This window comes from Paraburkholderia strydomiana (genome assembly GCF_046030495.1).
In the GTDB taxonomy this organism is placed as follows: domain Bacteria; phylum Pseudomonadota; class Gammaproteobacteria; order Burkholderiales; family Burkholderiaceae; genus Paraburkholderia; species Paraburkholderia strydomiana_A.
On sequence record NZ_JAQQCJ010000019.1, the window covers coordinates 1 to 57,671 of the forward strand.

The 57,671-nt window shown below is 63.5% G+C and carries 42 protein-coding genes (1 of these 42 running past the window's edge); 21 read left to right on the forward strand and 21 right to left on the reverse strand.

What is annotated here, in order from left to right; all coding sequences use genetic code 11:
* Positions 1 to 192 precede the first annotated feature (192 nt).
* Genes PQQ53_RS23540 through acnA form a run of 3 tightly spaced genes read left to right on the forward strand, consistent with a single transcriptional unit; the run spans position 193 to position 4,932 of the window.
* Positions 193 to 696 (forward strand): hypothetical protein, encoded by a 504-nt coding sequence (locus PQQ53_RS23540; protein ID WP_408141737.1) that lies wholly within the window; start codon positions 193 to 195, stop codon positions 694 to 696.
* Positions 697 to 722: 26 nt separating this feature from the next.
* Complete coding sequence (locus tag PQQ53_RS23545; RefSeq protein ID WP_408326540.1) at positions 723 to 2,174, forward strand: bifunctional 2-methylcitrate dehydratase/aconitate hydratase; 1,452 nt, start codon at positions 723 to 725, stop codon at positions 2,172 to 2,174.
* Positions 2,175 to 2,214: 40 nt separating this feature from the next.
* Positions 2,215 to 4,932, forward strand: coding sequence for an aconitate hydratase AcnA (gene acnA, locus PQQ53_RS23550; protein ID WP_408326543.1), 2,718 nt, complete (start codon positions 2,215 to 2,217; stop codon positions 4,930 to 4,932).
* Between the two features lie 122 nt (positions 4,933 to 5,054).
* Here acnA and PQQ53_RS23555 read toward each other — a convergent pair whose 3' ends face one another.
* The 5 genes from PQQ53_RS23555 to PQQ53_RS23575 all read right to left on the reverse strand — a co-directional run bounded on the left by PQQ53_RS23555 (position 5,055) and on the right by PQQ53_RS23575 (position 17,853).
* Positions 5,055 to 6,146, reverse strand: a complete 1,092-nt coding sequence (locus tag PQQ53_RS23555; RefSeq protein WP_408326546.1) for a hypothetical protein — start codon at positions 6,144 to 6,146, stop codon at positions 5,055 to 5,057.
* Positions 6,143 to 7,963 (reverse strand): sensor histidine kinase, encoded by a 1,821-nt coding sequence (locus PQQ53_RS23560; protein ID WP_408326548.1) that lies wholly within the window; start codon positions 7,961 to 7,963, stop codon positions 6,143 to 6,145. Before PQQ53_RS23560 ends, PQQ53_RS23555 begins: the two co-directional genes overlap by 4 nt.
* Positions 7,964 to 7,975: 12 nt before the next feature.
* Positions 7,976 to 8,584, reverse strand: a complete 609-nt coding sequence (locus tag PQQ53_RS23565) for a response regulator (protein ID WP_408326551.1) — start codon at positions 8,582 to 8,584, stop codon at positions 7,976 to 7,978.
* A gap of 398 nt (positions 8,585 to 8,982) precedes the next feature.
* Entirely contained in the window at positions 8,983 to 10,101 is a 1,119-nt protein-coding gene (locus PQQ53_RS23570; protein WP_408154470.1) for an OmpA family protein, read from the reverse strand.
* Positions 10,102 to 10,194: 93 nt separating this feature from the next.
* Positions 10,195 to 17,853 (reverse strand): YadA-like family protein, encoded by a 7,659-nt coding sequence (locus PQQ53_RS23575; protein WP_408326554.1) that lies wholly within the window; start codon positions 17,851 to 17,853, stop codon positions 10,195 to 10,197.
* 728 nt (positions 17,854 to 18,581) lie between these two features.
* On the opposite strand from PQQ53_RS23575, the gene PQQ53_RS23580 reads away from it, so the two are divergent.
* The 13 genes from PQQ53_RS23580 (at position 18,582) to PQQ53_RS23640 (ending at position 30,998) form a co-directional block, all read left to right on the forward strand.
* Complete coding sequence (locus PQQ53_RS23580) at positions 18,582 to 18,851, forward strand: Flp family type IVb pilin (RefSeq protein WP_408326557.1); 270 nt, start codon at positions 18,582 to 18,584, stop codon at positions 18,849 to 18,851.
* 42 nt (positions 18,852 to 18,893) lie between these two features.
* Positions 18,894 to 20,411, forward strand: a complete 1,518-nt coding sequence (locus tag PQQ53_RS23585; protein ID WP_408326560.1) for a pilus assembly protein TadG-related protein — start codon at positions 18,894 to 18,896, stop codon at positions 20,409 to 20,411.
* A gap of 18 nt (positions 20,412 to 20,429) precedes the next feature.
* On the forward strand, positions 20,430 to 21,320 hold the full coding sequence (locus tag PQQ53_RS23590; protein ID WP_408326563.1) for a hypothetical protein: 891 nt from the start codon (positions 20,430 to 20,432) through the stop codon (positions 21,318 to 21,320).
* Positions 21,317 to 22,045 carry a hypothetical protein gene (locus PQQ53_RS23595; RefSeq protein WP_408326565.1) on the forward strand — a complete coding sequence of 243 codons (729 nt, stop codon included), beginning with the start codon at positions 21,317 to 21,319 and terminating at the stop codon, positions 22,043 to 22,045. Before PQQ53_RS23590 ends, PQQ53_RS23595 begins: the two co-directional genes overlap by 4 nt.
* 1 nt (position 22,046) lies before the next feature.
* The gene (locus PQQ53_RS23600; RefSeq protein ID WP_408141752.1) at positions 22,047 to 22,253 is read left to right on the forward strand and encodes a hypothetical protein; all 207 of its coding nucleotides are present in this window, start codon (positions 22,047 to 22,049) and stop codon (positions 22,251 to 22,253) included.
* A 20-nt stretch (positions 22,254 to 22,273) separates the two neighbouring features.
* Entirely contained in the window at positions 22,274 to 23,356 is a 1,083-nt protein-coding gene (gene cpaB / locus PQQ53_RS23605) for a Flp pilus assembly protein CpaB (RefSeq protein WP_408326568.1), read from the forward strand.
* Between the two features lie 30 nt (positions 23,357 to 23,386).
* A complete protein-coding gene (locus PQQ53_RS23610) occupies positions 23,387 to 25,213 on the forward strand; it encodes a type II and III secretion system protein family protein (RefSeq protein WP_408326571.1) in 1,827 nt (608 codons plus the stop codon).
* Positions 25,214 to 25,234: 21 nt separating this feature from the next.
* Complete coding sequence (locus tag PQQ53_RS23615) at positions 25,235 to 27,172, forward strand: TadA family conjugal transfer-associated ATPase (protein WP_408326574.1); 1,938 nt, start codon at positions 25,235 to 25,237, stop codon at positions 27,170 to 27,172.
* A 10-nt stretch (positions 27,173 to 27,182) separates the two neighbouring features.
* Complete coding sequence (locus PQQ53_RS23620; protein ID WP_408141756.1) at positions 27,183 to 28,031, forward strand: type II secretion system F family protein; 849 nt, start codon at positions 27,183 to 27,185, stop codon at positions 28,029 to 28,031.
* Between the two features lie 3 nt (positions 28,032 to 28,034).
* On the forward strand, positions 28,035 to 28,916 hold the full coding sequence (locus tag PQQ53_RS23625) for a type II secretion system F family protein (RefSeq protein ID WP_408326577.1): 882 nt from the start codon (positions 28,035 to 28,037) through the stop codon (positions 28,914 to 28,916).
* The gene (locus PQQ53_RS23630; RefSeq protein ID WP_408141758.1) at positions 28,913 to 29,263 is read left to right on the forward strand and encodes a DUF192 domain-containing protein; all 351 of its coding nucleotides are present in this window, start codon (positions 28,913 to 28,915) and stop codon (positions 29,261 to 29,263) included. The genes PQQ53_RS23625 and PQQ53_RS23630 overlap by 4 nt, the downstream gene beginning before the upstream one ends.
* An 89-nt stretch (positions 29,264 to 29,352) precedes the next feature.
* Positions 29,353 to 30,141 carry a TadE family protein gene (locus PQQ53_RS23635; protein ID WP_408141759.1) on the forward strand — a complete coding sequence of 263 codons (789 nt, stop codon included), beginning with the start codon at positions 29,353 to 29,355 and terminating at the stop codon, positions 30,139 to 30,141.
* A 23-nt stretch (positions 30,142 to 30,164) separates the two neighbouring features.
* Complete coding sequence (locus PQQ53_RS23640) at positions 30,165 to 30,998, forward strand: lytic transglycosylase domain-containing protein (protein WP_408326580.1); 834 nt, start codon at positions 30,165 to 30,167, stop codon at positions 30,996 to 30,998.
* Positions 30,999 to 31,036: 38 nt separating this feature from the next.
* On the opposite strand, the gene PQQ53_RS23645 is transcribed toward PQQ53_RS23640, so the two are convergent.
* From PQQ53_RS23645 to PQQ53_RS23675, 7 genes are all read right to left on the reverse strand, one after another.
* On the reverse strand, positions 31,037 to 31,438 hold the full coding sequence (locus tag PQQ53_RS23645) for an Hpt domain-containing protein (protein WP_408326583.1): 402 nt from the start codon (positions 31,436 to 31,438) through the stop codon (positions 31,037 to 31,039).
* Positions 31,435 to 32,076, reverse strand: a complete 642-nt coding sequence (locus PQQ53_RS23650) for a response regulator (protein WP_408326586.1) — start codon at positions 32,074 to 32,076, stop codon at positions 31,435 to 31,437. The genes PQQ53_RS23645 and PQQ53_RS23650 overlap by 4 nt, the downstream gene beginning before the upstream one ends.
* 109 nt (positions 32,077 to 32,185) lie before the next feature.
* Positions 32,186 to 33,238, reverse strand: coding sequence for an OmpA family protein (locus tag PQQ53_RS23655; RefSeq protein WP_408326589.1), 1,053 nt, complete (start codon positions 33,236 to 33,238; stop codon positions 32,186 to 32,188).
* A 176-nt stretch (positions 33,239 to 33,414) separates the two neighbouring features.
* Positions 33,415 to 34,254, reverse strand: a complete 840-nt coding sequence (locus PQQ53_RS23660) for an ABC transporter permease (protein ID WP_408141764.1) — start codon at positions 34,252 to 34,254, stop codon at positions 33,415 to 33,417.
* 15 nt (positions 34,255 to 34,269) lie between these two features.
* Positions 34,270 to 35,538: an ABC transporter permease gene (locus tag PQQ53_RS23665; RefSeq protein WP_408154630.1), complete on the reverse strand. Its 1,269-nt coding sequence runs from the start codon at positions 35,536 to 35,538 to the stop codon at positions 34,270 to 34,272.
* Positions 35,539 to 35,670: 132 nt separating this feature from the next.
* Entirely contained in the window at positions 35,671 to 36,720 is a 1,050-nt protein-coding gene (locus PQQ53_RS23670) for an ABC transporter substrate-binding protein (protein ID WP_408141766.1), read from the reverse strand.
* Positions 36,721 to 36,836: 116 nt separating this feature from the next.
* On the reverse strand, positions 36,837 to 37,934 hold the full coding sequence (locus tag PQQ53_RS23675; RefSeq protein ID WP_408141767.1) for an ABC transporter ATP-binding protein: 1,098 nt from the start codon (positions 37,932 to 37,934) through the stop codon (positions 36,837 to 36,839).
* 260 nt (positions 37,935 to 38,194) lie between these two features.
* Between PQQ53_RS23675 and pdxR the strand changes: the two genes are divergently transcribed.
* Entirely contained in the window at positions 38,195 to 39,742 is a 1,548-nt protein-coding gene (pdxR, locus tag PQQ53_RS23680) for a MocR-like pyridoxine biosynthesis transcription factor PdxR (protein ID WP_408326592.1), read from the forward strand.
* 56 nt (positions 39,743 to 39,798) lie between these two features.
* Here pdxR and PQQ53_RS23685 read toward each other — a convergent pair whose 3' ends face one another.
* Entirely contained in the window at positions 39,799 to 43,605 is a 3,807-nt protein-coding gene (locus PQQ53_RS23685) for a DUF748 domain-containing protein (protein WP_408326594.1), read from the reverse strand.
* A gap of 289 nt (positions 43,606 to 43,894) precedes the next feature.
* Positions 43,895 to 45,310, reverse strand: a complete 1,416-nt coding sequence (locus tag PQQ53_RS23690) for a DUF1254 domain-containing protein (RefSeq protein ID WP_408326597.1) — start codon at positions 45,308 to 45,310, stop codon at positions 43,895 to 43,897.
* 321 nt (positions 45,311 to 45,631) lie between these two features.
* Here PQQ53_RS23690 and PQQ53_RS23695 point away from each other — a divergent pair, with 321 nt between their 5' ends.
* From PQQ53_RS23695 to PQQ53_RS23705, 3 genes are all read left to right on the forward strand, one after another.
* Positions 45,632 to 46,297, forward strand: a complete 666-nt coding sequence (locus PQQ53_RS23695) for an FMN-binding negative transcriptional regulator (protein WP_408326599.1) — start codon at positions 45,632 to 45,634, stop codon at positions 46,295 to 46,297.
* A 113-nt stretch (positions 46,298 to 46,410) separates the two neighbouring features.
* The gene (locus PQQ53_RS23700; protein ID WP_408326602.1) at positions 46,411 to 49,104 is read left to right on the forward strand and encodes a heavy metal translocating P-type ATPase; all 2,694 of its coding nucleotides are present in this window, start codon (positions 46,411 to 46,413) and stop codon (positions 49,102 to 49,104) included.
* A gap of 206 nt (positions 49,105 to 49,310) precedes the next feature.
* Complete coding sequence (locus PQQ53_RS23705) at positions 49,311 to 51,284, forward strand: methyl-accepting chemotaxis protein (protein ID WP_408154508.1); 1,974 nt, start codon at positions 49,311 to 49,313, stop codon at positions 51,282 to 51,284.
* Between the two features lie 112 nt (positions 51,285 to 51,396).
* Here PQQ53_RS23705 and PQQ53_RS23710 read toward each other — a convergent pair whose 3' ends face one another.
* A complete protein-coding gene (locus PQQ53_RS23710) occupies positions 51,397 to 52,050 on the reverse strand; it encodes a glutathione S-transferase family protein (RefSeq protein WP_408141774.1) in 654 nt (217 codons plus the stop codon).
* Positions 52,051 to 52,267: 217 nt separating this feature from the next.
* Here PQQ53_RS23710 and PQQ53_RS23715 point away from each other — a divergent pair, with 217 nt between their 5' ends.
* Positions 52,268 to 53,755 carry a polyhydroxyalkanoate depolymerase gene (locus PQQ53_RS23715; RefSeq protein WP_408326605.1) on the forward strand — a complete coding sequence of 496 codons (1,488 nt, stop codon included), beginning with the start codon at positions 52,268 to 52,270 and terminating at the stop codon, positions 53,753 to 53,755.
* Between the two features lie 108 nt (positions 53,756 to 53,863).
* On the opposite strand, the gene PQQ53_RS23720 is transcribed toward PQQ53_RS23715, so the two are convergent.
* The 6 genes from PQQ53_RS23720 to PQQ53_RS23745 all read right to left on the reverse strand — a co-directional run.
* Complete coding sequence (locus PQQ53_RS23720; RefSeq protein WP_168668791.1) at positions 53,864 to 54,298, reverse strand: cupin domain-containing protein; 435 nt, start codon at positions 54,296 to 54,298, stop codon at positions 53,864 to 53,866.
* 220 nt (positions 54,299 to 54,518) lie between these two features.
* Positions 54,519 to 55,130, reverse strand: a complete 612-nt coding sequence (locus tag PQQ53_RS23725; protein ID WP_408326608.1) for a flavin reductase family protein — start codon at positions 55,128 to 55,130, stop codon at positions 54,519 to 54,521.
* A gap of 253 nt (positions 55,131 to 55,383) precedes the next feature.
* Positions 55,384 to 56,337, reverse strand: a complete 954-nt coding sequence (locus PQQ53_RS23730) for a 3-hydroxyacyl-CoA dehydrogenase family protein (RefSeq protein WP_408141777.1) — start codon at positions 56,335 to 56,337, stop codon at positions 55,384 to 55,386.
* A 105-nt stretch (positions 56,338 to 56,442) separates the two neighbouring features.
* Positions 56,443 to 56,742 (reverse strand): hypothetical protein, encoded by a 300-nt coding sequence (locus PQQ53_RS23735; RefSeq protein WP_408141778.1) that lies wholly within the window; start codon positions 56,740 to 56,742, stop codon positions 56,443 to 56,445.
* 416 nt (positions 56,743 to 57,158) lie between these two features.
* Complete coding sequence (locus PQQ53_RS23740) at positions 57,159 to 57,317, reverse strand: hypothetical protein (RefSeq protein ID WP_167335652.1); 159 nt, start codon at positions 57,315 to 57,317, stop codon at positions 57,159 to 57,161.
* Between the two features lie 194 nt (positions 57,318 to 57,511).
* A protein-coding gene (locus PQQ53_RS23745) for a hypothetical protein (protein WP_408326610.1) crosses the window boundary here: on the reverse strand, positions 57,512 to 57,671 show its 3' portion. The gene runs 149 nt beyond the window's last position; only the last 160 of its 309 coding nucleotides appear in the window; its start codon lies off the right edge, out of view — the gene reads right to left on this strand; its stop codon occupies positions 57,512 to 57,514.

A 57,671-nucleotide genomic window follows, 5' to 3' on the forward strand; every position in this document is an offset into this window, starting at 1 on the left:
GCGCGTCGACAACAAGATCATCCGGCCGAGCGCGAATTACACCGGACCGGAGAATTTGAAGTACCTGCCGCTAAATAGGAGAAAATAGCGGTCGCTGTGCGCTTTCTAAGCGCGTGCAGTTCAACCCGCGCGGCCGCCAGGACCGGTAGCCCGCGCAATGTTTAACTGAAATTAGATAGAAAGGTTTTCTCCATGAAAAAGCTGATGATCGCCGCCGTGATTGGCGCCCTGTCCACGACGATGCTGACCGTCGCGACTGACGCCGCCGCGCAAACGGCGACCACCACCAAGCCGGCTGCCAAGGCCGTCGCAAAGCGCCCGCAGCCGCGCCGCCTGATCAAGCGTAAGGAAAACCCCGCCAAGGAAGCGAAGGTCGATCCGGTACCGGACGGCGCGGAAAAGTGGGCGTGCAAGGACGGTCTGGCTTTCGAAATGAAAGGCGACATGAAGCGTGACCAGATCGTCACGGTTCACTGGGCGAACAAAAATTACAATCTGCCGCGCGAAGCGACCACCACGGGCGCAGACCGTTTCCACGATGCCGCCACGGGCATGGATCTGGTTGTGATCCCGACCAAGGCCATGCTGTTCCAGGACAAGGACAGCTCGCGTCTGGCCGACGAATGCAAAACGATGGCAATGATGCAAGGCGCACCGGCTCCGACGCAATCGAACGCGATCAACAAGGCTAACTAATCACCGTCGTCAGGAACAGCTCCCCGATGTCCGCTCCGATCTCCAACGTGCGACCCGACCCGGACCCTGTCCTCGTCGATATCGTCGATTACGTTCTGGATTTTCCGATCGACAGCACGCTCGCGCTGGAAACCGCGCGTCACTGTCTGGTCGATACGCTCGGCTGTGGACTCGAGGCGCTTTCCTACCCGGCCTGCGCCAAGCTGTTGGGACCGATCGTGCCGGGCACGATCGTCCCCAACGGCGCGAAGGTGCCCGGCACGTCGTTCCAGCTGGACCCGGTTCAGGCCGCCTTCAACATCGGCGCGATGATCCGCTGGCTCGACTTCAACGACACGTGGCTTGCCGCCGAATGGGGTCATCCGTCGGATAACCTCGGCGGAATTCTCGCGACGGCCGACTGGCTCTCGCGCACTGCCATCGCAGCCGGCAAAACGCCGCTGACGATGAAAGACGTCTTGATCGCGATGATCAAAGCGCACGAAATTCAAGGCTGTATCGCGCTCGAAAATTCCTTCAACAAGGTCGGGCTCGATCATGTATTGCTGGTGAAGCTGGCGTCGACGGCCGTGGTCGGCCAGTTGCTCCGCCTCACCCGCGACGAACTGATCAACGCGGTGTCGCAGGCGTTCGTCGACGGGCACGCGCTGCGCACCTATCGCCATGCGCCGAACACCGGTTCGCGCAAATCGTGGGCCGCGGGCGATGCAACCTCGCGCGCCGTGCGCCTCGCGCTGATTTCGAAGACCGGCGAGATGGGCTATCCGTCGGTGCTGAGCGCGCCGACGTGGGGCTTTTACGACGTGCTGTTCAAGGGCAAGCCGTTCCGGTTCCAGCGCCCGTACGGCTCGTACGTGATGGAAAACGTGCTGTTCAAGATTTCTTTCCCGGCCGAGTTTCACGCGCAAACCGCAGTGGAAGCCGCGATGAATCTGCACGCGCAACTCGCTGCGTGCGGTAAGCGCGTCGAAGACATTCAGAAAATCACGATCCGCACCCACGAAGCCGCGATCCGCATCATCGATAAAAAAGGCCCGCTGAACAATCCGGCCGACCGTGATCATTGCATCCAGTACATGATCGCCGTGCCGCTGATCCACGGCCGCCTGACGGCCGCGGACTACGAAGATTCGATCGCGCAGGACGCGCGTATCGATGTGCTGCGCGCAAAGATGGCTTGTGTCGAAGACGCGCGGTTCACGAAGGATTACCTCGATCCGGAGAAGCGTTCGATCGCCAATGCACTGACGCTCGAATTCAACGATGGATCGAAGTTCGACGAGGTCGTAGTCGAATACCCCATAGGTCATAAGCGCCGTCGCGAAGATGGCATCCCGTTGCTGGTCGAGAAGTTCAGGACCAACCTCGCGCGGCGCTTTCCGGTCAGGCAACAACTGGCGATTCTCGACGTGTCGCTCGATCAGGCAAGGCTCGAAGCCATGCCGGTCAACGAATACGTCGATCTGTACGTCATCTAGTTCAGTACTGTAGTTCCGCGATCAAACCAAGGAAAACACCATGGCCCACAACCTCCACAAAACGCTCAAGGAATTCGACAGCGGTTCCGGCAAAGGCAAGTTCTACTCCCTGCCGCAACTCGGCAAGGCACTGAACATCAAGATCGACCGCCTGCCGGTTTCGATCCGCCTCGTGCTGGAATCGGTGCTGCGTAACTACGACGGCAAGAAGGTCGCCGAAGAACACATCACGCAACTGGCAAACTGGAAGCCGACCGCAGCGCGCGTCGACGAAATTCCGTTCGTCGTGGCGCGCGTCGTGCTGCAGGACTTCACCGGCGTGCCGCTGCTCGCCGACATCGCCGCAATGCGCGGTGTCGCACAACGCGCCGGCAAGAACCCGAAGTCGATCGAACCGCTGGTCCCGGTCGATCTGGTTGTCGACCACTCGGTGCAGATCGATCACTTCCGTGAGAAGAACGCGCTCGATCTGAACATGAAACTGGAATTCCAGCGCAACAACGAGCGCTACCAGTTCATGAAGTGGGGCATGCAGGCATTCGACACGTTCAAGGTCGTGCCGCCGGGCGTCGGCATCGTTCACCAGGTGAACCTCGAGTACCTCGCACGCGGCGTGCACAAGAAGGCCGACGGCGCGGATACGGTGTACTACCCGGACACACTGGTCGGCACCGACAGCCACACGACGATGATCAACGGTATCGGCGTGGTGGGCTGGGGCGTGGGCGGCATCGAAGCGGAAGCCGGCATGCTCGGCCAGCCGGTGTACTTCCTGACGCCGGACGTGGTCGGCGTGAACCTGAAGGGCAAGCTGCGCGAAGGCGTGACGGCCACCGACCTGGTCCTGACCATCACCGAACTGCTGCGCAAGGAAAAGGTTGTGGGCAAGTTCGTCGAGTTCTTCGGCGAAGGCACGCGCTCGCTGTCGCTGCCGGACCGCGCGACGATCGGCAACATGGCGCCGGAATACGGCGCAACGATGGGCTTCTTCCCGGTCGACGAAAAGACGATCGACTACTTCAAGGGCACCGGCCGCACCGACGCGGAAATCTCGGCGTTCCAGAACTACTTCAAGGCGCAGAACCTGTTCGGCATTCCGAAGGAAGGCGACATCGACTTCACGAAGGTCGTGACGCTGGATCTGGGCACGGTCGCTCCGTCGCTGGCAGGCCCGAAGCGTCCGCAAGACCGGATCGAAATCGGCAATGTGAAGTCGACCTTCAGCGATCTGTTCTCGAAGCCGGTCGCGGAAAACGGCTTTGCGAAGAAGGAAGCCGATCTGGACGCGCAATACACGACGAGCAACGGCGTCGACGTGAAGAACGGCGACATCCTGATCGCCGCGATCACGTCGTGCACGAACACGTCGAACCCGAGCGTGCTGCTGGCCGCCGGCCTGCTGGCGAAGAAGGCTGTCGAAGCCGGCCTGACGGTCGCTCCGCACATCAAGACGTCGCTGGCGCCGGGATCGCGTATCGTCACCGAATATCTGACGAAGACCGACCTGCTGAAGTACCTCGACAAGCTCGGCTTCACGCTGGCTGCTTACGGTTGCACGACCTGTATCGGCAACGCGGGCGACCTGACGCCGGAACTGAACGAAGCGATCACGAAGAACGACATCGTCGCGGCAGCGGTGCTGTCGGGCAACCGTAACTTCGAAGCGCGGATTCACCCGAACATCCGCGCGAACTTCCTGGCCTCGCCGCCGCTGGTGGTCGCTTACGCGATCGCCGGCAACATCACGCGCGACCTGATGACCGAACCGGTCGGCAAGGGCAAGGGCGGCCGCGACATCTACCTGGGCGACATCTGGCCGACCAGCGAAGAAGTCAACGATCTGCTCAAGTTCGCGCTGGACGCGGAAGCGTTCCGCAAGAACTACGCGCAGCTCACCAAGAAGGGCGACCTGTGGAGCAAGATCGAAGGCGAAGAAGGTCAGGTCTACGACTGGCCGAAGTCGACCTACATCGCCGAGCCGCCGTTCTTCGGCAAGGACTTCTCGATGACGCCGGCCGACAGCATCGCCCCGGTCAAGAACGCGCGCGCACTGGGCATCTTCGGTGACTCGGTCACGACCGACCACATCAGCCCGGCAGGCTCGATCAAGGAAGATTCGCCGGCAGGCAAGTGGCTGAAGGAAAACGGCGTGCAGAAGGCCGACTTCAACAGCTACGGCTCGCGCCGCGGCAACCACGACGTGATGATGCGCGGTACGTTCGCGAACGTCCGGATCAAGAACCTGATGATCCCGGCGAAGGCCGACGGCTCGCGCGTCGAAGGCGGCCTGACGATTCACCAGCCGAGCGGCGAACAACAGTCGATCTACGACGCAGCGATGAAGTACATCGACGCCGGCACGCCGACCGTCGTGTTCGCGGGCGAAGAGTACGGCACGGGCTCGTCGCGTGACTGGGCTGCGAAGGGCACGCAACTGCTGGGCGTAAAGGCCGTGGTCGCACGCAGCTTCGAGCGGATTCACCGTTCGAACCTGGTCGGCATGGGCGTTCTGCCGCTGCAGTTCAAGGGCTCGGACAGCGTGCAATCGCTCGGCATCACCGGCGAAGAAACGTACGACATCGAAGGCCTGGGCGCGGACTTCAAGCCGCAACAGGAAGTGACGCTGGTGATTCGTGGCAAGGACGGCAGTGAGAAGCGCGTGCAAGTGCTGCTGCGTATCGACACGCCGATCGAAGTCGACTACTACAAGCACGGCGGGATCCTGCCGTTCGTGCTGCGCTCGCTGCTGGCTGCTTAAGCTCGGCCTGGTTAGCTCTGTAGCCGAAGCAAACGGCTTGGCTGTTTTGCAGGGGCTGCGTCCTGTGGAGGGCGCAGCCGATTTTGAAGCCCGACCTCTGGTCGGGCTTTTTTTATGGCCGGTCAGTATTGAGTGTTGGGTGTGTCGAAGGCGGTTGGATTATCGGTGATTCGGCGTTGGGTCAGGTGGGTGTTCCAGTCGGGCTCGCCGGGAGCAAGGAGGCTGGCGTTGGCGGCGTTGGCGGCGTTGGCGATGTTTGTGTTCGTTCGCGCCGTGACATGCGCGTGCCGCTGCTGCGCGGCCCAATCACGCAATGCGGCCTGTACGGTGACGTCGGCAGCGGGTGAGCGGACTATTTGTTCCGGTTGCGCCAACACGGCGGGCGGTATGGATGGACGTGGGGAGCGGCTCGGCGATTGGTGGTCGTCGGCTAGCGTTTCGATCGGGTAGGCCGCTGGTAGGTGGCTGTCGTGTGGGGTCGTGGCCGCGGCTTTGGTCCTGACGTTCACCTTGGCGGTGTAGCTGCTTGCCGTGTCGTAGGTCGATGCTCGTGCAGCCGGGCGTGGTTCGGCGTGCCGTGCGAAGAGTATCGGCGCGGCCAGCAGTTCCGTTTGCGGCGACGGTTTGGACTCGTTTCGAAGTCCGCCTGCTGATGCGAGCTTGGCTGGCGACGGTGCTATCTGTGCCACGTTCGGCATCAGCTCAGCGACCGGCTGCGCCGATTTGCCCAAGGCTCGTGGCCGGACCGCAACTGGAGCGCCTGGCGTCGTGACGGCCGGCTCCGCTATCGTCACCGCTGCCAACTTACCAGTGTCGCGCGCAGCATTGCTCGACAGCAGCCACGCGAGCACGATACTGCACGCGACGAAGAGCGTCGCCCCCAGCACATGGTCCAAACGGGACGCACGCTCGCGCGCTTTGTCCATCTCGAGGTAATTGCGCGCCTCGGCCAGTTCCGCCTCGAGGCGCGAGGAATAGTCGCGCGGTGGCGGCGACTTGTAGAAAAAGCGAAACTTCCGGCCCGGCGCAAACCAGGTGTGAGGTTCCGGCGGCGACATACGTCGCACGGTGTCCTGACATGCCGGTTGCGGCCGACGCTGTGTTGCCGGGCGCACCGGCTCCCGATACACGCCATAAGGTGGCGGCAAGCCACGGAGCAACCGCGCATTCGGGTGCGCCAGCCTGCCTTGAATCAAAGCCAGCGGTCGGTTCATGGGTGAGTGTTCCGGTGTGCGCGGGGCGGCGCTTCGAACTGCCTGACCAGGTTTCTCGTGCGGTCGATCAGCGCGTCGATCGAGTCGGCACTCTGTTCCAGCGGCGACACGCTCGCGTGGCGCAACGCCTCCATCAGACCAAGCGCGCCGACCAGACCCGTCGCCCCGCTCAACCTGTGCAGCAGGGCGCGCTGACGATCGGGATGGATCTGGAGATGCAGCAAGATGCTGAGGCGCGCGAGGTCGTCGTCCATCGCCCGGCGCCAGCCGTCGAGGAAGGTGGGGAGATCCACTCCTTCGTCGGAAAGCGCGTTCAGATAGCGAGGTTCAAAAGGCTCGGGCAGGATGCTTGCTGGGCTTGAGGATGCCTCTCGAGATTTGGTGACTATCCGGGGACGCCGCGGCGGTGTATCACCTGGCTCGCGTCGCGACAATGGTGCCCACTGCTCGACTTTGAAGGGCGCGTCGAAGCTCGCATGAATGTCCGAAATTGGGCCGTTTGTGATTGAAAGCTCGCCTCGCATACGCTGAGCGAGTATGCGACACAGCGGCAAATAGGCGTCGGCGTCGGCGGCTTCGGCGGTGGCTTCGGCTTCACTGCCATCCGGTACCTTGCTCGTGTCCGTGCTCGGATTGCCGGCGACCAAGCCGAGATGCGGCCGCGGCGTGGCCGGTGTGTTCGTCGCCCCCGTTTCCATCACGCCGATGAGGATGCGCTGCGCTCTCGAATTCAGCGCGCCGATACGCACCACGAGCACGATCTCTCGATGCGCGCCGAGTTGAAGCGTTCGGTTTAACAGATGGAAACAAAGCTGGCCGAGCCGAGCGGGGTCGGCGAGGATCGTATGGGCTAGTTGACGATCGACGCTCGCACTCAGTCGCACGCCTTGTTGCGTCGCGGACGGCGCTAGCAGCGCGATGACGCCATCGATAAGCGCACGCAGGTCTGTGACGCTTTCCTCGATGATCACCGCGCGTGAGTCGAGCGGCGAGCTATCGAGCAGATCGTCGAGCGTTTGGCTCCAAGTGCGCAACGCGGATTGGACCACGGCTGACTGCCGGCGTTGTGCGGGCGTTGCAGGTATTGTGTCAAGCGAGCCGAGCAGGTCAGCGACTGCGGACAACGGCGCTTTCACATACCGGAGCGTTGCGTCGCGAAGCCACAACTGTGCGGCCATCACGTCGGCGTTTGCCTCGCCGCTCGCTGCAATGCGGGCAGCCTGCGCTCCCGCTTCGGCGGCTTCGCAGCGGCGCGCCCATTCGTTCGTGATCTGTTTGTATTGTTCGATTGCTCGTTTGAGCGCTGCACGGGACCGCCACGTGCTGATGAGAGACAGGACTGCGGCAACTGCCAGCGCCAATGCCAGCGCCGGTATCCACGGCTGTCGTGCGCCGGGTGCAGCCTGGGCAGTGCGGGCGTCCGGCGCGCTCTGTGCAGACTGGTCGGTGAGGGCGTCTTTACTGTATTTTGAAGCAGACGTGTGTGGTGTTGTGCCGGGAATGGCGCCTTCGTGCGCCCAGGCGTCACGAGCCGGCGGCGCCTGGCTGGCCGCGGCGTCGTGTTCACCCGGCGCTGATGCCTGGCGCGAACCATTAGCGAGCACCATGCGTGATGCGCTGCCGATCGACGGTGTAGCGTTGGCATAAATCGGAAGCATGCACAGCAGTGCATACGCAAAGAGACAACCCAATAGCGTCGCCAAACGGATCGCCGTTTGCTGTCCACGATGGGCGTGCGAGGGAGAGAAGTTGTCGACGGCGAACGGCGCACGACGATGCACATCCACCAAAGAACCCCTCAGGCTCATGTCGTTCATAGCCCGCAAAACTCAATCGATCAACTTATGCAGCGAAGCAAACTCGATCAGCGCCGCCAACGACCCGAGTCCCAGTTTTTCCTGGATACGGCTCTTGTAGGTGCTCACGGTCTTGTCGCTGAGAAACAGACGGGTCGCGATTTCGCGATTGCTGGCACCACGCGCGAGGTGCTGCAACACCTCCACCTCACGCGTCGACAAGGACTTCAGTCTGCTCCCGACAGCGGGATCGGCCGTATCCGCCGGGAAGCAGTCATAGCCGAATAACACAGTTTTTAGCGCCGTAATCAGCTCGCTGATTTCCCGACCTTTGCTGACATAACCATTGGCTCCGGCATTGCGCGTATAACTCGCCATAACATGTTCTGGCTTGGCGGAGAGAACGAGAATACTGGTTTTCAGATTCTGCGCGCGAATGCGACGGATCAGGGATAAACCGTCTAGCCGCGGCAAATCGAGATCGAGAATGACCAGATCCGGACATTCGGTCAGCACCATTTTCAGCCCGTCTTCCCCGTCGCCGCATTCTCCCACCATGTCCAGCTCGGGATCGGCGTGGATCACGCCGGCTATCGTCCCCCGAATAATTGGGTGGTCGTCGATAATCACAATTCTCTTCATTTATAGCTCGCCTTTGATATTGAATCAATGGGCATAAAACGAATCGAACCAGCCCAAATTTAACCAGAGTTAAATATTAACAACGCTAACGGAAATATTTTTCCGCAACATAAGGTGAATTTTCTGCAATATCGGAAAGATTTTTCCTGCATGAGCGATGGCAATTGCCTAGCTGCAATTTGCCATGACGATGCTTCGATCGATGTCTGAGAAACACCGGCTCACCTCGTGCGGTGGCGGTTTTGGTGAGCAGCAATCTGAGCACTGTTGACTCACAGGTACTCTTGCTCCGAACCCTGTAAGAGAAGAGCGCGAACATCGTTCGCGCTCTTCATGTTGATCTCAAGTACCACCGATAAAGGAAATGGCCGGCCATGCGGGCCCGGCCACTCCTGATTTCACTGGTCTTGCTGACCTTGCAGCAAGCGTCGGGATTGCGTGCGCTGACCCAGCGGCGCAACCGACTCCTGCCCGTTACCACGTGCAAAGTCGAGTTCGACGCGCCGGTTCGGTGCGAGGCAGTCAATCAACGCCTGACGGTTGCGGTCATTACACTGCACCACCGGATCTTCCTTGCCACGGCCACGCGCCATGATCGGTATCTTGACGCCGCCGTTCTGTAAGTACAGCTTGACTGTCTCAGCGCGCTTGGCTGACAACTGACGGTTGTAGCTGTCGCTGCCCAGACGATCCGTAAAGCCTTCGATGCGGATGCTCGTTACGTCGTCGACCCGTTCGAGGTCACGCACCAACTGGTCGAGCTTGACCTTGCCTGTCGGCAACATGCCCGCCAGATCGCCCCGATCGAACTTGAACGACGCGTCAGCTTGCAGCGTCACCTTCGACGGAATGATCGGATCGGTCTTGGCAACCGGCGGCGGTGTGCAGCTCTGGAGCGCGGCGCCGATGCCTGGCAAACCCCTCTCGACGCCATCGACGAGGCGCTGGCTCTCGTCGAAGTTCCGCGTCCACGCTTCGTGACCTGCGTGAATCATCTCGACTTCCGAACAGGCCGTCAGACGCTGTGCTTCCTGGCACTGCGGGAACAACGGCGAGGTCTTCGCAGCGAGAATCTGCTTCCACAGATCCGGCCGGATCATCGCAGCGGTCCGTAAATCCGGATTGTCGACGGAGAGTCCCTGCCCGGTTTCCAGCGCCGCAGTCAGGCGGTTGGCCTCGACCAGCGCCTCCTCGACGAAACCCCAACCGTCGTGCAACGAGCGCTCATCGGCGGCGGCGTCCAGCCAGCACTGCGCCTTGTCGCCGAAATAGTTATTCTTGCGCTCGCCCAGTGCGGTCAGACGCGACTTCACCGAGCGTAACGTGGCACCGTTCTTGACGCCGCTGTAGGTCGCGATCCACTGCGGTGTCACCGCGCCGGAGGCCTGATTCTGCGTCGCGGTGAATCCGGTTTGCAGAACCGTGGGGTCCTGGATCTGCAGCCGATCGCGTGTCGCGGACGACGAACATCCTGCGAGCATCGCGGCAAGCGCGATGGCAATTAATGAATACTTCATGTCTGTCTCTCATGGAAGGGTCGCACGGAAGCTTCCCGTGCGACCCAGACGGCTAACGTCTCAAGCTTCGATTCAAAGCCTTGCGGCCGTTACTTAGTTGCCGAGGACGATGCCGATACCAGCGCGGACGATGGTGCTATTGCCGCCCGAGGTGGACACGCCGAGGTTGTAGTTGATCGAGCCCTTCTCGTTCCAGCGAGACACGCCCAGACCCACAGCCTGGTAGCCACGGTAGTTGGCAATGCCGGCGTTCAACGTGGTGCGACCCGGCAGATACGGCGTGACGATGTTCAGTGCCGATGACGAAGCGATACCCTTGGCCGCGTTGCGATCGATGTTATGAATCGAGTTGTTCATGTTGCCCATGGCACTGTTCAACTGATTCATGTTGACCGCATCGGTACCCTGCGTACCCGCCGCGACGTTGGTGATCTGGCGCTCCGCACCGACCGCTCCCATCGACACCGAGTTGTCGCGATCCGTCGTGGAGCCTGCACCCAGCGCGACCGAGTTGGTGTTCGGAGCCGTCGCGCCGGAACCCAACGCGACCGAACCGTTACCCGCCGTCACTGCGGCCTTGCCGATCGAGATCGACTCCGTGCCGGTTGCCGCAGCACCGCTACCGATCGCGATGGAGTCCGAGCCCGATGCGACCGCAGCGGTACCGCTGTCGCCCGCCCCCGGCGCGCCGACGTTGATGTACGTGCTGCCGCCCGTGCCATCGCCGGCCTGGAGGTTGTTCAACTGGCTTTGGAGACTCGAGAACTGCCCATAGTTGACCGCGTCCGTCGCTGCGGTGCCCTCCGCCACGTTCGTCAGCTTGACCGGTGCGAGAGCCCCCGTGCCGCCTAACGTCACCTGGCTCTTCGAGGAATCGTCGTAGGCAACGGCGTTTGCCGTGCCGCCACCGCCACCGCCATTGGTGTTGACATACGTGGAGACATACGACTGCATCTGCCCGACGTTGACGCCATCAGTCGCGTCCACGCCTGTTGCCACGTTCTTCAACTGGGTCGGTGTGCCGCCCGAGTTAAAGGTCAGCGTAGTCTTGCCGGCGTTGTCATACGTGACGAACGAGTTGGTCACGTTGCCCGACGAGTCGACGCTCAAGCCAGCGTCCTTCATTTGCTTGAGGTTCACGGCCTGGTCGTCTGCCGTAGCTGAGGCCACGTTTGCAATGGTCACCGGCGTCTTGGCGCCTACTCCGCCCAGAGTCAGCATGTCATGCGCTGAGGTGTCGTAGGCCACACCGTCAGCATTGCCACCCGTCTTGATTTTGTCATTCAGGGCGTTTACTACGGAGTCGACGCCACTGTACGAATTACCATCGATCGTGTACACGGGCTTGCTGACCTGGCCGTCCGAGTTCACCGTCGAGCCGCCACCCAACGCGGCGGCTGTACTACTCATCGCGCCGTACAGTTGCGAACCGTTGATTGCCTGCTTGCTGCTCGACGCGACTTGCCCCGCGCCAACGTTCGCCAGCACCACCGGCACGGTTGAACCCGTACCGCCGAGCGTAACCTGTGTCTTGTTTGCATCGTCATACGCGACGAATGCGTTCGACAGGTTGCCGCTGGTATCGAACTTCGCGCCCATCGCCGTCAATTGGCCAACGTTCACGGCATCGTTGTTGGCAACACCTGCCGCCACATTCGACACCGTCACCGCCGCGCCGCCGTTGTTCAACGTAAGCTTGTCATGCGCCGGGGTGTCGTAAATGACAGCATCAGGCGAACCGCCGCCGGCGGCAGCATTGATCGCTGCAGTCATTTGACCCAAGTTTACCGCGTCGGTATTGCTGGTACCCTCTGCCACGTTGATGATCTGGCTTTGCCGGCCGGAGTTACCCACCGAGACAGCATTGGCACGGTCGGCAATCGCGCCGTAGCCGATCGCCACGCCGTTGGCTGCGCTAACCGTCGAGTTCAGACCCAGCGCCATGCCGCCCGTGGCGGCCTGGGCCGCGAACGAACCATAGCCAATCGCAACGGAACCGATACTCGTGGCACTTGCCGTCGTGCCCATTGCCGTTGCGTTCATGCCGCTAGCACGGGCGTTGTAACCGATCGACACCGCGTTGTCCGAGTACGCGCCAACCGATGCACCTTCGCCGATTGCCGTAGCATTGATGGACGCAATTGCAGCGGTCGTGCCGACCGCGGTCGATCCGCTGCTGCCGGCAATCGCGCCCGCGCCGACTGCCAAGGCCCCCTCACCCGTAGCGCTCGCCATCGGGCCAATTGCCATGGCGTTCAAATCGTCCGAAGCTGTCGTGTTGCCGCCCTGGACTACCTTCGAACTCACCGCGATATAACTCAACACTGCAGCCGAGGATTGCATCATCGACTTCACACCACTGGTAGACGCGGCGTTCGCCAGCAGCTGGGTCTGCAGCGCATCCAGTTGGCCCACGGTCGCCGCATCGGTCAGATTGATACCGTCCGCGACATGGGTGATACGCACTTCCTGCCCCTTGGCGCCGACAGACAGCGTGTTTTCCGCATCCGTGATTGCGTTCACGCCAAGCGCCGTCGAATTGGCAAAGGCTGCCGTAGCGCCTGCGCCGATTGCCAACGAATTCGCCTTGGTCGCGAGTGCGTTGCCGCCGATTGCAATCGACTCGGTGCCGCCAGCCTGCGCTGTGCCCGCGCTCGACACGACCTTGACGTATTTCAGATTGGTAGAAAAGTTCGTGTTGATCTGGTCGAGCTGGCCATCGACAGCGGACAGGGCCGAACCAACATCGGCATAGGTCGAGCCAGTAATCACGTACGACGGCTGGGACAGTGTGCCATCCGCTAGAAGGCTTGCCTGGCCGCCGAGCGCCTTGGCGGTCGACTGCGCCACGTTGTAGAGCTGAGCGCCATTCACTGCGTCGCTGCTAGACGCAGCGAGCTGACCTTTGTCGACGTTCGTCAACAGAACCGCATCGGTCGCACCCGCACCGCGGAGCGTGATTGTATTCTTCGTCGCATCGTCGTATGCAACGAAGGTGCTCGTCACCGCACCACTGCTGTCGACGTTCGCGCCCAGCGCTCGCAACTGCGACAGATTCACTGCGTCGGTGTTATTCGTAGCATTCGCCACGTTGATGATCTGGCGCTCCGAACCGGCCGCCCCCACCGACACCGCGTTGGCACGGTCCGCAACCGAGTTTGCGCCCAGCGCCACCGAGTTGGCTGCCGTTGCGCTGGCTGCGCCACCGACCGCGACCGCGTCGACCCCGGTTGCCGAGGAGTCCGCAAGCGTGGAATTCGCGTGGAAATACTTGATGCCCCCACCCTCAACAACGATGTTGTTGAGGACGTCGCCCATGTTCGTCACGTTGCCCGCGACGTTCGCGAGATTGCCGGCCACATTGGCCACGTTCGCGTTCGTTTCGTACAGCTGGCTGCCATTTACCGCTTCCAGGCTCTTGTCCGAGAGCTCGCCCGCCTTCACATTCGCGATTGTCGTGCCATCCGTACCCTTGAGCGTGATCGCGCCGAGTGTCGCATCGTCGTATGCAACGAAGGTGCTCGTCACCGCACCACTGCTGTCGACGTTCGCGCCCAACGCTCGCAACTGCGACAGATTCACTGCGTCGGTGTTATTCGTAGCATTCGCCACGTTGATGATCTGGCGCTCCGAACCGGCCGCCCCCACCGACACCGTGTTGTCACGGTCCGCAACCGAGTTTGCGCCCAGCGCCACCGAGTTGGCTGCCGTTGCGCTGGCTGCGCCACCGATCGCGACCGCGTCGACCCCGGTTGCCGAGGAGTCCGCAAGCGTGGAATTCGCGTGGAAATACTTGATGCCTCCACCCTCAACAACGATGTTGTTGAGGACGTCGCCCATGTTCGCCACGTTACCCGCAACGTTGGCGAGATTGCCGGCCACATTGGCCACGTTCGCGTTCGTTTCGTACAGCTGGCTGCCATTTACCGCTTCCAGGCTCTTGTCCGAGAGCTCGCCCGCTTTCACATTCGCGATTGTCGTGCCATCCGTACCCTTGAGCGTGATCGCGCCGAGTGTCGCATCGTCGTATGCAACGAAGGTGCTCGTCACCGCACCACTGCTGTCGACGTTCGCGCCCAACGCCCGCAACTGCGACAGATTCACTGCGTCGGTGTTATTCGTAGCATTCGCCACGTTGATGATCTGGCGCTCCGAACCGGCCGCCCCCACCGACACCGTGTTGTCACGGTCCGCAACCGAGTTCGCGCCCAGCGCCACCGAGTTGGCTGCCGTTGCGCTGGCTGCGCCACCGATCGCGACCGCGTCGACCCCGGTTGCCGAGGAGTCCGCAAGCGTGGAATTCGCGTGGAAATACTTGATGCCTCCACCCTCAACAACGATGTTGTTGAGGACGTCGCCCATGTTCGCCACGTTACCCGCAACGTTGGCGAGATTGCCGGCCACATTGGCCACGTTCGCGTTCGTTTCGTACAGCTGGCTGCCATTTACCGCTTCCAGGCTCTTGTCCGAGAGCTCGCCCGCTTTCACATTCGCGATTGTCGTGCCATCCGTACCCTTGAGCGTGATCGCGCCGAGCGTCTTATCGTCGTATGCGACAAAGCTATTCGTCAGATTGCCGCTGTCGTCGACGTTCATGCCCAATTGCTTGAGCTGGCCCACGTTGACGGCGTCGCTGTCGCCCACGCCGTTGGCCACGTTCGACAGCGTCACTGCCGGCGCTGAAGCGTCCGTACCGCCCAGCGTCAGTTTGTCGTGCGCCGGCGTATCGTATTGCACCGAGTTGCCTGCCGTAGCCGCGAGGGCCGAGCCGACATCAGCATAGGTCTGTCCGCCGATCGTGAAACTCGGCTTCTGGATCGTGCCATCCGGGTTCACCGTTGCGCCGCCGCCGATCGCAGCAGCCACCCCCGACAGCTGGCTGACGTTCACCGCATCGGTGCTGCTGGTACCCGCCGCCATGTTGACGATCTGGCTCTGCCTGCTGGCGTTACCCACCGACACCACGTTGGCGCGATTCGCGATCGCGCCCGAGCCGATCGCCACGCTGTTCGCAGCACTAACCGTCGCATTGACGCCCAGCGCCAAGCCGCTCGTGGCCGCCTGACTGACGAACGAGTTATAACCGACAGAGACCGAACCGGGACTCGTGGCGCTGGCGTAACTGCCGAGTGCCAATGCGTTGGTCGAACTGGCACGCGTGTTGTAACCGATGGACACAGAGTTGTCCGACAGCGCGCCAACAGTCGCACTCGCACCGATTGCGGTCGAGTTCACCGACAGCGCTCCCGCGCCTGAGCCGATTGCCGTGCTCGAATCACTGCCTGCGGCAGCACCGGCGCCGACGGCCAATGCGTCGACTCCAGTCGCCGCTGCGACCGGACCGATCGCCATGGCGTTCATCACATCCGCAGCGGACGTGGCCGAACCCTGGGTCGTGTACGAACTCACCGCAATGTAGCTCAACACGGAAGCCGAGTTCTGCATCATCGACTTCACGCCACTCGTCGCCGTACCCGTAATCTGAGATTGCAACGCGTCCAACTGCGCCATCGTAACGGCATCGGTTGGATCGATGCCATTGGCGACGTGGGTAATGCGCATTTCCGCGCCTCTACTGCCGACAGACACCGTATAGGATGCGTCCGTGACAGCATTCACGCCGATAGCCGTCGAGTTGTCGAACATTGCCGTCGCGCCAGTACCGATCGCAAGCGTCCGGGCCTTGGTCGCCACAGCGCCACCGCCAATCGCCACCGATTCGGCACCACTTGCCAGTGCAGCGGGCGCCGTCGATACGACTTTGACATACTTCGCAGCGCCAACCAGATCACCCGCTGCTGTGTTGATTGCGGACAGCGCGTCGCCGATATTGTTGTACGTGGTGCCGCTGACCAGGTAGCCCGGCGCAGTGATCGAACCGTCCGAATTGACCGACGCACCGGAACCCAGAGCGGAAGCAAGTCCGCTGGCACTCTTGTACAACTGATCGCCGTTGACTGCGTCAGTGCTGCCCGACGAAACCTGGCCAGCGGCCACGTTCGTCACGAGAACCTGTGGGGCCGTCGTCGCGCCGCCGAGCGTGAGCGTGTCGTGCGTCGCCGAGTCGTAGACGACCGCGTTGGGCGAGCCCGGCCCGGCGCCCAGAGAGGCGATAGCCGCCTTCATCTGCGCCAGGTTGACCGCATCGCTGTCCACCGAACCTGCCGCCACGTTGATGATCTGACGCTCCGCGCCAGCCGCACCCACCGACACGGCATTGGCGCGATCCGCCGTCGAGTTGGAGCCCAGCGCGACCGAATTGGCTGCCGAGGCGAGGGCCGCGCCGCCGATCGCCACCGAGTCCGTTCCGACTGCCGAGGAATCGGCCAGCGTCGAATTAGTATGGAAATACTTGATGCCATTGTCGAAAAGACTCGGCCCCAACGCGCCCACGTTGGCCGCCAGTGTCGCCAGGTTCTGGTTGGTCTGGTACAACTGCCCGCCGTTGACCGCGTCGGTGCTAGACGCGGACGAGATGTCGCCCTCCGCCACGTGGGTGAGCTTGACCTGCGCCGTGTTGCCCGCGCCGCCAAGCGTCACCGTATCGCGAGCGGACGAGTCGTACGCCACCATGAGCGGCGAGCTCGCGAGGCCATTCGCCACGAGGTTGTTGACAATGTTCGTCACGCCAGCAACGTTGTTCGCGACCTCGGCCACATTCTGGTTGGTCCTGAACAGCTGCGAACCGTTCACGGCATCCATACTGCTGGCGCTGGAGATGTCGCCATCCGTCAGGTTCGTGATCTTCGTGCCGGTCGCGCCCTTGAGCGTAATCAGGCTGGCTACGGGAGTGTCGTACGTCACCGGATTGTCGACGGGAATGCCGGTGCCGCCGCTCACGCCGCGGATAGCCGCATCCAGCTGGGCGACGTTGACAGCATCGGTAGACGCCGAGCCTGCAGTCACGTTGGTGATCTGTCTCGTGTAGCTTGTCACGCCGTCCGGCGACAGATAGCCGACCGATACCGTGTCGGCACGGGTAGCCTGCGAGCCTGCGCCCAGGGCAACCGAGCTGGCTGCCAATGCAATAGCGTTCGCGCCGTATGCGCTGGAATCGGTCTGGAGCGCCCTTGCCGATGGTCCGGACGCCACCGAGTTGAGTCCGGTGGCCTGCGCATCAGTCGACGAATCGCTCGATGCGGAATTCGCCTTGAAATAGCGCGTGGCTTGATAAAGCTGCTGGCCGTTCACTGCGTCCGTGCTATCCGACGAGACGTCACCCGCTGCCAGATCGGTGACCTTGTTGCCCGTCATGCTGACGTTATTGAGCATGCTGATGCCGCCCGTGCCCTTGAGCTCGAGGTGGCCATCGTCATAGCCGGTGACGCGGGCGGTGATGTTGTTGGTGTTGAAGCCCCATGCGCCGTTGTCGGTTGCCGCGTTGTTCAACGAAAAGGACATGCCAGCACTATTCTCACCGGTCGAGGAGCAATCCATGACACCGACAGCGCTCGACAGCGGCCCCCATGAGGACCCCACCCCACCTGCGCCGCCCGGGCACAATTCCAGACCGCCGTTGCCTGTTGACGCCTGGGCTACCGCGGTACCCGGCAACATGGCCGCGCCGATGGCCATCGCGATCGGCATGAACGCAGCCTTGAGCGGCACCGCCAGTCGGCTTGCCGTTTCCGTTCGGGACGTGATAGTCCGCGAGGATGCAGTTCCCGTTCCGCAATGTGTCCTGGCAGTCTCGGGTGCAGCCACCCACGTTCCGGAAACGTCATTCCAGACGCTGATATACGACTTATTCATACATTCCTTGAATAAAGGGCAAGCCCCGCTTGCAGTTCGATTTGAGAAATCGTGCGCACACGCCTCCCGCAAAAAAACTGGCCGGCGCTTTTAAGGCTCGACTAAAGTTTTTCACGCGTCGCAAATTTAACTGGCAGCCCTATCCATAAAAATCAGGAAATGCGTAAACTACGCAGGAATTGTCCGTATAAACACGGGAAAAATCGCAATCACTGGCATTAAGCACGCCCAGCTTGAATCCGAGCCGTTTAAACGAATCTAAAAAAATCTTGTTTGCGCGCTCTCTCGTGGCGCCTTTACAACAGCAGCGTGTGGACGACCGATTGAAATCGCGCAAGGTGCCACAGACGAGCGCCGCGGCCACCATCAAGATCGAAGGGGCCGAACGATCGCCTTAGCCGGCAGGGATTTCGGGCCGCTCCCGCTCGCACCGGGAAACGCGCGGCGATGCGCTGCGCCACGCGCACGATGCCGGACGTTAGCCTGTTCACGCTCCGACATCGATGAAATGCTCCGATGTTCATCTGATTTTTTTGACCGCACGTCATGCGAAATTGCGTCATTGAGATTCAGAACTTTCTTCGATTTTCAAGATAAATACATTCCTATACTTCGTCCCGACACGTTGCCTGCGTTTTTAGGGGCATTAATTATTAATTAATTTCACATGTAACGCCAAAAATCGGCGCAAACGTGTTCAGCCGACACCCATTTTTTTAATACAAATCATGAAACTCTCACACACTTGCCGTCGCAACAAACACCTCGGCCAGGGCATGACGGAATACATCATCATCGTCGCCCTGATTGCGGTGTCGGCCATTGCCGTGTATTCGCTGTTCGGTCGGACGCTGCGTGACCAGACCGCTGGCCTTGCAATGGAAATGTCCGGCCAGGATGCGGGGGATAACATTTCGACCGCGAAAACCAATGCGAACACAGCGACGACGAAGGCGGAGACCGCGAAGAACATGGGCACGTATAACGGGAACAACTAAAGCGAACAAAAAGTAACCTCACCGAAATCAGCGATATCCACCATGAACCGCTCTGCCCGCGAGGGCAGGGCCAGGGTCGCCAGCGCTAGCGGGCAGGCGCTGGTCCCTGCACTGCTGTTTCTGCTGGTCGGTTGCATCGGCCTTTATGTGGCGTTCGACTCGCTCCAGATGACCAGCGCCAAAATCAAACTTCAGAACACGGCCGACGCCGCCGCATACAGCGCAGCCGTGCTGCAGGCACGCGACTACAACTTCTCCGCGTACACGAACCGCGCCATGATCGCCAATCAGGTCACGGCCGCGCAGGTGGTCGCATTGAAATCATGGATCGACGAACTCGACGCGACCTACTCGCAGTCGAATCTCGACACGACGGTCACCACGCTGGCGGATCATCCTGCGCAATGGAGTACACCGAAACAGATCGGCAAAGCCGACATCGCGCCGGTGCGTGCCGCGCTCGACGCGCTGCTGCCCACGGTCGCCCGGGACATCGGCGAGCTCAATCGCGCGCTGAGCGTGGCGCAGGCCAACTATCACACCGCCGTCTTCACCGCGGTCCCCGACACGGCCGACGCAATCGCGCAACTCAACCAGCCTGACACGCACGTCACCGCCGGCTACTTCATCAGCGATCGCAACGCGGCGCAACTGGCGGCGTGGTCCTCGTACACGGCCAGCGTCACGCCCGCGGGCAACCTCGGTCAGGATGACTTTGCCGACGTGGTGACGAACCCTGACACCCTCGACGGTTTCGTCAAGAATCGTGACTCGGTGCGCAGCGTCGCGCCGAACTTCCAGCAACTGAACGACAGCGCCAACAAAATATGCGGCGCCAACAGCACGTTCACCATCAACGTGACGCACGACGGCGGCACCCAGCTTCGCAGCGACAAAGCCGGCTGGCAGTCCATCGACGCAAGCACCGCGCTCCTCAGAATCAGCTGTATCGGGCCGATCGAATCCATTGCCGGTCACGGCGGCAGTGCGAACGGCAACATCACCAGCTTCATGACCCACCCGCCGTTCGTGGCGGCGGAGGACTGGGAAGGCTATGGCGGCTACTTCAACTTCGGCTACACCGGCACGTCGGTGCCCGGCCGGGTGCCGAGCTCAATGGCGGAACAGTTCAGCCAGACCCCCGGTCCTTCGCTCGACCCGGTGAACGGCGGCCTGCTGCCTTATCAGGAAGTGCGCGGCACACAGCTCGCCGCCCAGGCGCCACGCATCACGATCGAAGTGACGCGCAACACCGATACGCTGCTCAAGACCACCGGCCTGCAAGGCGGCGGCATCATGAAGGTCGACATCGATGCGCCCAGCGGCGCAATGCGCGCGCTGTCGAGCGACCATGCCTATTTCGTGCGGCCCGATGAAACCTCTTCCGGCGTTTCCATCATCGGCGGCCTGTTGAACGCCGATCAATGGGCGCGCCCTGACCAGAAGACCGAATACCCGAGTCTGTTCAGCCCGTACTGGCAAGCCGCGCTTGCGCCGGTCAGCGCCAGCGAACGCGCCGCGGCTCAGCAAAGCCAGATGTCAGTCGCCTCACAGCCCTGATCCCGAGCTTCATACGCAATGAGACAAGGTCAAACCTACGTAAAAGCCGCCGCGCAATCGGGTCAGGCGATGGCGGAATTCCTCGTGTCCATGGTCATGGTCATGAGCGTGCTGCTGCTCGCGATCGTCATGCTCGGCAAGTTCAACGACGTACGCAACCGCACGCTGATGAGTTCCCGCTACGTCGCATGGGAGCGCACCGTGTGGACGGACAGCGACGGGAAGAAGAACCTCGCCGCCGATCCTGGCACCACGGAAGGTTGGTCGAGCACCTATGGCAGCGCCGCGTTGAGCGTCGCCAAAGCAGACGCCGAACTCAAGGCCGAAGTGATGCAACGCGTGATGGCCGGCGACGCCGCGCCGATCTCCAGCCTCGACCGCCAACAGACCCAGTTGGCCTCGTCCCAGCCAGCCATGTGGAAAGACTACGGCGGGCATCCTCTGCTGGCATCGGTGAATGACGTCGCGGTCGGCACCAGCGAGACAGCCGATCCCGCCAGCGCCCAGAGCGGCGTAGCCCTTGCCCAGTGGTCCGTTCCCACTGCTGCGGGGACACCCTACAGCGCGCACCTGAGCCTGCCGACGAGCACGCTGCAGTCCGGCTCCGTCAGCATTTCCATCGCGCAGAGCAGCGACGTGCTGAAGCGGCTCTGGCCAAAAGACGATCAGTTGCCCGCCTTCAGCGGCCTCACCTTCTCCGACACCAACGTATTGATGAGCAACGCCTGGGTGCCGGACGGCGCCACCAGCAACGAGAAGCTGTTCAGCGAGGCAGTACCGGCCGCGCACGCCACGCTCGTGCCATCGGGCGGTTATTCGGGGCTGCAGAAGTACGCCCCGGAAATTTCGACGCTTGAGTTCGGCCGCATCCGACGAGACGTCGTCCCGCCAGATCGTTTGAATCCATGACGTTCGAGCCGATGAAGCGCATGGCTCGCCTCGTGCGCGGCGCTTGCCTGGCAGGCGCGCTGATCGCCGGCATTCCGGCGGCCGATGCTGCCTGCAACAAGATGCCAGTGCAGCCACAGGGCACGGTGGCCATCGGCCGCGACATGATCGTCAACGGTGTGCCGGCCTCGGTCACAGGGATGCAATTCGCCGGCGCGGTGGACGACGTATCGAACGCATTCCGCGACTTCTGGCGTCGCGAAGACGTGCCGGCGAAAGGCCTGCCGAGTTCATCAGGATGGCTATTGAGCGCACTGGACGGCCAGTGCCTCTACGTGCTGAGCATTGCGCCGCAACAGCCAGGCGAGCGCACACGCGGACTCATGAGCGTGATCCGGCTCGGTGGCGGCCAGTCGGAGCATCGCCTTCCGGATGCCGCCGTGCCACTGCCGGAAGACGGCAAGGTGGTTTCGGATGTCGAGAGCCGCGACCCCGGGCAGACGGGGCGCACGTGGCAGCTCGACATCCTCGGGGACGCGCGCTGGAACGCGCAGCGTTATCGCAACCATCTCGCGACGCGCGGCTGGGTGAGCGTAGGCCACCAGCCGGACTATCGCTCCAGTGGCGCGGCATCCGCGCAAGGCACGGCATTCGCGATGCGACACGGCAGCGATAGCGTGGACGTCAGTTTTTCGGATCGCGACGGCAAGACCGTCGCGGTCGTCAATGCAATAAGGAACCGCTGAGATGCAACAACCGGGACGTTTCCCTCTCTTCGCGACGCGGCGCAGCCGGCAGCGCGGCCAGGCGTACGCGGAATATCTCGTCGTCACCGCCGCGCTGATCGGCATTCTGCTGATGGAGACGGGCGACACCGTCGCACCGTTCACCGCACTCGTCACCGGCTTGAAGTCGTTGTTCGGCGCTTACAGCTTCACCCTATCGCTTCCCTGACCGGCCACGGTCGATTGTCCATGCTCAAGAAAATAAACCTCCGCTCGCTCTTCGCGAATTCCTGGGTACTGCTGTTCCTTGCTGTTCTGGTCGCAGGGGGTCTCACGTTCCTGCTCTACACGTACCTGAACGATCGCGAGACCAAACTCAAAGCGGACATCGCCGCGCAAACCGTGCGCTCGGGCGTGCAGGTCGTCGTGCCGGCGCATGACGTGCCCGTCGGCACACCGTTGTCGAGCAGCGAATTCGTCGCCCGCGAAATTCCGGGCGACATGGTCTACGACGACATGATCCGCCCGGACGACTTCGGCCCATACCGCACGGCGCATCTCGTCAAACCGGTCCGACGTGGTCTGCCGCTGCGTGCCGGCGACATCGACGCGCTGCGCGGCCGCGACTTCTCGGACGCACTGCCGGCGGGACAGCGCGCATTGACAGTCGAAATCGATACGGTCAACTCGACGGCGCTGCTCCTTCGCCCAGGCAACCGGGTCGATCTGTACTGGCTCGGCAAAGTGTTCCGCGAAGACCATGCATCCGACGACAAGAAAGTCGCCCAACTATTGATGGCGAACGTGCTGGTGCTCGCAACCGGTCAGGACATTCGTCCGCGCGACGCGGGCGAAGCCGCACAGCAAGACCCGGCGAATGCCGGCAACAACGCGATGAGCCGACAGCAAGGCATGGGCTACACGACCGTCACGCTGCAAGTGCCGGTCGACGACGTGCCGCGCGTCGCGCTTGCACAGCGGATCGGCGGCTTGCGCCTGATCCTGCGCAACGCCGACGACAAAGGCAGTGACGGTCCGCCACTGGTGCAGGAAAGCGACGTGTTCATCGACCCCACGCGAGGCGCGCCGACGCCCGGCGGCGGTCCGGCCGCTCAGGTCGTCGAAATGATTTCGGGCGGCGGTTCGAATGGCAGCAGCGTGCTGGTCGGTCCTGGGCCGCAGCCGGCTCCCGCGCAGTCGACTCGCACCGAGGGCGCCGCGGCCGCCGCCCCGCAGAGCGAAACGGCACAGCGCGAGCCCAGCCTCTACGAGCAGGCCAACGCCATCGCGCAACAACTGCAGAAGGCCGTGGCACCCAGCCCGTCCAGGTAGAACTCAAGTACAGAGCCCAGGTTTCACGCCATGAAAGTCAAACACAATGCGGCGCGATTGCGTCATCGGGTCCTGCCGTCCGTCCTCATCGGCATCGTGATGTGCAGAGCCGCTCCGACCGCATTCGCACAAACCGTCTATCCGCCAGCCACTGCTTCGGGCGACGCGTTCGCGAGTACCCGTGTGCTCGAAATGTTCAGCGGCGAAGTGCGGATTCTCCATCTCCCCGGCACGATAAAACGTATCGCGATCGGCAACGGCAGGCTGCTCACCGCGAATGTGGTCGACGGCAGCCTGATGCTTCTCGGCGAACGGGACGGCATCACGTCGCTGGTGGTCTGGAACGAGAAAGGCATCGCGCTGCAAGCCACGGTACGCATCGCCAAAGCGGAAGTGAACGCGTCGGTGCAACAACTGCGCTCGGTGCTGAAGTCGGTGCCGGGACTGCAGATCGACCCCATCGGTTCGAATATCGTCCTGTCCGGTGTCGTGCATCGGGACATGGTGTCGATCGTCAAAGCCGCCACGCAAGACATGAAGAACGTGATCGACACCACCAAGGTCGATGAAGGCGACGCGCTAAAGAAGACGGTCCACTTCAAGGTGCAGATCATGGAAGTGACCCGCAACGGGCAAAGGAACCTCGGCATTGCGTGGGACAGCGCGTTCAACGGCCCGCAGGTCGCCGGCGCCGCGACCTTTGCGACGGGGGCGGCCAAAGCCGTCACCGCGGGCACGAATTATTTCCTCGCGGGCATCGCGTCGAACATCACGTCGCAGATCAACTTCGCCGTCAGCAACGGCGACGCGTACATTCTCGCCGCGCCCGAGCTGAATACGAAGAGCGGCGGAACAGCGAGCTTCCTCGCCGGCGGCCAGGTGCCGATACCGCAATCGGGCGCGTTGGGCACAACCAACGTGCAGTACAAGGACTACGGGATCAAACTGAACATCGTGCCGGTGGTCGACGCGAACAACATTATCTCGGCGCACCTGACCGCCGAGATCAGCCAGATCGATCCCACGGTGACCTACAGCGGCATGCCGGGCTTTCTGACCCGCAACACGAGTTCGGATATTTCGATGCGGGCTGGCGAGACGCTCGCAATTTCCGGTCTGATCAGCGCGGATGTGGCGAACAATTCCACCGGTATGCCGTTTCTCGGCCAATTGCCCATCATCGGCCAGTTGTTCCGCTCGGACGCGTTCCGCGCGAAGAAAAGCGATCTGGTGATTTTCGTGACGCCGCTCATCTCCGATCCGGCGCTCGATCCCAACACGAATCTGCTGGCGCGCGCCGACACCGTGGATCAGGCCTTCCGCAAGGAATACGGCAATCCCGAGCCGCTGGTGGCGGATGAGGAAAAGGCGACGCGCATCGTCGCGCCGCGCCAGCCGATCACGGCCACGCCCGCGTTTTTACCGGCGCCGCTGCGCAGCACGCCGGCGGTGGAGCAGACGCGGATGCCGGTTTCGGAGCAAGCGCCTGATCCGGCTTCCATTTCCGGGCGTGGGTCGTCTCAGACATCTGTCCCGCAACGTGATCCGCGTCGCTCGCCCGCGTCGGTGAGCGGGGCGACGCAGGGGCCTGCATCAACGCTCCCTTCCAACCAGGCATCGAAGGACCTGCCCGCATCGGGCCGTGCCTCGCCGCCATCGACGCAATCGACGCAATCGACGCAATCGACGGCGGCTGCCAGCATGCCGCCAGAGGCCATCGCCGAAACGCTGCGCATGCTGATCGCCGCGCAGCACCCGCCTGCGGCGCCGAGCGCGCCACGCGACCCCGCACAGCCGGTTTTGAACGGCAAGGTTCCGCCGCAACAGGTCGGCGTGCTCGGCAATCCGGCCAACTGATCGGCGCAGTCAAAGAACATCATGCTCAATCTTCAGATTCACACGCGCCATGCGCCGACGCGGACATTGCAGATCGAACAGGGTTGCACGATCGGCAAGAATGCGAGCTGCGACATCGTCGTCAGAGGGATGCTCACGGGCAAGCTGCAGGCACGCATCGTTCGGGAAAACAACGCCTATTACATCGAAGACCAGGGCGGCATCGTGGCGACGCTCGTCAACGGCTCGCCGATCACGCGGTTTGGTCCGCTGACCGAGGCGGACCAGATCGAGGTCGGCATGACGACGATCAGGATTGTTCGTGGCGTGGGCGCGGCGCAGCAGGCGTCGCAGGCTGCACACGCCGCGACGCAAGCCGCCCAGCTCGCGCACTCGGCACAATCAGCGTCGCTATCGCAACCAATCCAGCCGACGCAGTTACCACAAGCTCCCGCATCGACACACGTCGAGCCCTCGCTCACCGCTCGCGCTGCGGCACTCGCCCAAGGCGGCTCGCTGAACCCGGCCGCCGCCGACCGCTCAATCTCCGCCGTCCCCACCGCCCCGGCCACGCAACCATCGCCCGGCGTACCCGGCAACGCAACCACCACCCGCCCCCAGCCCGTCCCTGATACGCGTCTACCTACGCGCACCCCCTACGCCAAACGGACCGCGGCCGCCGCGCTACCCATTGCGCCGATCAACAGTCCGCTCGGCATCGAACTGCGCAAGCAGGCGCACATGAAGGTCATCGCCGCGCTCGACCTGCGGCGTCTGAACGTCGCGCGCATGGAAGAAGACGAACTGCGCGAAACCGTCAGCGCCGCGCTCGACGATATCCTGAATCACGACCGCAGCTTCCACACGGCGGACGTCCCGCTCGCCACGCTGAAGAAAAGCGTGTTCGACGAAATTATCGGGCTCGGTCCGCTCGAAGAACTGATCGCCGATTCGAGCGTGTCGGAAATCATGGTCAACTGCCACAACGAAATTTTCGTCGAGCAGGACGGCCGCCTGACCCGATCGCCCGTCATCTTCACCGACGACCGCGCAGTGCTCGGCGCGATCGAGCGCATCGTCGCGCCAATCGGCCGCCGCATCGACGAAAGCTCGCCGATGGTCGACGCGCGTCTCGCCGACGGCTCGCGCGTCAACGCCGTGATCCCGCCGCTCGCGCTGAAAGGGCCGAGCATCACGATCCGTAAGTTCCTGAAACGCAAGCTGCAAGGCGAAGATCTGATCCAGTTCGGCTCGGTCTCGCCGGACATGCTCGAGTTCCTGCATACCGCCGTCGAGCAGGGCGCCAACATCATCATCTCCGGCGGCACCGGCTCGGGCAAGACAACCTTGCTGAACGTGCTGTCCAACTACATTCCCGACGACGAACGCATCGTCACCGTGGAGGACGCGGTGGAGCTGCAACTATCACAACCGAACCTCGTGTCGCTCGAAGCACGTCCCGCAAACATGGAAGGCAAAGGCGCGATCCCGATCCGCGATCTGGTGAAGAACTGCTTGCGGATGCGGCCCGACCGGATCGTGGTCGGTGAGTGCCGGGGCGGCGAAGCGCTCGACATGCTGCAAGCGATGAACACCGGCCACGACGGTTCGCTGACGACCCTGCACGCCAACACGCCACGCGACTGCATTGCGCGTCTCGAAGTCATGACGCTGATGGCCGGGCTCGACCTGCCGGTGCAGGCGATCCGCGAACAGATCAGCTCGGCGGTCGATCTCATCGTGCAGCAGTCGCGCTTTTCCTGCGGCTCGCGCCGCGTCACGCATGTGACGGAAGTGAGCGGTATGGAGTCGGGCGTGATCACGCTGCAGGACGTGTTCGTGTTCAAGGAAGAAGGCTTCGGTGAGGACGGCAAGATTCGCGGCAAGTTCGTGCCCACGGCGTACATCCCCGATTTCTATCAGGAGCTGATTCGCCGGCGCATTCCCGTGAATACCGACATCTTCACGCGCGTCAACTGAAAGGCCAGCTATGACGCTTTCCTTTATTCTCGCGCTCACGTTCGCCGGCTGCCTTGCGCTAATTTTGCTGGTCGCTCGCACCGGTACGGTCACGCTCAGAGCCGGTACGCGGCAGATGGCAGGCGAAATCGAGTCATCGCTCGCCGACGCCTTCGTGTTCGTGAACCGGCAGAAGGCTGCCGCATGGAGCCTGTTGCTGATGTTCGGCCTGCCGTTCGCGGTGTTTCTGCTGACTCACAGCCTGCTGATTGCCGCAGCCTGCGTGCCGATCGCGCTTGTGCTGCCCAGGCGGTATCTGGCGCGGATGCGTCGCAAGCGCATCGAGGCGCTCGAAAAGCAACTGCCCGACGCGCTGCTGATGATGTCCGGCGCGCTGCGCGCGGGCGCGAGCTTTCCGAGCGCGCTCGAAGCTGTGGTGCACGAGACCACCGCGCCGATCTCGCAGGAGTTCGATCTGCTGATGCGCGAAATCCGCCTCGGCATCGATCTGGACATCGCGATGCGCAACATCGAAAAGCGCATCCCGATCCCCGACCTTCTGATGATGACCGCCGCCGTCACGATCGCGCGTGAAGTCGGCGGCAATCTCGCCGAATCACTGGAGTCTGTCGCGCGCACGTTGCGCGAGAAACTGCAGATGGAAGGCAAGATCAGGGCGCTGACCTCGCAAGGCCGCATGCAAGGCATCGTGATGACCTGTCTGCCGCTCTTTCTGATGCTGGTGCTGCACTTTATGGAACCCACGGCGATGGCGCCGTTGTTCGGCGAACCGGTCGGCTGGGCCACACTCGCAGTGATCGGCGTGATGGAAATACTCGGCTACGCCTCGATCCAAAAAATCACCCACATCGACGTGTGACCTATGCTGCTATTCATTGCTCTTGTCGTCAGTATCGGCGTGATCGTGTTTGTCGGCATCGGCGGCAAATCGATCATCAACCTCATCGGCGCGGTGCCGCTGGAGAATCGCCTGTTTCTCGATCCGCTGCCGAAGTCGCTACGGCCGCTCTGGCCGCTCGTCAATTTCGTGGTCCATCATGTCGGCAGCCGGTTCAGCCCGAAGCTGGTCGAGAGAACCGATCTGCAGTTGCGGCTGACATCGCTCACGTTCCTGATGAACGCACGGCAGTTCATCGCGCTGTCGATCATCGGCGCGGCATTGGCCATGCTCGTCGCGCTGCTGCTGATGCTGCTGCTGGGCATGTGGTCAGTGCTGGCACTGATCGGCGCGGGCCTTCTCGGCTACTTCTACCCGCGCCTCTGGACCCGCGACGTGCGGCGGCGCCGCGTCGCGCAAATCCGCAAGCATCTGCCGCTCTATCTCGACTTCCTGACGCTCGCTGTCGAAGCCGGCCTGAACGTCAACGGCGCGATTCAGAAAGCGGTCGAAAAAGGTCCAACGGGACCATTAAGATGGGAACTGGAACACGTGCTGCGCGACCTCAAATCCGGCCTGAACCGCACGGAAGCGTTGCGCCGCCTGGACGACCGTTTGCGCATCAAGGAAGTGACCAACCTGGTGGGCGCCGTCGTGCAGGCCGAACGAATGGGCTCGGGTCTCGCGAAATCGCTGCGCTTTCAGTCCGAACAGCGCCGCTCGGAGCGCTTTCAGCGCGCGGAAAAGCAGGCGATGGAAGCACCGGTGAAGCTGATCTTCCCACTGCTGATGTTCATCTTTCCGGTCACGTTTATCGTGCTGGGCTTCCCGATCGCGATGAAGTTCGTCCAGGCGGGCTTGCTGTGAAGGCGGCTCGTCTCCACGTTCGCGGACGCGACTCCGGTGTCGAGGTGTCGATCACGGAAACCACCCGGGAACGGCTGCGCGGCCTGCTCAGCCGCGATCACCTTGCCCCCGGCGAAGCGTTGCTGCTCGAACGCTGCGGATCGGTGCATACGTTCGGCATGCGCTTTGCCATCGACGTGGTGTTTGTCGACCGGCATCGGCGCATCGTCGCGATTCATCGCGATGTGCCGAGGTGCCGCGTGCTGTTCAACCTTCGCGCGACCTTAACGCTAGAAATGCCGGCAGGTGGCGCGAGCCAGCATGGATTGTCCGTCGGCGATCCGCTCGTTTTCGAGGCAGTCTCGTGACCCGTCGCCATTTCAAATTCGGGCCACGAGCGTCGCGCCGCGCAGCCTGCGCCCATGGTGCGCGCAGGCTTCGGCAATCGGGTCAATCGATGGTGGAATTCATCGTGATTGCGCCGGCGTTGCTGTTCGTCTGTTTCGGCACGCTGCAGTTCGTGCTGCTGTATCAGGCGAAGTCAACGCTGGATGTCGCCGTGCTCGAAGCCGCCCGCGAAGGCGCGGTCAATCACGGCTCAGTGCAGGCGATGCGCAATGGTCTCGCACGCGGCCTCGCGCCGCTCTACGCGCGCAAGGCGAGCGCCGACGGCGCCGCCGAAGCGCTGGCGAAAGCGCAAACCGACGCCGCCGACTTCAGCGTGATCACGATCCTCAATCCGACGGTGGCGGCCATCAGGGACTATTCGCAGCCACGCTATTACGCAGACGAGGCGGCCACCTACATGGAGGTCCCCAACGATTCGCTCATGTATCGCGATTCGTCGATCCCGGCCGATGCGAAGTCGGGCGTGAATATCCAGGACGCGAACCTGCTGAAAATTCATGTGCACTACTGCTATGACATGTATGTGCCGCTCGCCAACAAGGTGATTTACTACGCGGCCAACGTAATCGGCACCATCGGCACGGGCGGCCTCCTCACGCGCGAGCCGGCTAATCTGAACCAGGACCCGTATGGTTACCCAAAAAACGGCGACGATCTTTGCCGGACCCGACTCAAGGATGGCATCGAGACAGGCCGCTGGCCTCTCTCGCTGGATTCGGAAGCGATCGTACGCATGCAGTCGCCGCTTAGGGCGTCTGCGTTGAATGACTCGCCGAATCCTTCGGGCGATCCTGCCGCCTCCACCGGTAGCCATTCGTCGAATGCTGCGAACAACTGATGGCGAATCGCGTGGAGAAGAAATTGTCCGCGTTACATCGCGTGGTGTCGGGCGCAGCGTTGCGGGAGAAGAGGTCGTGTCGGTTGCCGGGGTCGCTTGAATCGCTGGCGCTCGCCGGCTTGATCGCAGCAAGCTGGTGCGTGCCGGGCTACGCGCTCGCCGCCGATAGCGCATCGGTCCACCTGCGCCGCACGTCGGGCGTGGTCATGATGATCGGCGGCATGACAGACGACAGCGACTCCGCAGCACCTCCCGCCGCAGCGCCACCGGAGGCCTCCTCACTTCCTGACGACACCAGCCCGCACTCCGTGCTACTCCAGCCCGGCGACTCGCGATTGACCGACGCGATGCGGCAAACGTCCGCATCGATCGCCGCCCGCGTGATGGCGCTCTCGCCGATCATCGAGGAAGCCGCGCACGTCGCGGATATCGACAGCGCGCTACTGATGGCCGTGATCGACGTGGAATCCGGTGGCAACCCGCAAGCGGTGTCGTCCAAAGGCGCGACCGGCCTCATGCAGTTGATGCCCGGTACGGGCCAACGGCACGGTGCATCCAATCTGTTCGATCCGCGCCAGAACATCGCTGCGGGTGCGCATTATCTGCGAGAACTCACGCGGCAGTTCGGCGAGCTGCCACTCGCGCTCGCGGCCTACAACGCCGGCGAAGGCGCGGTGCGAAAGTATGGTGGACAGATACCGCCGTACGCGGAAACGATGAGTTATGTGCCCAAGGTTATCGCGCGATACAGGTGGTATCGCGCGGCTCGGGCACCCGCGAGCAGTGCATCGGTACGGGAGGTGGCGGGGGACGTTCGCGGACGCTCGCTGGTGGTCCGCGCCGCAACCGGTAACTGACCGATTGTCTGGCAAGACCGGCGACAGGCGCGCATCGCTCAACTTTGTGCGAAACGGACGTCGCCCACCGCTGCGTCGATCGACAACTTGAGCTTCGCCAACGCGTCGACCAGCAACGGCATGAGCATCCCAACCACCGCTTGCTGCCGCTCACGCGCCGCCGCTTCGATTGCGGCGAGCAATGCAATGAGTTCGCCGCAATCGAGCAGACGCGCCGAACCCGCGATCCGATGCGCGGCGCCAGCCACGGCATCCCACGACGACGCAGCAACACTCTCCTGCAACGACGCGAGCGTCGTTCGATTGGTTTCGGCAATCATTTCGAGCAGACGTGCGGCGACCAGGTGATCGTCACACGCCAGTTCGAGAGCTTTCGCGTGGAGCGCACGCGCGCGGTACGCGGGCGTCGGTAGCATCATCGCGCCGGCGTCCCACGTCATTGCGTCGAAGCAATCCGGCAACGCCGCGCCAGATCGATCAGTTCCACCAACGATTTCGCACCGACCTTCTGCATGATGCGAGTCTTGTGGCTGCTGACCGTCTTGTTGCTGATAAACAGCGCGTCGCCGATCGCCTTGTTCGACATGCCTTTCGAGAGCATCTGCAGGATGACCAGTTCCTTATCCGACAGCAGCCTCACGCGCTCTTCCTCATCGAGGGACGCGCCGTGGGCGGGCGGCAGGCCGCTGGTGGTCGTGACCGGAAACACGGTGTAGCCGGCGAGGACTGCCTCCACGCCCCGCATGATCTCCTTCATCTCCTGCGACTTGCCGACGAAACCATGGACGCCGCAGCGCATCGCACGCGGCGCAAACGTGGCGGGGTCATGGCCCGACAGGACCAACACCCGGATCGACGGATGGACGAGCTTCAGCCGCGGAATCACGTCGAGTCCACTGATGCGCGGAATATCCAGATCCAGGATGGCGAGTTTCGGCGTGTGCTGGCGGGCCAATTCGACGGCGGTCTGTCCGTTGTCGGCCTCGATGACTTCCTCGATACCCAGCACCTGCATGAGTTGCATCTTGATGACCATACGGAACGCCGGATGATCGTCGATAACCAGAATAGTTGACATCTATGAACTCCCCCTCGAAACCTTGTCGACGCTGCTCGTCATCGTCAGCCTGGAAGCTACGTCGAACCGTGCGGTGTACCTGTTTTTTATTAGCGTCGTACAGGTCGGCCTATGAAGCCGCGCCTGCCAGTTCTATCTCGACCCGGCGATTGGGCGCGAGGCATCGCACCCGTTCGTCGCGCTTCGTTTGCCAGCATTCGGCTCGCGGATTCTCACTGCCTCGACCCTGCACGACGATCGGCCACGTCACGCCGCGCGTTCGTTGATACTGCTCGACGGTTCGCGCACGCAGCAACGACGGACGCTGGTTGTAGGCCTCGTCAGCCAGGCGGTCGGTGTAGCCGGTAATTGTCAGTTCGCGCGTGGCGTCGGCCTTCTTCAGATCTAGCGCGATGGCATCGAGACGGAGCTTGCCGCGTGGCAGCATCGCGGCGGCGTCGGCACCGTTGAAGCAGAACAGTGAGTCGCCCCGCAGCGTGATTTTTTGCGGCGCGTGTGCCAGCGCCGGTTCAGGCCGGAGCGCCTCCTTTGGCAGCGCCGTTTCCGCCGACTTGCGCAAGTTCTCCCGCACGTCGGGCAGGCGTTTCCCGGCATTGCCAAAACCGCGCATCCACGCGTCGTGCCCCGCTTGCATCAAGTCGACTTCGGCACACGCGAGCGGCGCCTGCGCTTGCGGACAATGAATCACGGCGGCGTCGGCCTTGATTGCATTGACGATGGTCCAGAGATCGGGGCGCACCATCGACACGGTGCATAGCATGGGATTTGCAGCGGACACCGGCGTGCCGCGTTCGAGGTTCATCGTGATCATCGCCGCCTCGCCGATCGATTCCTCGACGAAACTCCTGTTGTCTTGCGTGTCGCGCGCCTGTCTGGCTGCATCGATCCAGCATTGCGCCTTTGCGTGGAAGTAGTCGGTCTTGCCGCCCGGCGTTTGATCGAGCCGCGCCTGCAATGACACCAGCGCGGCACGGCGGATCTTGATCGAGGCGTAGATGTTGATCCATTGCGCATTGGCCGCGCCCGCGGCTTCGCTCTGAATGGCCCCGATGCCAGTTTTCAGCGCACTCCCCTCTTCGATGCCGAGCCGTTCACGCGCCGCATGGTCCGTGTAGCCGGCCAAGGCCAACGCACCGACCAGCGCCGTTAGCGGGAATTTCATGGTCTATCTCCGCCGAGCGCATTCTTTTTAGAAGGCTCAGAGTATGCAGACCCGCAGCCCCATCGGGAATGGGAGCAATCTTAGAATTGCGTCAGAGAATTCAGAATCGCATCAGAGAAAAATCCGATCGCGATGCCGGACGGGAACCGGCCATCCTCCGTCGGCACCGACACCGCTCACGCCCTGACTGCCCGTGCGGCGTTGCGTCCGCGCAGCCATTCGAGCGCCAGCAGCAGGGACGTCGAGAAGATGATCAGAATCGTCGCGAGCGCGGCAATGGTCGGACTGATGTTCTCGCGGATGCCGGTGAACATTTGCCGCGGCAGCGTGGTTTGATCCGCGCCCGCGAGAAACAGCGTCACGACCACTTCGTCGAATGACGTAGCGAACGCGAACAGCGCGCCCGAAATCACGCCCGGTGCGATCACCGGCAGCGTGATGCGGAAAAACGTCTTCAGCGGATTCGCCCCCAGCGACAAGCTCGCGCGCACCAGGTTGTAGTTGAACCCCTGCAGCGTGGCGGCCACCGTGGTGACGACGAAGGGCACGCCGAGCGACGCATGCGCGAGAATCAGACCGATGTAGGTATTGGCGAGCCCGAGCGGCGCAAAGAACAGATACATGCCGACGCCGACCACCACCACCGGCACGATCATCGGCGAAATCAGAATCGCCATCAGCAGCCCTTTACCGCGAAAGTTCGCCTTGGTCAGCCCGATCGCCGCGAGCGTGCCGAGCACGGTCGCGACCACCGTCGCCGACGGGGCGACGATGAAGCTGTTTTTCGCGGCCATGCGCCACTCGTCGGACGCGACCAGGTTCTGATACCAGCGCAGCGACCAGCCCGGAATCGGATACACCAGAAACGTGCTCGACGAAAACGACAGCGGCACGATCGCCAGCACGGGCAGGATCAGATACAGCAGCGTCAGCACGACGAGCGCGCGCAGCGCGAAATACCACACACGCTCGACCAGTGACGTATGCGGCGCGAACAGGGGCTTGGCAAGTTTCATCGCAATGCGCTCCGTTCAGCCGAGGCTCAATGACGAACGCGTGAAGCGTCCGTAGATCACGTACAGCACGAGCGTCGCCGCCAGCAGCAAGCCGCCGAGCGCGCACGCCATGCCCCAGTTGATCGTCACGTTGGTGAAGTACGCGACGTAGTAGCTGACCATCTGATCGTTCGGACCGCCGAGCAACGCGGGCGTGATGTAGTAGCCGATCGCCAGAATGAACACCAGCAGCGCGCCCGCGCCGACGCCCGGATAAGTTTGCGGCACATACACGCGCCAGAATGCGGCGAACGGATGACTGCCGAGCGAGATCGCGGCGCGCTGGTAGGTGGGCGGAATCGACTTCATCACGCTGTACAGCGGCAGGATCATGAACGGCAGCAGAATGTGCGTCATCGAGATGTAGACGCCGGTGCGATTGAACAACAGTGCGAGCGGATCGTGCAGCAGACCGCTCGCAATCAGCGCCTTGTTCACGAGCCCTTCGCTTTGCAGAATCACGATCCATGCGGCGACGCGCACGAGGATCGACGTCCAGAACGGGATCAGCACGAGAATCATCACCAGATTCGCGCGACGCTCGGACAGCGTCGAAATCCAGTACGCGAGCGGATAGCCGAGCAGCAGCGTGAACAGCGTCACCGCCGCGCCGATCACGAACGTGCGGCTGAACACCTTGAGATAGATCTGCTGATCGGGATCGGTCGGGATGATGCGGCCGAACGCGTCCTGCTTGTGGTCCAGCGAAGCCAGCAAGTAAAACGGCGAGAGCGTGCCGGCGTTTTTCGCAATGGCCTGCCAGTACGCGATGTCGTTCCAGCGTTCGTCCAGTTCGACGAATTTCGCGCGTACCTGCGGGGGTGTCAGATGCAAGGGCTGGCTGTTGTCGTCGACGAACGGCATCGCGTGCGCGGACTTCGCGACCAGCGAGCGAAAGCCCGGAATCTCCACGTTCAGACGCCGCGCGAGCGCGCCCATGCCGTCGCTGTCGGCGACCGCGGCGAGGTCGGTGGCGAGCGCGGCGAATGCGGCATCCGGCGGCGGCGTCTTGCGGTCCCAGCTGCTCAACGCGGTCAGCGTATGCGGCAACGCGTTGGCGACTTCCGGGTTCTGCGCGGCGCGCGTGAGCAGCGCGCCGATCGGCACGACGAAAATGAGCAGCAGGAAGATCGCGAGCGGCGCGATCAGCAGCAGCGCCATCGCGCGCTTTCTGGATTCCGCGGCTTTCAGTTCGCGCTTGAGGCGCCCGGTTGATTCAGGCGTCGAATCGGCGGCGATCGTCATCGTAGTCACACCTGTTCTCCCACGTCGCATCCGAGCGTGCGCGCCCGGTTTCGAATCCGCGCGCACGTTTTCATGTATCGATACGGCGCGGCCCCGCCCATCGCAAAGCCGCGCCCTCCTGCCTCGACCCGCTTACTTCGAAGCCCACGAAGAAAAGCGCTGCTCCAGCTCATCCCCGTGATCGGTCCAGAACGCCAGGTTCTGCAGCACCGCGTTCTTGCCGTTGGCCGGCGAATTCGGCAGATTCGCGAGCGTCTTCGGGTCGAGCGCCTTGATCGCCGCCACGTTCACCGGACCGTAGGCGATGTGCTGCGCGTAGTCCTGCTGCGGTTTCGACGACAGCGTATAAGCGATGTACTTCTCCGCCACCGCCTTGTTCGGCGAGCCCTTCGGAATCGCCCAGTAGTCGAGGTCGTAGATGCTGCCGTTCCACACCACCTTGAGGTTCTTGCCTTCCTTCTGCGCGGCGTCGATGCGGCCGTTATACGCGGTGGACATCACCACGTCGCCCGCGACGAGAAACTGCGGCGGCTGCGCGCCCGCTTCCCACCACTGGATGTTCGGCTTCAGTTCGTCGAGCTTCTTGAAGGCGCGGTCCTGACCTTCCTTCGTAGCGAGCACCTTGTAGACGTCCTTCGGCGGCACGCCGTCGGCCATCAGCGCGAATTCGAGGTTGTAGCGCGCGCCCTTGCGCATCGCGCGCTTGCCGGGGAATTTCTTCACGTCCCAGAAATCGACCCAGCCGTTCGGCGCGGTTTTGAGCTTGTCGGCGTTATACGCGAGCGCCGTCGACCACACGAAGAAGCCGACTCCGCACGTTTGCGGCGCTTCGGGAATCAGATCCGACTTCTTGCCGATTTTCGACCAGTCGAGCTTCTCGTATAGCCCTTCGTCGCAGCCCCGGCCGATGTCGCCCGATTCGACTTCCACCACGTCCCAGTTCACATGCTTGGCTTCGACCATCGCCTTCACTTTGGCCTGCTCGCCGTTGTATTCGACGGCGGTCACCTTGTTGCCGCTTTGCGATTCGAACGGCTGGTTGAAGGCGGCTTTCTGCGCGTCGCCATTCGCGCCGCCGAAGTTGACGACCGTCAGCTCGGCTGCATTGACCTGCGCGGCTCCCAGCGCGAGCGCGACAGCGCCGACAGCGATGGCGCAGCGCGATTTCCCGATCTTGTTCATGGTGTGTTCTCCTTTGGTGGTGTGCATCAAGCTGAGTACAGTGCGACTTGTTATGTGCTGCTTTGCTTTGCCTTGCCTTGCCTTGCCTGCATCGAACCGCTATGCGTTCGACACGTTCACGCCGCCGCGAACACCCGCAGATGCTCGGGCGCAAACTCCAATGCAACGGGTGCGCCGGGCGCGAAGGTGTCGAGCGCGGCCGTGCCGAGCGGCACCTTGACGAAGCACTCGTCCTGCTCGCGCACGCCGCATCGCATGCGCACGTGGTCACCGAAATAGATCAGCCCGCGCGCTTCGCCGCTGAGCGCGTTGGCGCCCGGCCGCGTCGAACCGTTCGCGAGCTTCATGCGCTCGGGCCGGATGCAGGCGATCGCAGGGGCACCCGTACGCGCGTCGCCGATATTGCGCCCGGTCAAACGCGTGCCGTCGCTCAGATGAAACTCGCAATACTCGCCGTCGACATTCGCGATCGTGCCGCGCAGCTTGTTGCTGTCGCCGATGAAGTTCGCGACGAACTCATTGCAGGGCGATTCGTAGAGGCGATCGACGGTATCGAGCTGCTGCACGATGCCTTTGTCGAACACGGCGACGCGGTCGGACATGGTGAGCGCCTCGCCCTGATCGTGCGTGACGTACACGAACGTGACGCCGAGCTTCTCATGCAGCGATTTGAGTTCGTACTGCATGTGTTCACGCAACTGTTTGTCCAGTGCGCCGAGCGGCTCATCCATCAGCACGAGCTTCGGTTCGAACACCAGCGCCCGCGCAAGCGCGATGCGCTGCTGCTGGCCACCGGACAGCTGCGCCGGATAGCGTTTCGCGAAGCTCTCCATGCGCACCATCTTCAGCGCGTTGTGGGTGCGATGCGCGCGCTCTTCCGCGGAATGCTTGCGCACGGTCAACGGATACGCGACGTTCTGCTCGACCGTCAGATGCGGGAACAGCGCGTAGTTCTGAAACACCATGCCGATGTTGCGCTTATGCGGCGGCACCGTATTGAGCAGCGTGCCGTCGAGCCAGATCTCGCCGCCGGTGGGAAATTCGAAGCCCGCCAGCATCATCAGACAGGTGGTCTTGCCTGAGCCGGACGGCCCGAGCAACGTCAGGAACTCGCCCTGATAGATATCCAGATCGAGCTGTTTGACGACCAGCGTTTCGCCGTCGTAGGTCTTGCGTACACCTCGAAAGCTGACGATCACGTCATCGGTTTTCATGCCTTCGTCTCCCATCCCATGCAGTTTCATCGCGGTCGATCGGAGTTAGCGCTTTATCGCTTACTTCCATCCTATGCAGTTCTATCGCGGCCGATGGGAGTAAGTGCTTCAGCGTTTACTCCCATCCCATGCAGTTTCATCGCAGTGCGGTCCGGCAAGCACCTGCTGCATGGCAGCGGGATTGCATCGATTGCGTGGCTCACTATAGACCGTTACGGTTCTACAATATGGAACCATTTCATTATTCCGGATAGAACCACTTGGACACGGTGATCTTGTCGGACTGGCTCGCCGCGCGGCTCGATCGCGGCGCCGCCGAACCGGTCTACAGGCAAACGTTGCGGCTGATGCAGCAGGCCATCCTGACCGGCCAGTTGCCGCCCGGCACCAAGCTGCCCAGCTCGCGCACGCTCGCCGAAGACCTCGGCATCGCGCGCAATACGGTGCTGCACGTCTACGACCAGCTGACCGCCGAAGGCTATGTGATCTCGACCACCGGCAGCGGCACCTATGTCGCCGATACGCGCCCGGACGCAGCCGCGGTGAACACGCGCCGGAAGCCGGCGGTGGCGGAGGCCGGCGCACGCGGAGCATTGCCTGGGGAAATCCCGAAGCCGCCCAAACGCGACTTGAGCGACCTGTCGAATCGCGGACGACGCCTGATCGACCAGGCAGGCGTCTCCGCCAAGCAGTGGGGCGCATTCATGCCGGGCGTGCCGGACGTCGCGGAGTTTCCCGCGCGCACGTGGAGCCGCCTGCAGGCGCGCTTGTGGAAGGAAGCCAATCCCGATCTGCTCACCTATGCGCCCGGCGGCGGCTACCGGCCGTTGCGGCGGGCGCTGTCGGACTATCTGCGGGTCGCGCGCTCGGTGAATTGCACCGCGGACCAGATCATCATCACGACGGGCATTCATCAGTCGATCGACCTCGCGGTGCGTCTGTTGACCGATGTCGGCGATCGCGCGTGGGTCGAGGAGCCGTGCTATTGGGGCGCGCGCAGCGTGCTGCAATCCTCGGGAATCACGCTGGTGCCGGTGCCGGTCGACGACGAAGGCCTCAATCCGCGCGAACAGGATCTGCAACAGCCGCCGCGTCTCGCGCTAGTCACGCCATCGCATCAGTATCCGCTCGGCATGGTGATGAGCCTCGCGCGCCGCCGCACGCTGCTCGAATACGCGCGCCAGCACAACGTGTGGATCATCGAGGACGACTACGACAGCGAGTTCCGCTACGGCAGCCGTCCGCTCGCGTCGCTGCAGGGACTCGACGACGCCGGTCAGGTGATCTACGTGGGCAGCCTCGGCAAGATGCTGTTTCCGGGCTTGCGCATAGGCTACATGATCGCGCCGGAGCATCTGGTGGATACGTTTCGCACCGGCGTCGCGGAGCTGTATCGCGAAGGGCAGTTGATGCAGCAAGCCGTGATGACCGACTTCATCATGGACGGGCATCTCACATCGCACGTGCGGCGCATGCGGGCGCTCTACGGCGAGCGCAGGCAGATTCTGATCGACGCGATCACGGCGCGCTTCGGCAGCGAACTGCCCGTGATGGGCGACGAGGCGGGTCTGCACCTGGTGCTGGGTCTGCCGGACCACGCGAACGATCGCGCGGTGACGGCCGCCGCGTTCGACGCCGGGGTGATCGTGCGGCCGCTTGCGAGCTACTACAGCGTCGATCCGCCGCCACGGCGCGGACTGCTGCTCGGCTATGCGTGCGTGGCGAACGACAAGATCGGCCCCGCGTTCGACACGCTCGCGCGCGTAATCGAGCAGACCGCGTTGAAAGCGCCGACGCGCGCCGCGTAATCGACGAGCGGCGCGTCACGCCACGGCACGCGTGGCGTCGCAAGCCGCTCACACCGCTATTTCAGACCGAAATCCACGCGCGTCGTCGCGCCCTTGTCCTTGATGCCGTCGGCGTTCAGCTTCGGCGCGACGATGAACACCCGGCTGCTGTCGATCTTGCCGTCCAGATACTGCTGCACGCTCTGCGCGCGTTGTTGCGCGAGCTGGCGCAGGCTGGCTTCGTCGATCGGCGCGTTGGCGGCCAGCGCGCTCTTCATGTCGTCGTCCGGCACGCTTTTGGTCAGGCCCACGAAGTTGCGCGGCTTCTTGAAGTCCGCGGCCTTGTAGGCCTTCGTCAGGTATTTGTCGTACTCCTTGGGATCGATCGTGACGGTCGACAGATCGACGCTCTCGCCGTTGCCCACCACGTCCTTGATCTTCTGTTGCTTGACGAGGCGCTCGACGTATTGCGTGCGCAACGCCGGTTCGTCGACGGCCGGATCGACGCGGCCGATCAGATCCATACGCACCGAGGTCTTGTCGGCCAGCGCCTTCACGATCGTGTCGAGCTTTTTGGTGTCGTCATCCGAGAGTTTCGCCGAGCCCGGCTCGAACTCGACATAGCCCAATTCCTCGCCGCTGCCGCCGAATGCGTTGGCGATCAGCGAGAACGGCGCGGTCACCGCTTTCTGCAACAGATTGAGCACCGCATGCCAGATCAGGCCGCCGACGCTGAACTCGGGATTCGACAGCGAGCCCGACACCGGCAGATTCACGTCGATTTCGCCGCGCGAGTTCTTCAGCAACGAAATCGCGAGACGCACCGGCAGTTTGGTCGCCGTGTCGTTGTCGATGTGGTCGCCGAACGTGAGCTGGTCGATGAACAGATGGTTGTCAGCGTTCAGTTGATCGTTGTCGAGTTTGTAGTGCAGATCGACGTTCAGCTTGCCCTTGGTGATCGGATAGCCGGCATATTTCGACGAATACGGCGTGAGGTTGGTCAGTTCGATATCGTGTGCGCTCGCGGTCAGATCGAGTGCCGGTTTGGCAATCAGCGGATTGACAGTGCCGCGAATCGACAACGGCCCGTTGGCCGCCAGTTTCGCGGCGATGTCGACTGGCGCGGGCGTGCTCGATTGCGTGCCGAACGCGCCGACCGTGCCCTGGATGCCGACCAGGTTCGCAGTGAAATTCGGCTTGATGAAGTTGTCCGTGTACGTGACGCGGCCCTGCTGCAGCACCAGTTGACCGAAGTGCAGCTTGACCGGGCTTTGCGGCGGCGTGGCGGCCGTGACCGTGGCGGGCACGGCAGGCGTTGCGGACGAAGCCTGAACCGGCGCGGATGCCGCTGCCACTGCCGATGCCGCGGGCGGCGTCAGGTTCACCGGCTCGGCACCGCTCTTGTCGCGCGTCAGCGATTGCGCGGCGCCGTCTTCATGCGCGACCACGTCGCTCAGATTCAGCTTGCCTTGCGCGTTCAACAGCACGCGTCCATAGAACTTCGTGAACGTCACGCGGCCCGCGTCCACCACCGTGCCGTGTTCGTCGTAGTCGGCCTTCAGGTTGGACAGCGCAAGCGAGCCCCATCCCGCGAACGGGTCCGAGGTCGCCTTGTCGAGCATGCGTACGTCGACGAGCGCCATGTCGCCGTGATAGTTCGCCTTCAACGACTTCTCTTGCGTCAGCGCGAGATCGCCGTTCGCATTGAGCAACGCGCTCGCGATCACCGCGTTCAGCTTGCCGCCGAAGTACGGCTCGAACGCCGCCGCGTCGAGCCGGTTCGCGTTCACCTTGACGGCCACCTTGAGCGGCGTCGCCGTGACGTCGCCCTTCACGCCAAGCGTGCCCTTCTTGTTCAGCGTGGCCTGCAGATCGACCGGCAGCGGACGGCTCAGGTCGTCGCTGATCTGCTGCACTTTCAACTGCAACGGCGTGACGCTCAGCTTCACCGGCTGCGGCGTGGTGTAATCGGTGAAATTGGCGGTCGCGTCTTTCAGCGTCAACTCGCCGATCTTGTAGTGCCACACGGGCCCCTCGGCGTGCGCCTTTTTGGCCGCGTGAACCGCGGTGCGCTGCTGAGCGGTTTCGTGCGGACCGGCAAGCGACGCGAGGTTGATGCTGCCGTCCTTGAGCCGCTGTGCGTCGATCGCGAGGCCGGTCGTGGCGACGCTGGTGACGTCCGCCGTGCGCGCGCTCAGGTCCACCTGCTTGACCACCACACTGCCCTGCGCGAGCGACACCACCGGCTGCTTGTCGCCACGCGCGGCCAGCTTCAGCGATTGCAGGTCCAGTTGCGTATCGGCGACCATCACGGCCGCTGGCGACTTCGACCAGTTCGTGTCGATGTTCGTGGTCACGGACAGCGCGCCGTCCGTCACTTGCGCGGCGGTCGCGGTGTCGAGATAGGGCTGCAACTGCGGCAGTTTCAGCGACTTCAGATCGAGCTTCGCGCTGGCCGTTTTCGCGGCGAGCCCGAGATTGCCCTCGGCGGCGAGCGAACCGGCGCCGGCCTTGAAGTCGGTGTTCAGCGTGTAATGCGCGGGCGCGTTGGCGAGCGTCGAAAAATCGTTCAGCGTCACGGCGAGTTTTTGCAGACCCACGTCAACAGGACGGGAGGCCGCTTCGTCATGCACGTTGACCGTGCCGTCGTTGAGCACGAAGCGTTTGATCGACAGGTCCAGCGGAACGGGTTTTTCGGCGGTGTTCGTGTTTGTCTTCGCGCCGGACGCTGCTGCCGGTGCGCTCGCCGCCGGTTGCTGCGCCACCGCTTCGGTGCCGGACGCGCTCGCGGACGCCGCCGCGTGCGGCGCGGCCGGCGCGGGCGCGAACATCCGCTCGACGCTCAGCACACCGTCCTTGTCACGCGCGAGACTCGCGCTCGGCGCATCGATGCGGATCTCGTCGAAGTGATAGAGGCTCTTCAACGGCTCCAGCGTCGCGGCGGCGACGTGCACCGCGCGCGCCGCGAAAAACGGCGCCTTGCCCTGATCCCGCACGTCCACGTCGTTCATATCGACGGTGCCCGCCACGCGCAGCGAGGGCGCTTCGTTCGACATCACGAAGTTGAGCTTCAGATCGGTGGACAGCTTGCCGGACTGCACGATCACCGGCAGCTTGGTCGGCACATAGGACATCAGGCGCGGCACGTCGAGCCCGTCGAAACGCAGCGACACTTCCGACTCGCGCGACGCCGCAAACGGCTTGGTCTTGCCGTCGATGGCGAGCGGACTGCCGTCGATGCGCGCGCGCAGCAACGGCTCGACGAAGATATCGGTTTTCGAAGGCAGCGTGGCGATGAACGGAATGCCGAGCTTCCATTGATCGATGACGTGCGTCGCGCCGAGCAGCTTGTCGTCGAACGTGATCTGGCCGTTTTCGAGGCGGATGTTCGACACCGAAAAGAGCGTCGGCTTGCTATCGGGCTTGGCCGGCTGGCTCGCGAACTTCTCGATCAGATCGGTGAAATTGAAGCGCTGCGCATCGTAGCGAACGATATGAAAGCGCGGCGAGTCGAGCTGCACTTCGTCGACGATCGGCGCGCCGCGAAACAGCGAACTCCACGACGGCTTGACGATGAGCCGCTCAATATCCACGAAATCGCCCGCGCCGCCCCGCTCGCCGATATGCACGCGATCGGCTTCGAGCCGCAGCGTGTATGGATTGAGCGCGATGCGGCCGATCGTGGCGGGACGATCGAGCTGCTTGCTGAGCTGTTGCTCGGCGACGTGGCGAATCAGCGGCGGCGCCGCGAAAAAGCCGAGCAGACCGAACAATACGAGAAAGATCAGCAGACCTATGAGGACGCGCCGCGTACGGCGTGACTGCGCGACTTCGCGCACGGTCTGTATGGAAGATGCTAGTGATGCTTTATTGAGGCTTGCCATGCTCGGTTTTGGGTAGTGCGGCGGCAAGCCCGCCGCGAAAACGAAAATCCCGCAAGCGGCAGTATAAGGTGTGAACGTGGTGTGGGATAGGAATGTCAGCCGCGGCTTCAGGATTCGGCCGGGTAATTGCGCCGTCTGCCCATCGCGGCACGGCGATGAACAGACGGCGTTCGATGCGTCAGCGGGTGCGTTGCTGTCATCTCGCCGACGAAATGCGCCGGCAGATTTCATCGGCGCGTTTCGTCGGCGCAACTATCTCAATTTCATCAACACAGTTGACCGAAGCATTTCACTGACGCACGACTGCCGGCGGTTGCCAGCTGCCGTCGGTGGCTTGCGGTTTCGGTGCGTAAAGGCGCAGCACCAGTTGCATATCCGTGCGCGGCGCCGGCAGCCAGTTGCCGTTTCTCGCGCGCATGGACGACACGGTCACGTCGAGCGAACCGTCGCGATTGCGGCGCGCGCCGTTGCGGTCGCCGACCGCGAGACGCGCCGGCGCGCTTTCGCCCAATGCGCCGTCCCGCGTGTAGGCGGTGATCGACCAGAAGCCGCGCATCGGCGGCAGCTGGTTCGGCGCGAAGTGAATCACGTAGCGATTCGCGCCGTTCAGCGGATGGCCGTCGCTGTCCTGGGTGACGACCGCGCGCACTTCGTCGTCGCGCGTGCCGATGCCCGGTTGCGCCCTCGCGGCGTAGGCGCGCAACGCGTAGTCGGGACCGTAGTTGCCCACGCCGTCGCCGAACCAGCTCCAGCCATTGCCGGTCAGCACGTTGGAAGGCGGTGTGCCGACGCGCTCGTGGCCGTCGGCGAGACCTGCCTCGACCGCGTCGCGCGCGCGCGGCAGCTTCACCGGATTGCCGGGCGTCACGCCAAGGTCCGCGAGAATTTTTAGCGCGTGGGGATCGGCCGGTGTCGGCGGATTGTCAGGCAACGCGTCCGCGAGACGGCTGAAGAAGCCGTTTGCGTCGAGCGCGGCCACCTGCGCGGCGGGCGTGCCGGCGGCGGCCGGCGCGCTATCGGCGTTGCCGCGCGGCGGCGCGACCGGGGCCGAGCGCGAATCGGCCGCGTAGGCGCTCAGCGGCGCGACGCGAATCGCACGTTGCAGTTTGCGGACCGCCGCCAGATCGCGCGCGCCGCTCGACTGGATGCGCACGCTCACCCATGCGTTGGCGGTCGGCACGTCGACGCGCTTCACACCGTTGGGCAGTTCGCCCTGCCAGCCCGGGCCGACGAACGCGATGGTCTGCGCCTTGATGCCCTTCGCGGTGGTCGCGAACTGCGGGCCGGTCGACCACACCACATTGGTCCACATGTCGAGCACGCGGGCATCGACATAACGGCCGTGCGAGTCGGGCAAGGACATGAGCACCGGCTCGCTGCCGACGTCGAGCCAGCCGGTCGAGTCGAGCGTGTCGACGCCCGGCTGCGGCGGATTGGCCGCGCCGATCGGCGGCAGCGCCTGGGCGTGACGCAGCGTATTGAGAGGCGCCTGGCCCGGATCGGTGCCGACCGCGGCGTCGCGCGCCACCCCCATCAGCACGAGCGGATAGCCGAACACGTACGAATCGGCGACTTCATCCTTGATCCAGCCCGCAGTCTTGGGCGTCGCGGACGGGGTCGACGCGCAACCGGCCAGAAAAGCGAGGCCTGCGAACGATGCGCAGGTCCAGTGAATCGAAAATAGTTCTCGGCGATTTTTTATCATTCGTTCAGGTGGCGGAACGTGCGGTCCTATGGGAGATGCCGGTGCGCAGCGATGCCTGCATGCGTGGTCTCCCAAAGCCCAGCGCAGCCAGACCGCAATTCGCGATGCCGACAACATCGGGTTGTATCGTATCCTTGCTAACCAGGCAAGCGCAAAGGCGGAGATCGCGCTTTATCGCACACTGGAGCGGTCCATTTAAGCTGCGGTTGACGCTTTTATGCAGATTCGGTCCGGCTCGCGGCACCTGCCGCGCTTGCCGAAGCACCGATGTTTTTTGGTCCCCTTTGCGTCTTTTCGCCCTTTCGTATCCGGAGCGCTTCAATGTATATGCCCGCCCATTTCGAAGAGAACCGTCCAGAGGTTCTCCACCGCCTGATCGCCGAGCAGCCGTTCGGCGCGCTGATTACGAACGGTCCGAACGGGCTCGACGCGAATCATTTGCCGTTCGAAGCGCAGCTCGTCCCTACAGGGGACGACGCGTCGGCACCGCAAAGCCGCTACCTCCTGCGCGCCCACGTCGCCCGCGCGAACCCCGTCTGGAAAGAAGCCGTCACGCATCCCGACGCCCTCGTGATCTTCCAGGGCCCCGCCGCTTACATCTCGCCGACGTGGTATCCGAGCAAGCATGAAGCGCATCGCCAGGTGCCGACGTATAACTACATCGTGGTCCATGCGCACGGCCGGATCGTCGTGCGCGACGACGAGCCGTTCGTGCGCGGTCTCGTCGCCCGGCTCACCCGCAAGATGGAAGCCGCAGAAGCGGTGCCGTGGAAAATGGGCGACGCGCCCGCCGATTTCATCACGCAGATGCTCGGCGCGATCGTCGGGATCGAAATCGAGGTCACGCGCCTCGTCGGCAAATGGAAGCTCGGCCAGAACAAGGATGCCGCCGACCGGCGCGGCGCAGCCGACACGCTGCTCGCGCGCGCCAGCGATCAACAGCAGGCCGTCGGCCAGGCGATGCTGGAAGCGCCGCCGGCTTTCTGAGCGAACGGTTGCGACGGCGGATCGGCCGCATCGTCGGTCCTTGACTTTCCCATCATGGGAAGGTCGATACTGGATTCACGACGCGGCCCAATGCCGCCACGAGCTTGCCGACCATGACCGACCTTGCCGATCCGCAGCGCACCGCTGCCACGCCCTCTTCCGCTCCCGTCCAATTCGCCGAACTCGATATCGGCGGGATGACGTGCGCCTCGTGCGCGATGCGCGTCGAGAAAGCGCTCGCCAAAGTGCCGGGCGTCACGCGCGCGTCGGTGAATCTGGCCACTGAGCGGGCACGGGTCGAAGGCGATGCGACCGTCGATGCCGAAGCGCTTGCCAACGCCGTGCGCAAAGCGGGCTATGAAGCCACGCTGTCCGCACGCCCCGACGCGACCCCGGTTGAAACACCGCGAACCACTGAACTGGCGATCGGCGGCATGACCTGCGCATCGTGCGCGACGCGGGTCGAGAAAGCGCTCGCCAAAGTACCGGGTGTCACGCACGCATCGGTGAATCTGGCGACTGAAACCGCCACGGTCAATCTCAGCGGCACGGGCTCCGGCCCGGATGCGCTGATCGCCGCCGTCAAGAAGGCCGGCTACGAAGCGACCCTGATCGCGTCGCCGGAGACCGCGGCGCTCGCCGACTCGACCGGCCAGGCCCCCGCCGTGGCGGATCGCAAGCGCAGCGAGGCTCGCCGCGAACTCGCCGCCGTGCTCGCGTGCGCCGTGCTGACGCTGCCGCTCGTCGTGCCGATGGTCGGCGAATGGTTCGGCGTGCATGCAATGCCGCCGCCGTGGCTGCAATTCGGGCTCGCCTCGATCGTGCAGTTCGTGTTCGGCGCACGCTTCTATCGCGCGGCTTACCGGGCCGTGCGCGCGGGTGCGGGCAACATGGACCTGCTGGTGGCGCTTGGCACGTCGGCGGCGTATGGCATCAGCGTCTACGAACTCGTGTCGCATCCCGGCGACATGATGCATTCGTATTTCGAAGCGTCGGCGGTCGTGATCACGCTGGTGCGCTTCGGCAAATGGCTCGAAGCGCGTGCGAAGCGTCAGACCACCGATGCGATCCGCGCGCTCAACGCGCTGCGCCCCGAGCGCGCGCGCATCCGCGTCGGCGGCGGCGAGCGCGAGGTGCCGCTCGCGCAGGTACAGGTCGGCACGGTGGTGATCGTGCGGCCGGGCGAACGTGTGCCGGTCGACGGCGCGGTGCTCGAAGGCCGCACCCACATCGACGAATCGCTGATCACCGGCGAAAGTCTGCCGGTGCCGAAACAACCTGCTGATACCGTCACGGCCGGTTCGATCAACGGCGAAGGCGCGATTGCCGTGACGACCTCCGCGATCGGCGCCGAAACGACGCTGGCGCGGATCATCCGCCTCGTCGAAAGCGCGCAGGCGGAAAAAGCGCCGATCCAGCGGCTGGTCGACCGCGTCAGCGAAATCTTCGTGCCGGCGATCCTTGCGATCGCGCTGCTCACGCTGATCGGCTGGCTGATCGCCGGCGCAGGCGGCGAAACCGCGATTCTGAACGCGGTTGCCGTGCTGGTGATCGCCTGCCCCTGCGCGCTCGGGCTGGCGACGCCGGCGGCGATCATGGCCGGCACCGGCGTCGCCGCGCGGCACGGTGTGCTGATCAAGGACGCCGAGGCGCTCGAAACCGCGCATCGGGTGAGCATCGTCGCATTCGATAAAACCGGCACGCTGACGCTCGGCCAGCCGTCGGTGACGGCGTTCGAACCGATTGGCGGGATGGGCCGCGACGAAGCGCTGGCGCTGGCCGCCGCCGTGCAACGGCACAGCGATCATCCGTTGGCGCGTGCAGTGGTGAAGGCGTATGAAGCCGCGACGGCGGTTGCTGCGGGTGGGGCAACGGCTGAAGTGGTCGATGCGGCTGAAACCGCTGAGATGCCGCAGACACCCGCGCACGCGACGTCGACAGTGCGGAGCGCAACGGCCCGCTCCGCAACGCCGTTGGCCCATGACCGCCCTGCAACGGCCCCCGCGCTTCACCCACACGTGCCCCAAGCCACCGCCGCACGTGCGGTCGCCGGCCGTGGCGTCGAAGCGGACGTCGGCGGCCGCACGCTCGCGCTCGGCAGCACGCGCTGGCTCGACGAACTCGGCATCGTGTTGCCGCCCACGCTCGCTTCGCGCGCTCACGAACTCGAAGCCGCGGGCAACACGGTCTCGTGGCTCATGCAGCGTGATCGGGAAGCGCCCGTCGCGCTCGCGCTGATCGCGTTCGGCGACACCGTCAAACCGACCGCACGCGCCGCCGTCGAACGGCTGGCGCAGATGGGCATTCACAGCGTGCTCGTCACCGGCGACAACCACGGCAGCGCCGCGAGCGTCGCCCGCGCGCTCGGCATCGACGAATTCCACGCCGGCGTCCTGCCCGACGACAAGGCCCGCGTGGTCCGCGATCTGAAAATCCGTCGCGCGGGCATCGTCGCGATGGCCGGCGACGGCATCAACGACGCCCCCGCGCTCGCCGCCGCCGACATCGGCATTGCGATGGCGACCGGCACCGACGTCGCGATGCACGCCGCCGGCATCACGCTGATGCGCGGCGATCCGGCGCTGGTGGCCGATGCCGTCGACATCTCGCGCAGGACCTGGCGCAAGATCCAGCAAAACCTCTTCTGGGCCTTCGTCTACAACCTGATCGGCATTCCGCTGGCCGCGTTCGGTTTGCTGAATCCGATGCTCGCCGGCGCGGCGATGGCGTTTTCGAGTGTCAGCGTCGTCACCAACGCCTTGCTATTGCGCACCTGGCGCGGCGGGCACAGGCACTCAGGGCGTTAGAAGCATTAGCAGCGCTTCAGGAGCGCATCGAGCACCCGGCGGGCGCCCGCGCCCTTCAAAGGCGCCCCCCCGGCGTCACATGCATTACGAATTACTTTCGACATCCCTAAAGGTAAGCGAAGTCGCAGCCGTAAACCAGACAACGACGCCGGCATGCCTCCCCATGACCGGCGCTCTCGCTTGTCCCCCTTACTCAGCGACTGCCCATGGACTTTCTCTTTTTGCGCCGCGCGAGCGTCGGCGTCCGGCTCGCCGTGCTCTCGTGCGTGCTGGTAGCGTTGCTTTTCGCCGCTTTCGCGTGGGCGCTCACGCGTGCCGCCGGCGGCCAGGTTCGCGATCAGGTGCTCGAACGTATCGCCGAAAAAGACCACTCGATCGCGGCAATGATCACGCTGTTCGACAAGGCGCTGTCCGCTGAAGTCGACCGCTCGATGGCGCTGCTCGCGAGCTTCCTGCCCACCGACTTCGCACTCGACGACACGCAGAAAGTCGACATCGGCGGCATCGCGACGCCGACCTTCAAGGCCGGCGACAAGGTGCTGAACCTGGACTTCACGATCCCTGACCAGTTTCTCGAGCGCAGCGGCGCGGTCGCCACCGTGTTCGCGCGCAGCGGCGACGACTTCGTGCGCGTGACGACCTCGCTGAAGAAACAGGACGGCTCGCGCGCGATCGGCACGCTGCTCGACCGCAAGGGACCGGCCTATGCGCCGCTGCTCGCGAACCGCTCCTATACGGGATTGGCCGCGCTGTTCGGAAAACGTTTGATCACGCAATACCGGCCGATTACCGATGCGAGCGGTCGCGTGATCGGCGCGTTGTTCGTCGGCGTGAACGTGGACAAGGAGATTCGATCGGTCGAGGACGGCATCCGCAATCTGAAGATCGGCGCAAGCGGTTATTACTTCGTGCTCGACGCGTCAATGGGCGCGGATCGCGGCAAGCTGCTCGTGCATCCGGCCGCAGCCGGCCAGAAGGCGGACGACGCGAACGCGCCGTATCAACGCATGCTCGACATGAAGCAAGGCCAGCTCGACTACCGCTCCGCCGACGCGACGCTCGGCGAGCCGGATGCGCGCGACAAATTCGTCTCGTTCGTCACCGTGCCGGAGTGGCAATGGCTGGTGGGCGGCGTCGCGCCGCGCGACGAAGTGCTGGCGGACGTCGTCGCGACGCGCAATCGCTTCGTGCTGCTCGGTCTTGCGCTGGTCGGCGTGTTCGCGATCGTGTTCCTGATCGCGGTGCGGCGCCTCGTCAGCCGTCCGCTCGACGAAGCCGCGAAAGCGTCCGAGCGCTTTGCCTCGGGCGATCTGAGCGTGCGCGTGGCGCGGCACGGCACCGCGCGCGCCGACGAAATCGGCCGCCTGATGCAGTCGATCGACGGGATCGGCGAAGGCCTCGCGCGTATCGTTTCGCAGGTGCGCAATGCATCGGCGGATATGTCGGAGGGCACCGAGAAGATCGCCACCGGCAGCGGCCATATCGCGGCGCGCATCGCCACGCAGGCGAGCAGCCTCGAAGAAACTGCCGCCAGCATGGAGCAGATCACGTCGACCGTGCAGCAGAACGCCGCTCACGCGACGCAAGCCAACACGCTCGTCACGCACGCCGCCGATGCCGCGCTCGAAGGCGGCCGCGCGGTCGAGCGAGTGGTATCGACGATGGGCGAGATCAGCCGCTCGTCGCAGAAGATCGCGGAGATCACGACGGTGATCGAAGGCATCGCGTTCCAGACCAACATCCTCGCGCTGAACGCCGCCGTCGAAGCCGCGCGCGCGGGCGAGCACGGCAAGGGCTTCGCGGTGGTCGCCTCGGAAGTGCGTGCGCTCGCGCAGCGCAGCGCGGCCTCGGTGAAGGAAATCGAAAGCCTGATCGCGAGTTCGACGGCGACGGTCAAAAGCGGTTTCCGGATCGCCGAAGAAGCCAGCTCGACCATGCAAGGCATCGTTCAGCAGGTCGGGCAGGTGCGCGCGATCATGAGCGAAATCAACGTCGCGTCGCGCGAGCAATCGGGCGGCATCGAGCAGGTCAACCTCGCCGTCACGCAGATCGGCGAGGCGACCCAGCAGAACGCGACGCTCGTCGGCGATGCGGAACTCGCGGCCGCCGAATTGCGCGAGCAGGCCGCGCGTCTTGCGCAAGTGGTCAGCGTGTTCAAGCTCGAACGCGGACGCGAGTGACCCGGCGGTCGCGCTGCCTGAAGCGCGGCGCGGTGTTCGTTGCCGCGCCGGCTGTGCTTCCGTTAGTGCGGCCGATGCGCGCGTCGCGTGTTCGCGCTACTACGACGCCGGCTTAAAACTCGACGTCCAGTTCGTCGATTTCTTCGACTTCCTGCTGCGCGTCGGCGATCCACTGCTGCATTTCGGGCAGCGCAATGACACGCTGTCCGTATTCGACGATTTCCGGATCGAGCTTCACGTCGTAAGTCACGAAACGCATCACCACCGGCGCGTACATCGCATCCGCCGCGGTGCGCTCGCCGAACAGAAACGGACCGCCGTACTGCTTCAGGCACTCGCCCCAGATCGTTACGATCCGATCGATATCCGACTGCGCGCGCGCCCACACCTTGAAGCCCGGAAAATGCGCCTTGAGGTTCATCGGCAACGCCGAGCGCAGCGAAGCGAAACCCGAATGCATCTCGCCGCAAATCGAGCGGCAGTGCGCTCGCGCGCGAATGTCCTTCGGCAGCAGCGCGGCTTGCGGTTTCACTTCGTTCAGATATTCGGCGATCGCGAGCGTGTCCCAGATCTCGATGCCATCGTGCACGAGGCACGGCACCAGAATCGACGGCGACAACAACAGCAGTTCGGCACGCGCGGCAGGATCGTCGATCGGCATCACGATCTCGTCGAACGGCAAGCCGCTGAACTTCGTCAACAGCCAGCCGCGCAAGGACCACGACGAATAATTCTTGCTGCTGATTGTGAGCGTGGTATTCGCCATACGTTTCTCCTCCAGATGACGCGCCCGGCCGACGCCTGAGCTCAGGCATGCACGCCGCCGTGCGCGCACGCACCAAAGCGCGGCACTTCCGGCCCGTTCCATCGACTCGCGCAAATGCCATGCCAACGCGAGAACCGCGTCCCGGCCCCAACGGCCAGCATGGCACATGACTTGCCTCTATTCGGGCTCCTTCCTTTCCTGCACTCGTGCGAAGGTTATGAACCTGTTCGCATACTCCGCATTCCAGGCCGGCGCCGACATGATGCTGCCCATACGGCACGGCGCGGCACTGATGAATCATTCGCTCGACGCGTGGCCCGCGTTCGGCGACACGTCGCACGGCCGCTCATTGCGCGCGGCCTGCGAGCTGTTGACGCTCGCCGGACTCACGCCCGTGCGGCCGCCGTTCGGCATCGACAGCGTGGTGACGGAAGGCAGGCAGGTGGCCGTCGTCGAAGAAATCGCCGCGCACACGCCGTTCTGTTCGCTGTTGCATTTCCGTAAGGACACCACGCTGTCTGCGCCGCAGCCGCGCGTGCTGATCCTCGCGCCAATGTCCGGCCACTTTGCGACGCTGCTGCGCGGCACCGTGCGCACCATGCTGGCCGACCACGACGTCTACATCACCGACTGGCACAACCCGCGCGACGTGCCGCTGAGCCAGGGCCGCTTCGGCTTCAACGAATTCGTCCAGCACGTGATCGACTTCACGGAGAAGATCGGGCCCGGCTCGCATCTGCTGGCGGTGTGCCAGCCGACCGTCGCCGCGCTCGCGGCGGTCGCGCTAATGGCCGCCGACGATCATCCCGACCAGCCGGCCAGCATGACACTGATGGCCGGGCCGCTCGATACGCGCATCAATCCGACGCGGGTCAACGAACTGGCGAAGAGCAAACCGATCGAGTGGTTCGAGCGGAATCTGATCAGCGCGGTGCCGTTCGGTTTCGCGGGCGCGCATCGGCGCGTGTATCCGGGCTTCATGCAGTTGAGCGCGTTCATGTCGATGAACCTCGCCCGCCATGCCGACTCGTTCGAGACCATGTATTACGAGCGTGCGAAGGGCGATCCGGCGAAAGCCGACGCGATTCACACGTTCTACGAAGAATACTTCGCGACGATGGACCTGACGGCCGACTTCTATCTGGAAACCGTCGACACGGTCTTTCAGCGGCACGCGCTGCCGTTGCATGCACTCGAAGTGGAAGGGCGGCTGGTGGACCCGTCGAAGATCCGCCGGACTGCGTTGCTCACGGTCGAGGGCGAGAAAGACGATATCTGCGCGGTCGGGCAGACGCTTGCCGCGCAGGACATGTGCGACAAACTGCGGCCATATCTGAAGACGCATCATGTGCAAACCGGTGTCGGGCATTACGGCGTGTTCAACGGCCGCCGCTGGGAGCGGCACATTTATCCGCGCGTGCGGGCCGTGATCTACGACAACGAGCCGCGGGCGGTGCTGGTGAGTTCGCGGGCGCGCACGATCAAGCCTGTGCCGATGCCCGCTGCGACCGCAGCGGAGATGACGGCGGCGGCGCCGGTTGCCGCGGCGGTGGTCGCGGTGGAAGCGGATGCGCAGTTGGCGGCGGGCGGGGTGAATGGCTCCGGCGCGAATGCCGACGGCAGCGGCGGTTCAACCGCCGTTGCTGGTGCGCCAGCAAAACCGTCTGCGGCGCGAGCGCCCCGCAGACGGCCATCGGCGAGTTAGTGGGGGTGGCTGGGCCTGTCTGCTGCGCGGTACGTCGCGGTGCGGCGTATGCGCATGGTGTTGGCAGCGCTGACGGTTACCCCGCCGCCAGCGCCGCTCCCATTTCCATCAAACCGCAACGCTCTTCCACGGCTTCACCGCCGGCACTTCGCACGGCCCTTCGACTTCGATCGATTTGAAATCGGCAGGCGACACGATCTCGATGTACTCCATGTCTTCCGAGTAATCGAACAGATAGTGGACGATGCCAGGTGCCTGGTGCACGCAATCGCCGGCGGCGACCAGTGTTTCCTTGTCGCCGTACATGAAGCGCGCCCAGCCCTTCAACATGATCACAATGTGGAAGTCGGCCTCATGACGGTGCCAGCCGGTGCCTTGCTCTGGTGCGTGATTCGCCTTGACGAGTTGCGCGAGCACCTTGCCGCCGGTCGCCTGCGCGATGCCCAGATCGCGGTAGAGAAAGAAGTCGCGTAAGCCCTGATCCACGTAGGACGTGTCTTGCGGACGGACATGGCTGAATTGCGTGGCGAATTCGGTGGACATGATCGCGCTCCATGAGAGTGAGCCGGCAGTTGAAACGACGCGTTGGAGCGTCGATTGCAAGCATCAAGCAGGCCAGTTTTCTGGCGCTGGCGCTGGCGCTGGCCTGGCGCTGGCCGGGTTCTGCGGCGGCACGCGATGGCGCGCGTTACTTCAAATGCTTCAGATGCCGCGCCGCGTTGCGCGGCACGGCGTGGCGTACTTCAATCGCCGGGGTCGTCGCTCAGGCGGTTGGGCGGAACATCTGAAACATCTCGCCGATTTGCGCATAGTCGGCGCGATAGCCCGCGCGCATGATCGGCTGCGCGGCCTGAGTGTCGAACAGGCCGTCTTTCAGATACGCCTCGTTGATATGCACGCCGACCACCTGGCCGAGCGACAGATAGTTGTCCATCGGCTTGCCGTCGAGCGTATGCAGACGCACCACTTGCAGCAGCTTGCATTCGAGCGCGGCCGGCGATTCGGCGACGTGCGGCACGGCGACATTGCGGCCGGGCGCGGGCGTCAGGCCGGCGAGTTCGAATTCGTCGACGTGCGGCGCGACCGGCGCCGACGAACGGTTCATCTGTTCGGCGAGCGGCCGCGTCGCAAGATTCCAGACGAATTCGCCGGTGACCTCGATGTTGTTGACGCTGTCTTTACGGCCCTCGCTGCTAAAGCCGATGATCGGCGGGAAAGTGGCGAACGCGCCGAAGAAGCTATAGGGCGCGAGGTTCAACGTGCCGTCGGTATCGCGCGAAGAAATCCAACCGATCAGACGCGGAGCGACGATGGCCTTGAACGGGTCGTGCGGCAGGCCGTGGCCGGCAGCGGGGTCGTAGAAGTAGTGGGACATGACGTGGTGGTGAGTTGGCGGGTGACGCGAAGTGACTAGTTATACCGCAGAGTGGCGAGAGTCGCTGCGGGCGTCTTGTGGCATGGAGCGGGAGGCGCTGCTGCTTTCTTCGATGCTGCGGCAAGGCTGTCACGAGGTGCCAGGAGCATGGTGCAAACGCGGCAGCAATGTCGTTGCAACGCGCGGCGCGGCGCGCGCGTTCGGCCGCGCTCGTTTGTGTTCACTCCGTTCGTGCGCCTGCACCAAGCCCGCATCAACCGCGGCTGATCACGCGCTTGCGTCCTTCCTTGACCCGCGCCAGACGCTCGTCGTCCCACTCATGGAAACCGGCGCCGCTGCGCACGCCGACACGCCCCGCATCGACCTGCTGACGCAGCAGGTCCAGCACGTCCTCGTCTTTGGCAAGCTCCGGCATCAGATGCGAGGAGATGTCGAGGAAGGTGTCGAGCCCACCCATGTCCGCGCCTTCGAGCGGTCCGACGATCCCCCAACGACGTCCCAGCGACGCCTTCATGACCCGGTCGACCACATCCGGCGTCGCCGCGCCGGAGCGCACGATGTTCAACGCCTCGCGCAGCACCGCAAACTGCAGGCGGTTGCCGACGAAACCCGGAATCGCCTTCGCCAGCACCACCGGCTCCATGCCGATCGCGCTCATCAGCGCAGCGGTGTGTTGCGTGACTTCCGGCGCCGTCGCCGTGCCCGGCACAACTTCGACGAGCGGAATCATGTGCGGCGGGTTCCAGAAATGCGCGATCAGAAAGCGCTCTTTCGCACGCAACGGCGCGATCAGTTGATCGGGCGGAAAGCCGCTGGTGTTGCTCGCGAGAATCGCGTCATCGGCCAGCAGTTCGGTCAGCGCCGCATACAGGCGATGCTTCAGTTCGAGCACCTCGGGAATCGCCTCGATCACGAATTGCGCCGACGCCATCACGTCGAGTTGCGCATGGGTTTCGATGCGCGCGAGCGCCGCGCGCTTGGCCGCCGCGTCGATCCGCCCGGCGTCGATCAGTTCGTCCAGCACCGCTTCCGCTTTCGGCGCGACGCTGGCTAGCCGCGCAGGGTCGACGTCGTGGACGATCGTCCGGTGTCCGTGCAGCGCGCTTTGCGTCGCAATGCCGACGCCCATCAACCCCGTGCCCACTACGCCAATTGTTGCCTTGTCCACGCCGCTCTCCTGCTGCCGTCGATAAAAGCGTTCAAGCATAGCGCAGCGCGCCCGTTTGCAAGGCCGAACGTGACAAAGCCGGTCTTCCGCGAGGAAGGACCGGTTTTGTGGACAGCACGCCGCGAGGCGCGGCGCCGTCATGCATTAACCGTGATGCGGCGGACGATGGTCGTCGTGATGGCGCGGATCGCGGTCGTGCGGGTGATTGTGCATCCACTCGTCGTGATCCCAGTAGCGGTGGCCGTCGTAGTAACGGTCGCCATGCCAGCCGATGTCGATCGACACACCCACCGGCATCATGTGCGGCTGACCATACACCGCCGGGCCGTAGCCATTCTCGACGATGACGCGATCCTGAGCGAAGGCGCTGCCGGCTGCGAGCAACGCGCCGCCTGCCAGCAGGGTTGCAATGATCGAACGCGATGTCTTGTTAAAGGTTTTCATAGTGACCTCCCATCAAAGTTTTGTTTCAAGCCAGCGCCGGTGCTCGTTCGAAGGATCGAACCCGACGCCGTACGCTTGAGAGCAACTTTAGCGACGCAAACCGCCTGAAGACGTGAGCACTTGTAAGCGGGCATTTCAGAGATGGGGCCGGATGACGGCGCCGTCGTTCCGCGCTCTCGCCCGGTCCACAGGGGCGGGCGTCGCGGGCAAGGCGCGGGAAGCGTCGGCTGGATGTCAGCCGCCGTTACATTCATTTCGTCGGAGAAATATTCGGCAAGGGATAGGCGGTCCGAATCGCCCGAAAAACAAGAAGCCACGGTACGCGTTTCGCGAACAGTGGCTTCAATACGGCGATGCGCACCCGAAGTGCGCGTCCTTGCGCGGTGCTCCGCGCTCAGGACGGTGAGCTGGACTTTTTAGTCGGTCAGCTTGACGCCGAACAACGTAGCTTGCGCGCGGCGCATACGCTCCGATTCGCGGCTACGCGCTTCGTACGAGTAATCCGAATCCATCGGCAGGTGGGGCGACGCAAAGAGGTCGCTGACCTTTTGGAACAGTGCAAAAATGAAGCTCATGGCGACTCCCGGTTGGTTACTGCATTTGCTAGGGTTTTCCCTTAAGAAGAAGTATAGGGTTTTCCCTAGGGAAAAGCTAGTGCAATGCAGCAAATATTTGGTGTGGTGGGATGTCGCGGGTGATTTACGCCATGGTGCGTTGCATCATGACAACGTCCCTCTTTTTGGAAGTCCAGGTCGAAGGCATTTGACTACTACTGCAGAGTTGTCGAGGCCGCCTTGCGGCTTCGCACCGGTTTCGCGCGCAGCGCGTCTTTGCGCGGATTGGCGATGGCAGCGTCGACTGCGCCGGCCGCCGAGTGGTCCGCGCGCAGCAGGGTCGCGCTGTTCAATGACACGATCAGGCCCGGCAGC

Bases quoted from the DNA above. Each gene is read 5' to 3' on its own strand.
- PQQ53_RS23540 (WP_408141737.1), top strand. From the start codon at position 193: ATGAAAAAGCTGATGATCGCCGCCGTGATTGGCGCCCTGTCCACGACG.
- PQQ53_RS23545 (WP_408326540.1), top strand. From the start codon at position 723: ATGTCCGCTCCGATCTCCAACGTGCGACCCGACCCGGACCCTGTCCTC.
- acnA (WP_408326543.1), top strand. From the start codon at position 2,215: ATGGCCCACAACCTCCACAAAACGCTCAAGGAATTCGACAGCGGTTCC.
- PQQ53_RS23555 (WP_408326546.1), bottom strand. From the start codon at position 6,146: ATGAACCGACCGCTGGCTTTGATTCAAGGCAGGCTGGCGCACCCGAAT.
- PQQ53_RS23560 (WP_408326548.1), bottom strand. From the start codon at position 7,963: ATGAACGACATGAGCCTGAGGGGTTCTTTGGTGGATGTGCATCGTCGT.
- PQQ53_RS23565 (WP_408326551.1), bottom strand. From the start codon at position 8,584: ATGAAGAGAATTGTGATTATCGACGACCACCCAATTATTCGGGGGACG.
- PQQ53_RS23570 (WP_408154470.1), bottom strand. From the start codon at position 10,101: ATGAAGTATTCATTAATTGCCATCGCGCTTGCCGCGATGCTCGCAGGA.
- PQQ53_RS23575 (WP_408326554.1), bottom strand. From the start codon at position 17,853: ATGAATAAGTCGTATATCAGCGTCTGGAATGACGTTTCCGGAACGTGG.
- PQQ53_RS23580 (WP_408326557.1), top strand. From the start codon at position 18,582: ATGAAACTCTCACACACTTGCCGTCGCAACAAACACCTCGGCCAGGGC.
- PQQ53_RS23585 (WP_408326560.1), top strand. From the start codon at position 18,894: ATGAACCGCTCTGCCCGCGAGGGCAGGGCCAGGGTCGCCAGCGCTAGC.
- PQQ53_RS23590 (WP_408326563.1), top strand. From the start codon at position 20,430: ATGAGACAAGGTCAAACCTACGTAAAAGCCGCCGCGCAATCGGGTCAG.
- PQQ53_RS23595 (WP_408326565.1), top strand. From the start codon at position 21,317: ATGACGTTCGAGCCGATGAAGCGCATGGCTCGCCTCGTGCGCGGCGCT.
- PQQ53_RS23600 (WP_408141752.1), top strand. From the start codon at position 22,047: ATGCAACAACCGGGACGTTTCCCTCTCTTCGCGACGCGGCGCAGCCGG.
- cpaB (WP_408326568.1), top strand. From the start codon at position 22,274: ATGCTCAAGAAAATAAACCTCCGCTCGCTCTTCGCGAATTCCTGGGTA.
- PQQ53_RS23610 (WP_408326571.1), top strand. From the start codon at position 23,387: ATGAAAGTCAAACACAATGCGGCGCGATTGCGTCATCGGGTCCTGCCG.
- PQQ53_RS23615 (WP_408326574.1), top strand. From the start codon at position 25,235: ATGCTCAATCTTCAGATTCACACGCGCCATGCGCCGACGCGGACATTG.
- PQQ53_RS23620 (WP_408141756.1), top strand. From the start codon at position 27,183: ATGACGCTTTCCTTTATTCTCGCGCTCACGTTCGCCGGCTGCCTTGCG.
- PQQ53_RS23625 (WP_408326577.1), top strand. From the start codon at position 28,035: ATGCTGCTATTCATTGCTCTTGTCGTCAGTATCGGCGTGATCGTGTTT.
- PQQ53_RS23635 (WP_408141759.1), top strand. From the start codon at position 29,353: ATGGTGGAATTCATCGTGATTGCGCCGGCGTTGCTGTTCGTCTGTTTC.
- PQQ53_RS23645 (WP_408326583.1), bottom strand. From the start codon at position 31,438: ATGACGTGGGACGCCGGCGCGATGATGCTACCGACGCCCGCGTACCGC.
- PQQ53_RS23650 (WP_408326586.1), bottom strand. From the start codon at position 32,076: ATGTCAACTATTCTGGTTATCGACGATCATCCGGCGTTCCGTATGGTC.
- PQQ53_RS23655 (WP_408326589.1), bottom strand. From the start codon at position 33,238: ATGAAATTCCCGCTAACGGCGCTGGTCGGTGCGTTGGCCTTGGCCGGC.
- PQQ53_RS23660 (WP_408141764.1), bottom strand. From the start codon at position 34,254: ATGAAACTTGCCAAGCCCCTGTTCGCGCCGCATACGTCACTGGTCGAG.
- PQQ53_RS23665 (WP_408154630.1), bottom strand. From the start codon at position 35,538: ATGACGATCGCCGCCGATTCGACGCCTGAATCAACCGGGCGCCTCAAG.
- PQQ53_RS23670 (WP_408141766.1), bottom strand. From the start codon at position 36,720: ATGAACAAGATCGGGAAATCGCGCTGCGCCATCGCTGTCGGCGCTGTC.
- PQQ53_RS23675 (WP_408141767.1), bottom strand. From the start codon at position 37,934: ATGAAAACCGATGACGTGATCGTCAGCTTTCGAGGTGTACGCAAGACC.
- PQQ53_RS23685 (WP_408326594.1), bottom strand. From the start codon at position 43,605: ATGGCAAGCCTCAATAAAGCATCACTAGCATCTTCCATACAGACCGTG.
- PQQ53_RS23690 (WP_408326597.1), bottom strand. From the start codon at position 45,310: ATGATAAAAAATCGCCGAGAACTATTTTCGATTCACTGGACCTGCGCA.
- PQQ53_RS23695 (WP_408326599.1), top strand. From the start codon at position 45,632: ATGTATATGCCCGCCCATTTCGAAGAGAACCGTCCAGAGGTTCTCCAC.
- PQQ53_RS23700 (WP_408326602.1), top strand. From the start codon at position 46,411: ATGACCGACCTTGCCGATCCGCAGCGCACCGCTGCCACGCCCTCTTCC.
- PQQ53_RS23705 (WP_408154508.1), top strand. From the start codon at position 49,311: ATGGACTTTCTCTTTTTGCGCCGCGCGAGCGTCGGCGTCCGGCTCGCC.
- PQQ53_RS23710 (WP_408141774.1), bottom strand. From the start codon at position 52,050: ATGGCGAATACCACGCTCACAATCAGCAGCAAGAATTATTCGTCGTGG.
- PQQ53_RS23715 (WP_408326605.1), top strand. From the start codon at position 52,268: ATGAACCTGTTCGCATACTCCGCATTCCAGGCCGGCGCCGACATGATG.
- PQQ53_RS23720 (WP_168668791.1), bottom strand. From the start codon at position 54,298: ATGTCCACCGAATTCGCCACGCAATTCAGCCATGTCCGTCCGCAAGAC.
- PQQ53_RS23725 (WP_408326608.1), bottom strand. From the start codon at position 55,130: ATGTCCCACTACTTCTACGACCCCGCTGCCGGCCACGGCCTGCCGCAC.
- PQQ53_RS23730 (WP_408141777.1), bottom strand. From the start codon at position 56,337: ATGCTTGAACGCTTTTATCGACGGCAGCAGGAGAGCGGCGTGGACAAG.
- PQQ53_RS23735 (WP_408141778.1), bottom strand. From the start codon at position 56,742: ATGAAAACCTTTAACAAGACATCGCGTTCGATCATTGCAACCCTGCTG.
- PQQ53_RS23740 (WP_167335652.1), bottom strand. From the start codon at position 57,317: ATGAGCTTCATTTTTGCACTGTTCCAAAAGGTCAGCGACCTCTTTGCG.